Annotated in this window: 53 protein-coding genes (2 of these 53 running past the window's edge); 15 read left to right on the plus strand and 38 right to left on the minus strand. The window is 55.3% G+C overall.

What is annotated here, in order from left to right; genetic code table 11:
* Window positions 1-690, minus strand: partial view of a tagatose-bisphosphate aldolase subunit KbaZ gene (gene kbaZ / locus AC6I8W_RS10415; protein ID WP_497838077.1) — the 5' portion only. Its footprint begins 591 nt before the window's first position; only the first 690 of its 1281 coding nucleotides appear in the window; its start codon is at window positions 688-690; its stop codon lies beyond the left edge, outside the window.
* A gap of 249 nt (window positions 691-939) precedes the next feature.
* On the opposite strand from kbaZ, the gene AC6I8W_RS10420 reads away from it, so the two are divergent.
* Window positions 940-1749: a DeoR family transcriptional regulator gene (locus AC6I8W_RS10420; protein WP_497834941.1), complete on the plus strand. Its 810-nt coding sequence runs from the start codon at window positions 940-942 to the stop codon at window positions 1747-1749.
* A gap of 33 nt (window positions 1750-1782) precedes the next feature.
* Here AC6I8W_RS10420 and AC6I8W_RS10425 read toward each other — a convergent pair whose 3' ends face one another.
* The 7 genes from AC6I8W_RS10425 to AC6I8W_RS10455 all read right to left on the minus strand — a co-directional run bounded on the left by AC6I8W_RS10425 (window position 1783) and on the right by AC6I8W_RS10455 (window position 8940).
* The gene (locus AC6I8W_RS10425) at window positions 1783-2946 is read right to left on the minus strand and encodes a Gfo/Idh/MocA family protein (RefSeq protein ID WP_497834942.1); all 1164 of its coding nucleotides are present in this window, start codon (window positions 2944-2946) and stop codon (window positions 1783-1785) included.
* Window positions 2947-2962: 16 nt separating this feature from the next.
* Window positions 2963-3733 carry a transcriptional repressor AgaR gene (agaR, locus tag AC6I8W_RS10430; protein WP_497834943.1) on the minus strand — a complete coding sequence of 257 codons (771 nt, stop codon included), beginning with the start codon at window positions 3731-3733 and terminating at the stop codon, window positions 2963-2965.
* Window positions 3730-4647, minus strand: coding sequence for an ROK family protein (locus AC6I8W_RS10435; protein WP_497834944.1), 918 nt, complete (start codon window positions 4645-4647; stop codon window positions 3730-3732). Before AC6I8W_RS10435 ends, agaR begins: the two co-directional genes overlap by 4 nt.
* 5 nt (window positions 4648-4652) lie before the next feature.
* Window positions 4653-5774 carry an ABC transporter ATP-binding protein gene (locus AC6I8W_RS10440; protein ID WP_497834945.1) on the minus strand — a complete coding sequence of 374 codons (1122 nt, stop codon included), beginning with the start codon at window positions 5772-5774 and terminating at the stop codon, window positions 4653-4655.
* Window positions 5775-5797: 23 nt separating this feature from the next.
* Window positions 5798-6580: a carbohydrate ABC transporter permease gene (locus tag AC6I8W_RS10445; RefSeq protein ID WP_415173561.1), complete on the minus strand. Its 783-nt coding sequence runs from the start codon at window positions 6578-6580 to the stop codon at window positions 5798-5800.
* Window positions 6581-6678: 98 nt separating this feature from the next.
* Complete coding sequence (locus tag AC6I8W_RS10450; protein WP_497838163.1) at window positions 6679-7614, minus strand: carbohydrate ABC transporter permease; 936 nt, start codon at window positions 7612-7614, stop codon at window positions 6679-6681.
* 60 nt (window positions 7615-7674) lie between these two features.
* A complete protein-coding gene (locus tag AC6I8W_RS10455; protein ID WP_497834946.1) occupies window positions 7675-8940 on the minus strand; it encodes an ABC transporter substrate-binding protein in 1266 nt (421 codons plus the stop codon).
* Window positions 8941-9393: 453 nt separating this feature from the next.
* Between AC6I8W_RS10455 and AC6I8W_RS10460 the strand changes: the two genes are divergently transcribed.
* Window positions 9394-11064, plus strand: coding sequence for a DUF4091 domain-containing protein (locus tag AC6I8W_RS10460; protein WP_497834947.1), 1671 nt, complete (start codon window positions 9394-9396; stop codon window positions 11062-11064).
* 58 nt (window positions 11065-11122) lie between these two features.
* Here the strand turns inward: AC6I8W_RS10460 and AC6I8W_RS10465 are convergent, their stop codons facing one another.
* The gene (locus AC6I8W_RS10465) at window positions 11123-12043 is read right to left on the minus strand and encodes a carbon-nitrogen hydrolase family protein (protein ID WP_497834948.1); all 921 of its coding nucleotides are present in this window, start codon (window positions 12041-12043) and stop codon (window positions 11123-11125) included.
* A gap of 86 nt (window positions 12044-12129) precedes the next feature.
* On the opposite strand from AC6I8W_RS10465, the gene AC6I8W_RS10470 reads away from it, so the two are divergent.
* Window positions 12130-13044: a LysR family transcriptional regulator gene (locus tag AC6I8W_RS10470; protein ID WP_497834949.1), complete on the plus strand. Its 915-nt coding sequence runs from the start codon at window positions 12130-12132 to the stop codon at window positions 13042-13044.
* Window positions 13045-13072: 28 nt separating this feature from the next.
* Here the strand turns inward: AC6I8W_RS10470 and AC6I8W_RS10475 are convergent, their stop codons facing one another.
* The 8 genes from AC6I8W_RS10475 to AC6I8W_RS10510 all read right to left on the minus strand — a co-directional run bounded on the left by AC6I8W_RS10475 (window position 13073) and on the right by AC6I8W_RS10510 (window position 23451).
* Window positions 13073-14320 (minus strand): NAD(P)/FAD-dependent oxidoreductase, encoded by a 1248-nt coding sequence (locus AC6I8W_RS10475; RefSeq protein WP_497834950.1) that lies wholly within the window; start codon window positions 14318-14320, stop codon window positions 13073-13075.
* Window positions 14321-14324: 4 nt separating this feature from the next.
* Entirely contained in the window at window positions 14325-14672 is a 348-nt protein-coding gene (locus AC6I8W_RS10480) for a RidA family protein (protein WP_497834951.1), read from the minus strand.
* Window positions 14673-14683: 11 nt separating this feature from the next.
* Window positions 14684-16183 (minus strand): amidase, encoded by a 1500-nt coding sequence (locus AC6I8W_RS10485; RefSeq protein ID WP_497834952.1) that lies wholly within the window; start codon window positions 16181-16183, stop codon window positions 14684-14686.
* Between the two features lie 10 nt (window positions 16184-16193).
* Window positions 16194-17405: an MFS transporter gene (locus AC6I8W_RS10490; RefSeq protein WP_497834953.1), complete on the minus strand. Its 1212-nt coding sequence runs from the start codon at window positions 17403-17405 to the stop codon at window positions 16194-16196.
* A gap of 188 nt (window positions 17406-17593) precedes the next feature.
* A complete protein-coding gene (locus AC6I8W_RS10495) occupies window positions 17594-18526 on the minus strand; it encodes a LysR family transcriptional regulator (RefSeq protein WP_497834954.1) in 933 nt (310 codons plus the stop codon).
* 17 nt (window positions 18527-18543) lie between these two features.
* Window positions 18544-19272: an amino acid ABC transporter ATP-binding protein gene (locus AC6I8W_RS10500; protein WP_497834955.1), complete on the minus strand. Its 729-nt coding sequence runs from the start codon at window positions 19270-19272 to the stop codon at window positions 18544-18546.
* Window positions 19269-20501, minus strand: a complete 1233-nt coding sequence (locus AC6I8W_RS10505) for a M20/M25/M40 family metallo-hydrolase (protein WP_497834956.1) — start codon at window positions 20499-20501, stop codon at window positions 19269-19271. The genes AC6I8W_RS10500 and AC6I8W_RS10505 overlap by 4 nt, the downstream gene beginning before the upstream one ends.
* On the minus strand, window positions 20494-23451 hold the full coding sequence (locus AC6I8W_RS10510; protein WP_497834957.1) for an FAD-dependent oxidoreductase: 2958 nt from the start codon (window positions 23449-23451) through the stop codon (window positions 20494-20496). The genes AC6I8W_RS10505 and AC6I8W_RS10510 overlap by 8 nt, the downstream gene beginning before the upstream one ends.
* Before the next feature lie 88 nt (window positions 23452-23539).
* Between AC6I8W_RS10510 and AC6I8W_RS10515 the strand changes: the two genes are divergently transcribed.
* The 7 genes from AC6I8W_RS10515 to AC6I8W_RS10545 all read left to right on the plus strand — a co-directional run bounded on the left by AC6I8W_RS10515 (window position 23540) and on the right by AC6I8W_RS10545 (window position 30173).
* A complete protein-coding gene (locus AC6I8W_RS10515) occupies window positions 23540-24436 on the plus strand; it encodes a dihydrodipicolinate synthase family protein (RefSeq protein ID WP_497834958.1) in 897 nt (298 codons plus the stop codon).
* A 34-nt stretch (window positions 24437-24470) separates the two neighbouring features.
* On the plus strand, window positions 24471-25301 hold the full coding sequence (locus AC6I8W_RS10520; protein ID WP_497834959.1) for an ABC transporter substrate-binding protein: 831 nt from the start codon (window positions 24471-24473) through the stop codon (window positions 25299-25301).
* Window positions 25302-25318: 17 nt separating this feature from the next.
* Window positions 25319-26068 carry an amino acid ABC transporter permease gene (locus AC6I8W_RS10525; protein WP_480371284.1) on the plus strand — a complete coding sequence of 250 codons (750 nt, stop codon included), beginning with the start codon at window positions 25319-25321 and terminating at the stop codon, window positions 26066-26068.
* Entirely contained in the window at window positions 26065-27480 is a 1416-nt protein-coding gene (gene hydA / locus AC6I8W_RS10530) for a dihydropyrimidinase (RefSeq protein ID WP_497834960.1), read from the plus strand. The genes AC6I8W_RS10525 and hydA overlap by 4 nt, the downstream gene beginning before the upstream one ends.
* Window positions 27481-27525: 45 nt before the next feature.
* The gene (locus tag AC6I8W_RS10535) at window positions 27526-28209 is read left to right on the plus strand and encodes a GntR family transcriptional regulator (protein ID WP_497838164.1); all 684 of its coding nucleotides are present in this window, start codon (window positions 27526-27528) and stop codon (window positions 28207-28209) included.
* A 192-nt stretch (window positions 28210-28401) separates the two neighbouring features.
* Window positions 28402-28761, plus strand: a complete 360-nt coding sequence (locus AC6I8W_RS10540) for a cupin domain-containing protein (protein ID WP_497834961.1) — start codon at window positions 28402-28404, stop codon at window positions 28759-28761.
* A gap of 461 nt (window positions 28762-29222) precedes the next feature.
* A complete protein-coding gene (locus tag AC6I8W_RS10545; protein WP_497834962.1) occupies window positions 29223-30173 on the plus strand; it encodes a hypothetical protein in 951 nt (316 codons plus the stop codon).
* 93 nt (window positions 30174-30266) lie between these two features.
* Here the strand turns inward: AC6I8W_RS10545 and AC6I8W_RS10550 are convergent, their stop codons facing one another.
* Genes AC6I8W_RS10550 through AC6I8W_RS10560 form a run of 3 tightly spaced genes read right to left on the minus strand, consistent with a single transcriptional unit; the run spans window position 30267 to window position 32574 of the window.
* Window positions 30267-30914 carry a cysteine hydrolase family protein gene (locus AC6I8W_RS10550; RefSeq protein ID WP_497834963.1) on the minus strand — a complete coding sequence of 216 codons (648 nt, stop codon included), beginning with the start codon at window positions 30912-30914 and terminating at the stop codon, window positions 30267-30269.
* A gap of 3 nt (window positions 30915-30917) precedes the next feature.
* A complete protein-coding gene (locus AC6I8W_RS10555; protein ID WP_497834964.1) occupies window positions 30918-31739 on the minus strand; it encodes an N-formylglutamate amidohydrolase in 822 nt (273 codons plus the stop codon).
* Window positions 31723-32574, minus strand: a complete 852-nt coding sequence (locus AC6I8W_RS10560; protein WP_497834965.1) for a MurR/RpiR family transcriptional regulator — start codon at window positions 32572-32574, stop codon at window positions 31723-31725. The genes AC6I8W_RS10555 and AC6I8W_RS10560 overlap by 17 nt, the downstream gene beginning before the upstream one ends.
* A 173-nt stretch (window positions 32575-32747) precedes the next feature.
* Between AC6I8W_RS10560 and AC6I8W_RS10565 the strand changes: the two genes are divergently transcribed.
* The 3 genes from AC6I8W_RS10565 (at window position 32748) to AC6I8W_RS10575 (ending at window position 36974) form a co-directional block, all read left to right on the plus strand.
* Entirely contained in the window at window positions 32748-34118 is a 1371-nt protein-coding gene (locus AC6I8W_RS10565; RefSeq protein ID WP_497834966.1) for a type I glutamate--ammonia ligase, read from the plus strand.
* Between the two features lie 70 nt (window positions 34119-34188).
* Window positions 34189-35655 carry an APC family permease gene (locus AC6I8W_RS10570; RefSeq protein ID WP_497834967.1) on the plus strand — a complete coding sequence of 489 codons (1467 nt, stop codon included), beginning with the start codon at window positions 34189-34191 and terminating at the stop codon, window positions 35653-35655.
* Window positions 35652-36974, plus strand: a complete 1323-nt coding sequence (locus AC6I8W_RS10575; protein ID WP_497834968.1) for an aspartate aminotransferase family protein — start codon at window positions 35652-35654, stop codon at window positions 36972-36974. The genes AC6I8W_RS10570 and AC6I8W_RS10575 overlap by 4 nt, the downstream gene beginning before the upstream one ends.
* Window positions 36975-37004: 30 nt before the next feature.
* Here the strand turns inward: AC6I8W_RS10575 and AC6I8W_RS10580 are convergent, their stop codons facing one another.
* The 4 genes from AC6I8W_RS10580 to nifL form a co-directional block, all read right to left on the minus strand.
* A complete protein-coding gene (locus AC6I8W_RS10580) occupies window positions 37005-37511 on the minus strand; it encodes a nitrogen fixation protein NifQ (RefSeq protein ID WP_497834969.1) in 507 nt (168 codons plus the stop codon).
* Window positions 37508-38911: a nitrogenase cofactor biosynthesis protein NifB gene (gene nifB / locus AC6I8W_RS10585; RefSeq protein ID WP_497834970.1), complete on the minus strand. Its 1404-nt coding sequence runs from the start codon at window positions 38909-38911 to the stop codon at window positions 37508-37510. Before nifB ends, AC6I8W_RS10580 begins: the two co-directional genes overlap by 4 nt.
* Before the next feature lie 164 nt (window positions 38912-39075).
* Window positions 39076-40647 carry a nif-specific transcriptional activator NifA gene (nifA, locus tag AC6I8W_RS10590; protein ID WP_497834971.1) on the minus strand — a complete coding sequence of 524 codons (1572 nt, stop codon included), beginning with the start codon at window positions 40645-40647 and terminating at the stop codon, window positions 39076-39078.
* Entirely contained in the window at window positions 40644-42128 is a 1485-nt protein-coding gene (nifL, locus tag AC6I8W_RS10595) for a nitrogen fixation negative regulator NifL (RefSeq protein ID WP_497834972.1), read from the minus strand. Before nifL ends, nifA begins: the two co-directional genes overlap by 4 nt.
* Before the next feature lie 338 nt (window positions 42129-42466).
* On the opposite strand from nifL, the gene AC6I8W_RS10600 reads away from it, so the two are divergent.
* Window positions 42467-42997, plus strand: coding sequence for a flavodoxin (locus tag AC6I8W_RS10600; protein ID WP_497834973.1), 531 nt, complete (start codon window positions 42467-42469; stop codon window positions 42995-42997).
* Window positions 42998-43580: 583 nt separating this feature from the next.
* On the opposite strand, the gene nifM is transcribed toward AC6I8W_RS10600, so the two are convergent.
* The 14 genes from nifM to nifH all read right to left on the minus strand — a co-directional run bounded on the left by nifM (window position 43581) and on the right by nifH (window position 56759).
* A complete protein-coding gene (gene nifM / locus AC6I8W_RS10605; protein ID WP_497834974.1) occupies window positions 43581-44381 on the minus strand; it encodes a nitrogen fixation protein NifM in 801 nt (266 codons plus the stop codon).
* A gap of 5 nt (window positions 44382-44386) precedes the next feature.
* Entirely contained in the window at window positions 44387-44824 is a 438-nt protein-coding gene (locus AC6I8W_RS10610; RefSeq protein ID WP_497834975.1) for a nitrogen fixation protein NifZ, read from the minus strand.
* Entirely contained in the window at window positions 44821-45078 is a 258-nt protein-coding gene (locus AC6I8W_RS10615) for a nitrogenase-stabilizing/protective protein NifW (protein WP_497834976.1), read from the minus strand. The genes AC6I8W_RS10610 and AC6I8W_RS10615 overlap by 4 nt, the downstream gene beginning before the upstream one ends.
* Before the next feature lies 1 nt (window position 45079).
* Window positions 45080-46222 (minus strand): homocitrate synthase, encoded by a 1143-nt coding sequence (gene nifV / locus AC6I8W_RS10620; RefSeq protein ID WP_497838165.1) that lies wholly within the window; start codon window positions 46220-46222, stop codon window positions 45080-45082.
* 13 nt (window positions 46223-46235) lie between these two features.
* Window positions 46236-47438 (minus strand): cysteine desulfurase NifS, encoded by a 1203-nt coding sequence (gene nifS / locus AC6I8W_RS10625; protein WP_497834977.1) that lies wholly within the window; start codon window positions 47436-47438, stop codon window positions 46236-46238.
* A gap of 28 nt (window positions 47439-47466) precedes the next feature.
* Window positions 47467-48291, minus strand: coding sequence for a Fe-S cluster assembly protein NifU (nifU, locus tag AC6I8W_RS10630; protein ID WP_497834978.1), 825 nt, complete (start codon window positions 48289-48291; stop codon window positions 47467-47469).
* 203 nt (window positions 48292-48494) lie between these two features.
* Window positions 48495-48953 carry a NifB/NifX family molybdenum-iron cluster-binding protein gene (locus tag AC6I8W_RS10635; protein WP_497834979.1) on the minus strand — a complete coding sequence of 153 codons (459 nt, stop codon included), beginning with the start codon at window positions 48951-48953 and terminating at the stop codon, window positions 48495-48497.
* Complete coding sequence (gene nifN / locus AC6I8W_RS10640; RefSeq protein WP_497834980.1) at window positions 48940-50313, minus strand: nitrogenase iron-molybdenum cofactor biosynthesis protein NifN; 1374 nt, start codon at window positions 50311-50313, stop codon at window positions 48940-48942. Before nifN ends, AC6I8W_RS10635 begins: the two co-directional genes overlap by 14 nt.
* Window positions 50314-50328: 15 nt before the next feature.
* Entirely contained in the window at window positions 50329-51702 is a 1374-nt protein-coding gene (gene nifE / locus AC6I8W_RS10645; RefSeq protein ID WP_497834981.1) for a nitrogenase iron-molybdenum cofactor biosynthesis protein NifE, read from the minus strand.
* A gap of 162 nt (window positions 51703-51864) precedes the next feature.
* Window positions 51865-52527: a NifB/NifX family molybdenum-iron cluster-binding protein gene (locus tag AC6I8W_RS10650; protein WP_497834982.1), complete on the minus strand. Its 663-nt coding sequence runs from the start codon at window positions 52525-52527 to the stop codon at window positions 51865-51867.
* Window positions 52520-52756: a putative nitrogen fixation protein NifT gene (gene nifT, locus AC6I8W_RS10655; protein WP_497838166.1), complete on the minus strand. Its 237-nt coding sequence runs from the start codon at window positions 52754-52756 to the stop codon at window positions 52520-52522. Before nifT ends, AC6I8W_RS10650 begins: the two co-directional genes overlap by 8 nt.
* 42 nt (window positions 52757-52798) lie before the next feature.
* The gene (gene nifK, locus AC6I8W_RS10660; RefSeq protein ID WP_497834983.1) at window positions 52799-54361 is read right to left on the minus strand and encodes a nitrogenase molybdenum-iron protein subunit beta; all 1563 of its coding nucleotides are present in this window, start codon (window positions 54359-54361) and stop codon (window positions 52799-52801) included.
* Between the two features lie 55 nt (window positions 54362-54416).
* Entirely contained in the window at window positions 54417-55865 is a 1449-nt protein-coding gene (nifD, locus tag AC6I8W_RS10665; protein WP_497834984.1) for a nitrogenase molybdenum-iron protein alpha chain, read from the minus strand.
* A 12-nt stretch (window positions 55866-55877) separates the two neighbouring features.
* Entirely contained in the window at window positions 55878-56759 is an 882-nt protein-coding gene (gene nifH / locus AC6I8W_RS10670) for a nitrogenase iron protein (RefSeq protein ID WP_497834985.1), read from the minus strand.
* A 365-nt stretch (window positions 56760-57124) separates the two neighbouring features.
* On the opposite strand from nifH, the gene nifJ reads away from it, so the two are divergent.
* A protein-coding gene (gene nifJ / locus AC6I8W_RS10675; protein ID WP_497834986.1) for a pyruvate:ferredoxin (flavodoxin) oxidoreductase crosses the window boundary here: on the plus strand, window positions 57125-57516 show its start. It continues 3118 nt past the right edge of the window; 392 of the gene's 3510 nt are visible here — the first part of the coding sequence; the start codon lies at window positions 57125-57127; its stop codon lies beyond the right edge, outside the window.

Genomic DNA, 57516 nt, shown 5'->3' on the forward strand with positions numbered 1-57516 from the left:
CTCGACGCCGGGCTGTACCACCAGGCCGATGATGCGCGGCCAGAGTGTTGATAATCCCTGTTGTTCAAAGGCCTGATGGTGCGCCATCAGTGTGGCCTGCGCCGCTTCTGGAGTGGTGACGGCCAACTCGGTCAGGGTTTCGTGCGCGCCACCCGGCACCGGGACTTCGGTGCCAATCACATACACCAGGTCACGACAGCCAAAGTGCTGCTGGCAGGTGGCTTCAGCAATCGCGGCCAGCCGGGCGGCACGCTGTGCCACAATCGCATCGGTCAGTGGCACCGGATCGTCAGCGCAGGACATGCTGCAATCGAGATGAATTTTCTTGAAACCTGCCTGCACATAATGGGCAATCAGCACTTCAGCGTGCTGCATCGCCACCTCGGCAGGTTCTTTTTGCCAGCGGTTCGGGCCGAGATGATCGCCGCCGAGAATCAGCTGCTCACGCGGGAACTGACAGCTATCCGCCAGCTGCCAGAGAAAATCACGGAAATCAGCCGGGGTCATCCCGGTGTAACCGCCGGTCTGATCGACCTGATTGGAGGTAGCTTCAACCAGCAGCGGCTGCTGATGGTCACGGGCAAAGCACAGTGCGGCTTCCAGTACCAACGGGTGGGCGGAACAGACGGAGAAGATGCCGTTTTGCTCACCCTGGCGGTGACGCTCGATGATTGCAGTTAATAGTTTCACTTTAGGCTCCACAGGGTCAGATGTCACCCACCAACCTTTCATAATCTTTCGTTGTGTGGTGGGTGGCGACTTATGAAAACAAAATGAAAGCTATCAGACCCGCCAGGAGAAAGGCAAGAAAAAGATAACGCAAGGCCGGAAGTGATTATGGCTTGTTGTTGCGGTAACAGAGGTTGCATTTCATTGAAAGAAAGGCGTTAATAGCGAAATCGAAATAAAACGAAAGATCAGACTGGCAGGGCAAACCTTATGCAGCATTCCGATAATCCACTGGAAAAAGGCGTGGCGGCGACCAGCGAGCGTCGCGAGCAGATCATTCAAAAATTACGCCAGCACGGCAGCGTGCAGGTGAATGATCTTGCCGCATTGTACGGCGTCTCTACCGTGACCATCCGCAATGACCTGGCGTTTCTGGAGAAGCAAGGCATCGCGGTACGGGTGTATGGCGGTGCGTTGATCTGCGATAACGGTGCGGCGGCGGTGGAACCTTCGGTCAAAGATAAGAGCGCGCTTAATGTGTCGGCGAAACGCAGCATCGCCAGCGTCGCTGCCGAACTGATAAAACCGGGCCATCGGGTGATCCTCGATTCGGGCACCACCACCTTTGAAATCGCCCGCCATATGCGTCAGCATCAGGATGTCATCGCTATGACCAACGGCATGAACGTCGCCAACGCGCTGGTTGAGGCGGAAGGGGTCGAGGTGCTGATGACCGGTGGTCATTTGCGTCGTCAGTCGTTGTCATTCTATGGCGACCAGGCCGATCATTCGTTGCAGAACTACCATTTTGACCTGCTGTTCCTTGGCGTGGATGCCATCGACCTGGAACGCGGCATCAGTACCCACAATGAAGACGAAGCACGTCTGAATCGTCGCATGTGTGAAGTGGCGGAGCGCATCATTGTGGTCACGGATTCCAGCAAATTTAACCGCTCCAGCCTGCACAAAATCATCGATACCCAGCGCATCCATATGATCATCACTGACGACAGCATTCCGCAAAACAGCCTCGAAGGGCTGCGTAAAGCGGGTATTGATGTGGTGTTGGTCAGCCAGTAATTAACGCGGGCGAGGATCTGCCCGCGTCACGATTCAGGCGACCTGCGGCGTGGTGAGTAAACGGTCGAGTTTCTCCCATACCGGTGCCAGATCCACTAACGTACGCTGTTCGCGTGCTTCATCCATCGCCAGCGCGAGGATGCCGGCTTCGATAGCATCCTGCGGTGACACCGGCAGCGGGCCACCGTGCAGCACATGATCCATCACTTCCTGCGCCATCTGCTCATCAGCCCCGTAATGTTGCGATAATGCGGTACGCGTGGCGTAGGACTTATCCACGGTTTTCTTGCCGCTCATCACATCGTGCACCCACAGGAAACCGCGAATAAAATCACCTTCCGCCTGGCCGCGCGAACCCATGATGCAGAAGCGACGAAACTGATCCGGGGCGTTGAGATTGGTATGAAAATTCAGCGCGACGCCGTTGGCGTATTCAACAATCGCCACCTGGTGGTCGACAATGTCACCATCACTGTCGAACACCTTGTCATCACCCAGCCAGCCCGAGGGTTTTTGGTGGAACAGTGACATATCGTCCACCCCTTGCTGGCGCGGATCGTTTTCCGGTACAAAGTTGCGGCGGCCGCCGAAGCTGGCGACGCGCATCGGGCGTGAGCCGATCAGGCTGTTGTACAGGTCGAGGTCGTGGCAGCATTTCTCCAGCATAAAACTGCCTGAGTAGCGCGAGTAACGTCGCCAGTCGCGCATGAAAAACGCGCCATGGTATGGATAGATATGTTCCGAGGCTTCCACTGAGACGATGTTGCCCAGCGCCCCTGACTGACGCGCCTGCATCACATCGCGGTACATCGGTGCGTAACGCAGCACCAGGCCGATCAACAGCTGTTCCTGGCCGTACTGCGCCAACAGTTCCGCCAGTTGATAACTTTGCTCCATGCTGGCGACCACCGGTTTTTCGCAGAATACCTTCACGCCTGCCGCCAGCCCGATACGGATATGCTCAAGGTGCAGATGGTTGGGGGATCCAATCATCAGCAGGTCAATCTGATGCGCCGCCAGCAGTGCTTCGGGGGTGTCATAGGCGACCCCGGCATCGATGCCATGTTGTTGTAGCGTTGCCAGCCCGGCGGGGGCCGGGTCGACATAGCCGACGATGGTAAAGTCTGGCGACAGGCTGCTGAACACATGCCCGAGGTAACCAAGACGGAATCCTAATCCAATAATGCCCACTTTCATGACGTTCTCCCGCGTATTAGCGATCGGCGATAATGATGTCGACGCCCATTTTCTCCAGGGCGCGCACGTATTGTTCGGATATGGCGCTGTCAGTGACCAGTCGGTGAATGCGTTCCACTTCGCGAATCAGACAGAAACTGGTGCGGCCAAACTTGCTGGAGTCGGCCACGGCGATGATTTCACGTGATACGTCGCACATCGCCCGGTTAATCTGCGCCTCTCCCAATTGCGGCGTGGTGATGCCGGAGGCGAGATCAAAGCCATCGACGCCGAGAAACAATTTGTCGAAACGGTACTGGCGGATGTGTTGCTCGGCGGTGGGTCCGTCGATCGACCAGGAAGCGCTGCGCACGTTGCCACCCAGCACCATCAGATGGATGTTTTCGCGGCTAGCCAGTTCGTAAGCGATGTTGATGGCGTTGGTCATCACCACCAGTTCCTTTTTGCTCTCCAGATGCTTGGTCATCAGACTGGTGGTGGAGCCAGAATCGATAATCACCGCCTCACCGTCGTTGATCAGGGCGGCGGCGGCTTTGGCGATGGCGAATTTGACGTCGCGATTAATTTTGCCTTTGTCTTCCAGCGGACGATCAAAGACAAACTGGCGATTCAGCTGGGCGCCGCCGTAGCCACGAATGGCGCAGCCACTCTTCTCCAGCCAGCGCAGATCGTTGCGGATAGTGACGGAACTGACGTTGTAGAGGGTGCTGAGATCTTCCACCCGCACCACACCTTCGCGCCTCAACTGCTCAATAATCGATTCACGGCGTTGCTCGGTATTGATCATAGGGACTCTCTTTCAGCATCGTTGAGGAGGGCAGCACCGCGTACGCCGCTGCTGTCACCAAAAACCGGGGCCAGAATTGCGGCCGGCGGAGAGATAGCGAATAAGCTCTCGCGCATGGCATCCGGTAACAACGGGTAAATCTCGGGGATATTGGACAAACCACCACCCAGCACAAAGGCGTCAATATCCAGCAGCATTTGTAACCCCGCCAGTGCGCTGGCCAGCACGGCGATAAAGGTATGGAAAATCTGCTGTGCCAGGGAATCGGCGCGGCGATAGCTGTGCATCAATTCTGGCAGGTCACGGGCCGGGTGCCCGAAATGTTGGCTTAACGTCAACAGGCCGCGACCAGAGACGTAGCGTTCATAGCAATCAGTCAGGCCACAGTTGCAGCTAAACGAGGGCAGCGTGTAACGCTGGAACAACCGCGCAGGCACCGGCAAATGCCCCCATTCACCGGCCAGCCCGTGTTTACCGCGAAACAACTGCTTATCCACCACCAAACCACCACCGGCCCCGGTGCCGATAATCGCGCCAAATACTACCGAATAATCCAGCGTCTGAGGCGAGTGGGCTTCTGACAGGGCAAAGCAGTGGCAGTCATTGGCGATCGCCACTGGCCGATTGAGCAGCGTCTCGATATCGCGCTTCAGGTTGCGTCCGGTGAGGCAGGGGACATTGGCCGCCAACTGCTGCTGGGTACGTGGATCGGTAATACCCGGCAAGCCAATCCCGACTCTCCCTTTGCCACCAAATTGCTGATCTGCCTCTTGCGTCAGCTTCACCAGGCAATGCAGAAAGGCGGCGTAATCGTCGCCGGGGGTGGGCACCCGCTGGCGAAACAGCTGTTGCATGTTGTCGTCATAAGCGGCGATTTCAATTTTCGTTCCGCCGATATCAAATCCGTAGCGCATTGATGTTATCCCGCGTTGCGTAGCACGCGTCCATGGTTGATATCAAACAAATGCGCGTGGTCCAGCGCCAGTTGCAGACCGATGCGCTCACCGGGTTGCAGCGACCAGCCGGGCGAGGAGGGGAAGCGCGCGACAAAGTGGCGGCCCGCGACATCGCAATGAACGATCTCCTCATTGCCCATATGTTCTACCGTCTGCACCGTAGCTGGCAGCGCAGCGGGCGCATCCACTGTGGTGATCATCACATGTTCAGGGCGAATACCGAGGCAAATCTGTTCCTCATGATAACCGGTGAGGCGGTCGGCGACGCTGGCAGGCAGCGACAGTTGCCCGGCATCGCCAAAGGAGAGCGTTAACTGCTGCGGCTTACGCATAATAGTTACATCATGCAGATTCATGGCCGGGCTGCCGATAAATGCAGCCACAAATTTGTTTGCAGGCTGATGATAGAGGGTGACAGGCTTGTCGACCTGTTGAATCACGCCACGATCCAGTACGCAGATGCGATCGCCCATCGTCATCGCTTCTACCTGATCGTGCGTGACATATACCATAGTGGAAGGTAATCCTTCCGCTTTCAGTTGCTGGTGAAGATTGATCAGTTGCAGCCGCATCGAGACGCGCAGTTTCGCATCCAGGTTGGAGAGCGGTTCATCAAACAAAAACACGCGCGGACGGCGCACAATGGCCCGCCCCAGCGCCACGCGTTGGCACTGGCCGCCAGACAATTGGCCCGGTTTACGTTCCAGCAGGTGGCTGATCTCCAGATTTTCTGCCGCTTCCCGCACTCGCCGGTCAATCTCTTCACGTGGCATTTTCCCTTGTAGGCTAAACGCCATGTTTTTATAAACCGTCATGTGCGGGTAGAGCGCGTAGTTCTGGAACACCATCGCCACTTCGCGATCCTTGGGTAAGACCTGATTGACGCAGCGATTCTGGATCACAATTTCACCTTCGCTGATACTTTCCAGCCCGGCAATCATGCGCAGCAGCGTCGATTTGGCGCAGCCAGATGGCCCGACAAACACCATAAATTCGCCTTCCTGAATCGACAGCTCAATACCGTGCAGCGCCTGGAAGCCGTTGGGATAAATTTTCTTCACATCATGTAATTGAATACCAGACATAGCTGCTTCCTCTGAGTGGTGACTTAGCCTTTCACACCGGCGCTGGCGATGCCCTGGATGAAATAGCGTTGGAAAAAGATAAATAAAATCAACATCGGTAACACCGCCATCAGCGCACCCGCCATCAACATCGGATAGGGCACACCGGCACGGCTGGCAAGGGATGCGAGGCCCACCGGCAGCGTGAGTTTATTGACGCTGGTATTGACGATCAGTGGCCACATCAGGTTATTCCACGCCCACAGACCATTAATGATGGTGCAGGCAATTAAACCCGGCCGAATCAGCGGCAGCAGAATGCGCCAGAAAATGGTGAAGTGGTTGTAGCCATCGAGTAACGCGGCTTCTTCCAGTTCGCGTGGTACGCCGAGGAAGAATTGCCGCAACAGAAAGGTGGCGTAGATACTGAAGATGCCGGGCAGAATCAGACCGCTCAGGGTGTTTACCAGGCCGAGTTTTTGCACAATCAGAAACTGTGGGATCAGGAAGGCTTGCGCGGGCACCATTAAAATCGAGACGCACAGCATAAATACCGTATCACGCCCACGAAAGGTCAGACGGGAGAAACCGTAGGCCGCCATGGCAGCGATCAACATTTGCAGCGTCACGGTAAAGAAGGTGTAGAGAAACGAGTTGATATAAAAAGTGGTGAACGGGATCTCCGTCAGGATGCGGTGGTAAGCCTGCATTGAAGGATGCGCGGGCAGGATCGCCATCGGAATCTGAATGCTTTCCGGCTGCGTTTTCAACGAGGTCAGCAACATCCAGATAAACGGCACCAGCGAGATCAGGCTGGCAAGCGTCATCAGGGCATATACCGTCAGGCGGCGTAGCTTTTCCTGATGTTGACGGCGAAACCACGCCAGTTCTTCGGATTGGGTTAATGTGCTCATGGCGGGCTTCCTCAGGTCACCTTAATTTTTTTACCAATAAACATCTGGACCAGACTAATCACCAGAGTCACGATAAACAGCACCACAGCAATCGCTGAGGCATAGCCTTTTTCCTGTAAATAAAACGCGTATTTATAGAACAGGAAGGTCACGGTCATGGCATCGCTTTCAATCATCGAACGGTCGAACATTAAAAAGATTACGTCGAAGATTTGCAGCACTTCGATAAAACTCATAATCGAGACGAAAAACAGCGTGGGCAGCATCAGCGGCAGCGTAATAAAGAAGAAGCGGCGTAAGGTGCCAATGCCATCAATATCGGCGGCTTCATAGACCTGACGGGGAATATTCTGCAATCCGGCCAGCAGAATGATGATTTTTAACGCCAGTGATGACCAGATGATAATAATCGACACGCTGAGATGGACCACTTTCGGATCTGACAGCCAGTCCACGGAGGGCAGGCCAACAAATCCCAGCAGATGGTTTACCAGGCCAAAATCACCGTTGAACAGCCATTGCCACACCATCGCCACTGCCGCAGGCATGGTGATAGCGGGCAGGAATAGCAGGGTCCGGAACAGCGTCTTGCCGCGAATCGGTTGGTTCAAACCGATCGCCAGCAGCAGCGAAAGCGCCAGGCTAACCGGCACACACACCACCACATAGAACAGGGTATTGAAGGCGGCGGTATAAAAATCATCATCGCTGAACAGATCACGATAATTATCCAGACTGACTTCAGTCCAGTTCATAAACTGGTTGAGATCGGTAAAGCTGTAAAACAACGTCTGGAGAAACGGAATAAAATAAAATACCAGCAGGCCGATAACCAGCGGAGCGATCATTATCCAGCCCCAGAAACGCTCGGCTCGTTCCAGACTGCTGACGTTTTTTACCGTTTTAACCGTAGGCAGATTCACGGTGACGGGAGAGATATTTTCCATCATTATCGGCTCCGATATCAGGAACAGGGCGGGGATACGACAATCCCCGCGTGGCAAATATTACTTTTCCATCACCCGGCTAATTTTCTTCACCGATTTATCCATCTCTTCTTTGGCATCTGCCCCCATAAAGATTTTCTTCAGGCTGCTGATCCACATATTTTGCCACTTCGGCGTATTGGTGCCTGCCGTCGGGTAAGCGGTGGCGTGATCCAGCGCATTGAGATAGGCGGTGACGTCAACTTGCTTAACATTGGCGGCCCACGCAGGCATCGCCTGCTTGTTGGCAGGGATAACGGCGGCGGCCAGTTCCTCTTGCGAAGATTTCTGCGCCATAAAGGAGACATAGCGCCAGGCGGCATCTTTATGCTTGCCGTTGGCATACAGCGCGAAGCCCAGGCTGTGTGCCACACCGGCTTCCTTATCGATACGCGGCATTTCGATCACGCCGATATGATCGTTAATCTGCGGGTTGCTGGCGAAAGGCGCGGCCTGCCAGGAACCGGCGTATACCATCGCGGCGCGATTGGAGGTAAACACCGAGTCGGTTTTCAGTTCGCTCATCTGGTTGGCGGTCGGCAACAGGCCACCTTTCATCATTTGTTGCAGCTGCTGATATACCCAGATGGCGTTATCGCTGGCGATATCGGTTGGCTGGCCGTTGGTCGGCACAATATGGACGCCTTTCTGATACAGCAGGTTCAGGTAGCTTTCCTGGCCGTCGTTGCTCAGGTCCATATACAACGGAAAGGCATCGCCGTTCAGTTTAGCTTTTAGCGCGGTGGCGGTGGTTTTCAGGTCATCCCAGGTCCAGCCCTTTTTCGGATAGCTGACCCCGGCCTGATCAAACAGCTTTTTGTTGTACCAGACGGCGATGGCATCCACATCGCGCGGAATCGCCATCTGGTTGCCATCAAACTGATAGGCTTTCACCGAACTGGCAACGATGTTGTTGAGATCGACTGATTTATCTTTCAGGTAGCCATTCAGCGGGGCCAGCACGTGGTTTTGCGCGTACTGGATAAAGTAAGGCATGTTGACCCAAAAGATATCCGGTGCCACACCACCCGCGACGGCGGAGTCCAGTTTGACGAAATACTGAGAAGCTGGCACCACTTCAATATCAATATTGATATCCGGGTTGGCTTTCTCAAATGATTGCGCAATTTTTTCTTCCGCAGGAAGTTGATTGCGGTCCCAAATCGCGTAACGCAAGGTTATTTTATCTGCGGCCTGGCTGAGTGCAGGAATTAAAAGTGCGACAGCTAATGCAATTCCGGAAATTACTGGCCTGACGTGAGACTTATTGTTTTTAGCAGACAGCATGACACAACCCTCATCAATAAGAAGTATTTCGCTGAGAAGACCCGGTGTTGATAAATGATTTTGTAAACCATCCGTAATCTGGCTGTCAACAACGAAAAAGTGTAAGCAAGATGTGTAATTTCCCTTTCGATCTTTCGAAATCGAAAGGGTTTTTACTGCTTTTTATCTCTGCTTTCGCAACAAAAAGAACGAAGCGAAAGGTTGTCATGAAGGTAATGATCTAATTAGCAAGGCTTTTTTCCTGCGTTGACAGCAGGATTAACAAACAGTTGATAAATGTAATTAAAACCGCTGTCATTACTTTATTTCTGCGTGTCTTTCGCTATTGGCAGGAAAATATTATGTTTTGCGAGCTGCGTCATCTTATTTTCTTATTACCTTTTTTTTCTATTTTTTCTTTTCAGCATGCGTGCTATTAAATTGCCCAACTTCTGACTCTCTAAGGGATGAACCATGACGTTACATCTGCGGCTGACTTCGTCGCTGGAAAAAATGTTCCACCAAAAAACAATTACCGAAGTAAAACAATTGACGACGGCCAGCATGCTGGCCAATGAAACATTCTCGTTTCAGGCACAATATTTTCTGCCTTCGCAGGAGCGTAAAACCCGCCGGACCCTACATTGGTCAGTCGAGGGGGAGTTACTGCCGTGGTTGCAGGTTTATCAGGTCACTTCGGTGCCGGGGCATTTACCCTGCTACAACACCGTGGATGACCATTATCTGACCACTGAGCCGGGCCTGTTTCCCGATTTACTGATGCCGGTCACCCGCTCGACAGTGCAAATCACCTGTAACTATCAAGGCGCGTTGTGGCTCTGCCTGACCCCGCCGCCGGAAGGCTTACCGCCTGGCGAGCATAGGCTGACGCTGCGCTTACACGATGAAACCGAAAGCAGCGTGATGAGTGAAGCCGTACTGGTCGTGACGGTATTGCCTGCCACCTTACCCACACAGCAGCTTTACCATACGGAATGGATTCATACCGATTGTCTGGCGGATTACTATCAACTGACGGTGTTCAGTGAGGAATACTGGCAGGCGGTGCGCAAATTTGTGCAAAGTGCCGTGGCGCATGGCGTCAATATGATGCTGACGCCGCTGTTTACACCGCCCCTCGATACCGCACCAGGCACAGTTCGCACCGAGGTGCAGTTGATTGATGTTTTTGATGACGGGCAGGGCGGCTACCGCTTTGGTTTTGAGCGGCTGGCCCGTTGGGTAGATTTATGCCGTACCGAGGGCATTCGCGATTTTGAGATCGCCCACTTTTTCACCCAATGGGGGGCGGCACATGCGCCGCATATTGCGGTACAGCTGCCGGATGGCCGCCGAGAGGCGCGTTTTGGCTGGCATACCGATGCCTTTGGTGATCAGTGGCGGCAATTTCTTGGTGCCTTCCTGCCGCAGCTGACTGCCTGGTTTGATCAGCAGGGGTTGCGCGATCGGGTGTGGTTCCATATTTCCGATGAACCTAACGAACAACACCTGGAAAATTACCGTAAGGCCAGCGACCTGCTGCGGCCCTTAATTCCCGGCTACCGCACCCTGGATGCTTTGTCCGATTACGATTTTTATCGCCTTGGCCTGGTCGAAAAACCGGTCACCGCTTCCGATCACCTTGAACCCTTCCTTGAAAATCAGGTGCCTGGCCAGTGGACCTATTATTGCTGCGCTCAATATCTTGATGTGGCGAACCGTTTTATGGCCCAGCCGTCGGTACGTAACCGCATCCTCGGAGTACAACTTTGGTTGTACCGCATCGAAGGTTTTCTGCACTGGGGCTTTAACTTCTACAACAGTGAACTGTCGCGTGAGGCGATCGATCCTTTTGCCGTTACCGACGGTTTGCAGGCATTCCCGGCGGGAGATCCCTTCCTCGTCTATCCCGGTAAAGACTTCACGCCGCTGCCTTCCATTCGCCTCAAGGTGTTGCTGGAAGCGATGCAGGATTTGCGCGCGTTACAATTATTGGAATCGCTGCAAGGTAGAGCTGCGGTTGAGGCGCTGATTGAGAAGGTGATGGGGATGCGTATTACCTTCAAGTCCTGGCCCGCGGATGCCGAAAAGTTATTACATCTACGTACTGAGGTTAACCGCCGCATTGGTGGTGACATGGCATGATGTTCGGAGCGGCGCATTTTTTCCGGTATTGCGTGATAAATCGCGCCGCTACGGTGATTTATTGAAAAGTTACGGTTTTTTTGGGTTTTTGGTCAACCGCTAGCGCGAACACGTCCGGGCGGGCGTAATGGCCGACCACGTCGAAGTCATAGCGGGCGCGAATCAGTTCATCGGTGTCAATTTGGGCGGTAAGTAACCCTTCGCTGCCCCGCAACGGACCAGCCAGCACATCACCTAATGGCCCGATAATCACGCTTCCCCCCTGGATCAATGGGCGCTGACTATCCCAGCCCGGAATCTCAATACCCAGCTCTGCCGGTGAGGGTTGCAACTGGCAGGCGCTCAACACAAAACAGCGTCCTTCGTGGGCGATATGCCGCATTGATGCCTGCCACACATCGCGCTCATCGACCGTGGGTGCACACCAGATTTGCACCCCCTTGGCATACATGGCGGTACGCAGCAGCGGCATGTGGTTTTCCCAGCAAATCGCGGCACCAATACGTCCCGCCTGGCTATCCACCACTGGCAGGGTAGAACCATCCCCCTGGCCCCAAATCAGACGTTCGGTGCCGGTTGGCATCAGCTTGCGATGTTTTGCCACCAGACCGCTTTCTGGTTCAAAAAACAACGCGCTGCAATACAGGGTGCTGCCTTCGCGTTCAATCACGCCAATCACCAGAGCGGCCTCGGTGCGGTGTGCCAACCCAGCCAATGCCTCGGTTTCTTGACCCGGCACATCAATCGCGTTGGCAAAATATTCCGCCCAGGTTTCACGTCCCTGCGGCAGACGATAGCCCAGTTGTGTGCCGAAGGTTTCTCCTTTGGGATAGCCGCCGAGCAGAGCTTCGGGCATCACCACCAGGCGGGCCAGGCTGGCAATAATCTGTTCTTCATAAGACATAATTTTGTCTAATGTCTGCGCTTTACCTTCAGGAGCGGAGCCAATTTGTAGCACCGCCACGGTTGAGGATGTCATGGCAAATTACCTGTGAACGGGGAGTTGAAGCCAAGGTATACCTTGGTATAGTACTATTAATCAATCCTGCATAATGACTAACAGATATGAGCCAAATTAATATCGAGTCACTTGACCTGAATCTGTTCAAAGTATTCGAAGCCTTATATGAAGAGGGCAGCGCCAGCCGGGCCGCACTGCGACTGGGGATCACCCAATCTGCCGTCAGCGCGGCGCTGGGCCGACTGCGCAAAATTTATGGCGATCATCTGTTTGACCGCACCGGACGCGGGTTACGTCCGAGTCGCCGCGCCGAGGAGTTGAAACCCATCGTTAGCGAAGCACTGAATCGCTGTCGTCAGAGCCTGGCGCTGGCGCAGCGTGAACGAGCGGAATTCGAAGGCCGAACCCTGGTGCTGGGCTGGTCTGACGATTATGAAATTGCCCTGGCTCGCCCGCTGATCAATCGTGTGGCACAGGCATATCCTGGACTGCGGCTAATTTTCCGGCAAATCCACAGCCGCATCGTGAGCGGTATGCTGATGAATCGCATGGTTGACCTGGCCGTGACCTCCGGCAGTGGCAATTCGGCGGCGCTGAGTAAAGAGTTAGTGGGGGTGAATGGTTACGCCTGTTTGCTGGACGTTGCTCCGCCTGCGGGTGAATTGACCCTCAGTGAATACACCCAGCTACCACATATCCTGATTTCATCGGGCGGTGTCGTGGGGATTGTAGATGAGGTTTTAGCCGAGCTGGATCTGAAGCGTACGGTTGAAGCAGCTGCCACCCACTTCTCGGCGGTGCCTTATCTGATTAAAGGTTCCCGTTCAATCGTCACGTTACCCAAGCATGCCGCGCAGACTATGGCGGAGATGTTTGATTTGCAGCTTTTCCCCTGTCCGGTGGCCTTGCCCGATTATCCGATCGAGTTGGCCTGGCGTATCGACGGGTTGAGAGATCCGGCGGTGGCCGGGGTGAGGACTATTTTGCGTGAGTTATTGAAAGATATGAAAAACCCGTAACGGCGCGATTTATCGCGCCGTTACGGGTTCAGAATCGCCGCGCGGGGCTAAATGCATCCATCGCAATGCTGCTACGCTCGCCGTGCATCATTTCCGCCAGCAACATTCCGGTGGCCGGGCCGAGGGTGAACCCCTGATGCCCATGACCAAACGCACACCACATGCCGTGCTGTCCCGGCACCGCACCAATAACCGGTTTCATATCCGGCATGCAAGGGCGTGCCCCTTTCCAGGGTTCTGCTTCGACCGGCTCGCCCAGCGGTAACAGTTGACGCGCCACCTGCTCCACGGCTTTGAGTTGATAAGGGGTGGCGGGGGCATCGATATGCGCCAGTTCCGCGCCGGTGGTGATGCGCAGCCCTCGTGCCATGGGGGCAATCAGATATCCGCGTTCTTCATCCAGCATCCAGTGGCGGGGAGTGGCCCCGGCAACCGGCTGGAAGTGCTGATGATAACCACGCTTCACAAATAACGGCGGACGATAGCCAAAATCACCGGTCAACTGAGGACTCCAGGGACCGAGCGCCACTACCACCTGGCGAGCCTGCACCTCTTCGCCGTGCTCGGTTTGCACTTGCCAGCCGCCGTCGGCTGTTGGCCGCAGCGTCTGCGCATTGCCCTGATGCCAGGCTGCGCCGCGCGCAAATAACAAGGCGGCATAGGCCTTTACCAGCGCGCCTGGATCGCGCACCGTCAGGGGATCACTCCAGTACACCGCGCCGCTCAATTCCGCCCGCAGCGCGGGTTCGGTTGCGCGCAGCTGGGCCGCATCCAGTTTGCGATGGTTCACGCCCAGCGCCAGCAAGTTATCAGCATCGACAAACGCCGCATCGCGCTGTTTATCGCTGCGAAACAGCATCAGCCAACCACGTTCGCCCAGCAGATGGCGCGCATTGGCGGCATCGAGTAACGCTTCGTGCGTATCGATAGATAGTGCGATCAGCGAGGCGTAAGCCGCCGCAATCGGCGCATAGGCGCGTGGTGCCGATTGCGCGTAGTAGCGCAGCAGTGGTGCGGCCAGTGCTGGTATGGCGCGCGGATGATAACGGACATCGAGACGACGATTGCCCACCACGCTCAGCAAGGTCTTGATATCACGCGGGAAGGCGTAAGGATGCACGGCCTCGCGCTGAATAATTCCCGCGTTGCCGTAAGAGGTTTCTTCGCCGGGGTCGCGCCGGTCCAGCAGCGCGACATCGTAACCGCGCTGTTGCAGGTGCAGGGCGCAGCTGACGCCGACCATCCCCGCGCCCAGCACTAACACATCATGTGTCATCGACTCACTCCGTCTTGGGTTTCTGCGCCACTACCGTCATTTCCAGCAGGGCTTCCTGCAACACGAGTCCTGCCAGTACCGTGGTACGCACCGGTAATGGATCGCTAAACCATTTCGCATAGGCCAGATTAAAGGGTGCGAACAGATCCGCGTCGGTCAGGTAAACGGTACAGGAGAAGATATCCGCCAGGGTACAACCTTGTTCTTGCAAAGTGGCCTCGATGGTCGACATGACGCGGTCGGTCTGACGACTGACTTCCGCCGCCAGTGAGCCATCGGCTTCGAAACCGATCACGCCGGATAACCAGACCTGGTCGCCGACCAGACGTACTTTAGAAAAAGGTAAATTCATACAATCCTCGTTTACTGACCTAAAGGGAGATAAAAATCCGCCATGCTGGCGATGGGGGATGCCTGCCGCAGCGCGGCAATGTCGGGCACTGGCCGCGCCAGCAGCGCATCGCATCTAAATTTTTGCTCCAGCGCTTTCGCCACACGCAGCACGCCACTGTCATCACCGCGCTTACCGATAATCTGTAAACCAAATGGCATCCCCTGAGCATCCTTGCCCACCGGTAAGGAGAGGGAGGGCAGCCCGGCCAGCGAGGTGACATAGGCCAGCGCCAGCCAGTGATAGTAGGTGCGGGTTGGCTGCCCATTGATTTCGCGCGGATAAAGTTCGGTCCACGGACGTGGGCTGATGGTCACTGCCGGTGACACCATATAATCATAGTCGTGGAAGAAGGCTTCCCAACGGCGATACAGCTGCGTTTGTAGATCCAGGCCACGGGAAATGTCCAGCGCGCTGTAGCGCAAGCCTTCTTCAATGTTCATGCGGACATTCTCACCCACCAGGTGGGGATTCTGCTGATACAACTCGCGCGTACCGGTGAGAAACAGCAGCGAACGCAGCGTTTCGAACGCCTCATTCGCGCCGTAACAATCGGGGGTCGCCTGTCCGGCACAGGCAAACAGCGGGGCGATATGCGTCATTTTCTGGCGGAAACTGTTTGCCACGCCCTGTTCGGTGGGGGCGAAACCAAAATCGCTGCTCCAGGCGAGACGCAGTGACGACAAATCGATCTCGGGCAGCGGGAAAAACTCCTGCGGCTGGCGCAACTGACGGCCTGGCACCACATGGGAGAGTGGATCGCGAGGGTCTGCACCCTGCATCACGCTTAACATCAGCGCGGCATCATCCACTGTGCGGCCCATCGGCCCAAGGGTGGAGATTTGCAACCAGGCACAGCCGCGTTTTTCCGCCGGGATCAACCCCGCCGTGGGGCGGAACCCCACCACACCATTAAACGCCGCCGGATTACGCAGTGATCCGCCGGTATCGGAACCGGTCGCCAGCGACACCATGCCACACGCCAGCGCCGCAGCTGAACCACCGGACGATCCCGCTGCCGAGCGGGTGGGATCGAACGGGTTGCCGGTGGTGCCATACACCGCGTTGCGTGAGTTTCCGCCCGCGCCCCATTCCGGCACATTGGTTTTACCGATCACGTTGGCACCTGCGGCGCGCAGCACCGCCACCAGGCGTTCATCCTGTTGCGCGAGATTATGACGCTTCGCCACGCTACCAAAGGTGGTGGGAAGACCGGCTGCATCAATCATATCTTTCACGCCAAGCGGTAAACCGTGCAGCGGGCCAAGCGGTTCACCACGCATAACCGCCTGGTCCTGCGCCTGCGCAGTGGCACGCGCGGCGGCAAAATCACAGGCGACCATGGCATTGATGGCAGGATTAACCTGCTCAATACGGCTGATGCAACTTTCCAGCAATTCACTCGGGGCAATGCTTTTTTCCCCAATTAACCGACGTGCTTCGCTCGCCGGGAGATCACATAACGTTTCCATCGTAGGTTCCTTACGGAGTCGGCATGACTGCCTGGGTGCGGGTTTTCTCGGTGCGGATAGTCAGGCTCATCAGGGTCGAGAACAGCGCCGCGCCCATCAAAAACAGGAAGGCTGAACCGAAGCTGAAATGTTGTACCATCAGGCCAATTGCCAGTGGCGCGATAAATCCGGCCGCCTGGCCGCCAAAGTTGATCACCCCGATACCCGAACCGACCATGCGCGGTGCCAGAATTTTGGTTGGCAGCGCGACGGCAATCGCCAGCACAAAGGATTTAAAGAAGTAGGTAAAGGCCTGGGCGACAATCACGCCGGTCAGGGTTTCTGCGCGGTACATGCAGCCGATGGCAATGGCGGTAAATAACGCGCTGAATAGCAACATCAGGTTTTCGCGGCCATTGAAGAATTTCACCATCACCCAACCGCCAATGGCGGTAGCGATGCCCGCCATCAGATAGGGGATCGGCAACAATATGCCCACGGCTTTGAGATCGAGATGGCGTTCTGTCATCAGATACACCGGCATCCAGGAGTCGAGACCTTTATTAATCAGACTGAGGCCAAACCACACCGCCGCGATTTTCCACAACAGCGGATGCTGCATCACGCTTTTGACGTCGCTCAGGTTGATGCGGCTGCGTTGCTGGCTATCGCTGACCGGGGTATTACGCACCGTCAGGCTATATACCAGCACAAACACCAATCCCAAAATCCCAATCAGCATAAAGGTGTGACGCCAGTGGAAATGCAGCAGCAGTGGGGCAATCAACAGTGGGGCGATCATACTGCCGATGTAATTTGATGAGACCAGCAGCGAAGTGATTTTCGGTTTCTGTTCCGCGTGATAGTTTTCCGCCGCGTTCTTGATCGCCGCCGAAGGAAAGGCACCTTCGCCGAGGCCGAACAACAGGCGAATCATCAGCAGCGAGGCCAGCGACCAGGCCAGTCCGGTCAGCAAAGTGAACAACGACCAGAAACCAATTGCCATGATCACCACCACCTTGGCACCGTAGCGATCGGCCAGCCAGCCACCGGGCAGTTGCATCAGCCAGAAGCCAAAATAGAACACGCTTAACACCAAACCCAGCTCAGACGGGCTGAGATGCATCTCAGCGCTGAGCGCCGGTGCGCCCATACTCAATACAACGCGATCAATAAAAGCAATACACCAGGCAACATACAGCAAAATAACCACCCAGTGCCGGTAGAACGATGAATCCCGCATGGCTGTTCCTTAATAACCGGTGAATTGAATTTCGCAACGGAAATTCATCCTGCCATGCGTTCAGGGTTATCACCATTTCAACTTTTTCACGCTATCGATATCAAAAAGGCAAAGATAACCTCGTGATAAGTCATGGTTATCCTGAATAGGGAAATAACCCCTTTAGCGGCGTCAGTAATAAGTGGAGGTTATGATGTGACGGCGGAAATAAATGGTGAGGCGTCCATTTCACGAATAAAATGATCGATAAACGCGGTCACCGCTTTGGGTAAACTGCGTCCCGCGAGGGTGTTCAGTTCAATATTGATACCGTGCAGATCCTGGCCGACCAGGGGTACGGCACACAGATTGTGGGCGCGGATATATTCACGCACCGTCATTTCAGAGGCCACCACCATACCCTGTTCATAACGCACAAAGGCCAGCAGGGCGCTGATGGAGTTAGTGACAAATACCGGGGAGATGGTGATGCCCTGGCGGCTACAGCAGGCGTCGAACAGGCGACGCAACATAATCGGCCGTTCCGGCAACCCCAGCGGATAACCGCTGAGCTGCGACAATTGTAGGCCGCTGCGATTCGCTAACACGTGATCTGGCGGCATTACCGCCACCAGCCGTGACTGCAAACGCCAGGCAACATGGATATTCTCCTCCGGGATTTGGCTGAAGGTCAGCCCGAGGTCGCTTTCTCCCTCGCGCAGCCGCCGTACCACCTCTTCAGCGTGGGTGACATGCAGGTGAAAATGGATATCGGGATAGTGACGGCGGAAAGAGGCGATCATCATCGGCAAGAAATCGACGCTGAAACCGGCTGAGCTGTCGATACGCACTTCGCCTTTACGTAACCCATTGAGTTCCGCCAGTTCATGCAGCACTTTCTCACTTTCCAGTTGCGTGCGGATCGCCCACGCCGCCAGCAATTCACCGGCAGCGGTGGGGATCATCCCTTCCTTACGACGTTCAAACAGGGTTTCCCCCAGCCGGTCTTCCAGCCCACTGATCTGGCGACTGATAGCCGAAGCGGCGACATTCAGTTTCTGCGCCGCCAGGCTTAACGAGCCTGAACGCACCACTTCAAGAAAGTAACGTATCGAGTTTTCCTGCAAGTGGCGTGCTTTCATGCTGATCCTTGTGGTGATTAATGTTGGATGATCTGGTCGAGGAAATTCCTCGCGCGCGGCGAGGCCGGAGCGGTGAAAAAGGTCTCGGCTTCGGCGTCTTCAATAATTTCGCCACCGTCCATAAAGATGACGCGATCGGCAATCTTACGCGCAAAGCCCAGTTCGTGAGTGACACAACACATGGTCATGCCTTCCGCCGCCAGTTCTGCCATCACCGCCAGTACTTCGGCGACCATCTCTGGGTCCAGTGCCGAGGTCGGCTCATCAAACAGCATCACTTTCGGATTCATCGCCAGCGCACGGGCAATCGCCACGCGCTGCTGCTGGCCACCTGAGAGCTGCGCCGGGTATTTGTGACCGTGGCGTTCCAGCCCAACGCGCTGCAATAACTCCTGCGCTTTATTTAACGCTTCAGCACGGCTGCGTTTTAAAATCCGCATCTGCGGCACCAGCAGGTTATCCATTACCGTCATATGTGGAAACAACTCGAACGACTGAAACACCATGCCCACCTGTTGGCGCAGGGTGGTGAGATTGGTTTTTTTATCACTTAACAGCATGCCATCAACATTTATTTCGCCACGCTGAAACGGTTCCAGCGCATTGATGCATTTAATTAAGGTTGATTTACCGGAACCGGACGGGCCGCAAATCACCACCACTTCACCTTTCTTTATATTCAGCGTGCAATTTTTCAGCACCGGCAACTGACCATAATATTTCGACAGATTATCAATGGCGATCATGCAGATTTCTCCTGCAACAGGGTTAACAGGCTATTCGCCACAATTTGCGTGGCGCGGTGTAAATCATCCAGATGGACGCGCTCATCGGCGCGATGGCCGTTGGCCTCAAGGAAACTACGTGGCCCGGCCCCGTACATAATGGTGGGAATACCTGCGGCGCTATACAAACGGGCATCGGTATACAGCGGCAGGCCGACTAACGGGATCGGTTCCTGCAAGATCGCTTCGGCCTGCTGGCTGAAAATGTTCGCCAGTTCGATACTGGCAGGCGATGAGGTGAACGGACGCGCCAGCAAAATACGTTTCACATTGCAGGTGATGCCGGTGAGTTGCTGTTCAACATCCCGAATCAGCGCCATCAACTCTTGTTCTACCGCTTCCGGGTTTTCTTCCGGGATAATGCGGCGATCGAGGCGGATCATCAGGTTATCCGACACCACATTGGTATTGATGCCGCCCTCAACCAGACCAATCACCAGCGTGGGGGAGTCGATCCCCGCCACCGCAGAATGCTTCTCTGCCAGCGTGTCGCGATAGTGATATAACGCGGTCATTAACCGATTACCGGCTTCAATGGCATCACAGCCGCTGGCCGGGAAGGCGGCATGGGCAGATTTGCCCTGCACGGCGATTTCCAGATGCAGACAACCATTATGGGCAGTGACGACAAAGTAGCTTAGCGCGGCGCATACCGCGTAATCGGGTTTGCTGATGCCCTGTTCCAGCAACCAGCCGGGTCCGGTCGCACCGCCGGTTTCTTCATCGTAAGTGATGTGCAACTCGATGGTGCCGTTTAACGCCACGCCGCTATGGATCAACGCCAGCAGGGCATAGGTGTAAGTGGTGATATCCGATTTGGACACTGCCGCACCACGACCATACAGCCAGCCGTTTTCGATCTCGGCACCATAGGGATCTTTGCTCCAGCCACCGCCCGGCGGCACCACGTCGCCGTGGGCATTCAGTGCCACCGTCGGCCCCGGCCCGAAACGGTGGCGTACGATCAGGTTAGTGGCGCTACGCATCCCAGCGGCCTGTACCACCGCATCCGGTACGGTAAAGCTTTCCACCTCCAGCCCGACATCGCGCAGTAGCTGCGCGGTGACCAGCGCGTGTGGGGTGCAATCGCCCGGTGGGTTATCCGAAGGCGTCTGCACCAGACGCTTTAGCATCTCAACCTGCTGAGAAAAATGGTTTTCAATCCATGTGGCGACACGTTGTTTACTCATTGACTGCGGTCCTGTGATTTTCGAAACGGGAAATGTGGAAAGGTGACAGATCGATGTCGCTGCTGCCGCGCAAAATTAGCTGCGCCAGGCTATGGGCCACCACCGGCGACAGGGTGTAACCGTTAGAGGTGACGGCGTTGTAAAAACCGGGCAGGCCGGGGACGTCACCGATGATTGGCGCGCCATCGATATTGATATTCATCCCAGCCCAGCTCCGCACCATATGCAGGCCGCTCAGGGCTGGTAGCACGCGATTGGCGACCCATAAGTTGCCTTCAATACTTTCGCGTGAGGGCTGATTGAGGCGCATGGCCGGGTTAAATTGCGCGCTCCAGCCGCCACCAATTAACAAACTGCCGTGGGCAGTCTGCTTCAGGCTGAGATGACGACCCGCGTGGGCAATCAGATGATCCACCAACGGCACGGCGCGTTCGGTGACGATCATTTGTAGTGGCGCACCTTTCACCGGTACGTTGATACCGACCATTTCACCCACTTTGGCCGCCCAGGCACCGGCAGCGTTGATGACGCGCTGCGCTTCAATGACACCCCGGCTGGTTTGCACCCGATATCCGCCGTGCGACATTCGTTCAATCGCCATCACATCGGTGCCGCGCTGAAAGCGTGCGCCCTGCGCGCGCGCCAGTTTGTTTACGACATAGGTGGCGCGCAATGGATTGATTTTGCCCTCCATCGGGCAAAACTCCGCGCCGATCAGCTGCGGGGAAAGGTGAGGGGAAAGTCGCGCCAGTTCAGCGGCATCCAGCAGGGTGGCCTCGATACCAAACCGGCGTTCCAGTGCAATCTTCTGCTCAAGAAAACACATTTCCTGCTCGGTTTCGGCCACCATCAGCCCGCCAGTGATTTTGATCTCCAGCGACTCGCCGCTCGCCGCTTCCAGTTGCTGCCACAGCCGTACCGAAAGCGGCCCGAGCGGCAGCGTTTGCGCGGCCGGGCCACCGCCTTGCTCGGCTTTGGCACCAAAATCAAACGACAGCAGTTGGACATGCAGGCTGCCCGCATTGGCACCGGAGGCCTGTAAATTGATGTCGTCGCGCTCAACCACCAGGGTATCCGCGCCGCCTGCGGCAAGGTAATAGCCGAGACAATTACCCATCACGCCACCACCGATCACCAGCACCTCGGTTTTTTGCGGCGCTAAATGGGCGTTTTCGACCGGACGTGCCAGGTTCGGGGTGATGGCTGGTTTGTGTCCACCCCATTCCTGTTTCTCAAACGTTAGGGCGGCGATCGGCACCGGACGGACCGGGAAGCGCGGGGCATAAAATCCGGCGGTATGAGGGGGGCGGCCGGTCATTTCGCTGACCAATTGCGCCACCATCCCGGCACAGGTACGCCCCTGGCATAACCCCATCCCGGCGCGCAGGTTACGCTTCAGCGCGGCGGGCGTGTCGATCCCCTGACGGATGGCGCTGCGTAAGCTGCCGAGAGTGATATTTTCGCAGCGGCAAATCACCGTGTCATCGGGCTGCGCTTGCAGGCTGACCGGAGGGGCCTGGTAAACTTGCCAGAGTGCCTGCTGGAATGACTCCGCGCGGGCCACCTGCTTTTTCAGCAGACGCGTATCGATGCCGCTCGCCGTTTTCCCCAGCGCGCTGAGGGCGCGGCAACCGGCCAGTTGGCCGCGCGCCTGGGCAATCTGCGCGCCACCCAGTCGTGCGCCATCGCCCACCACATAAACGCCGGGAACGCTGGTTGCGCCATCTGCGTCGGTTTTGATCAGCGGGGTACTGAACGGTGTGCTGGCGAGTTGCAGTTCACAACCGAGTGAACGCGCTAAATCGGTGGAGGGGATAAAACCGTGTCCCAGACAAAGTACATCGCACGGGATTTCGCGACTGGAGCCGGGAAAGCGTTGCCCGGCTGCATCCACGCGCATCACGGTGATGCGTTCGAGGCGGTCCTGCCCGTGTGCGGCGACCACTTCATAGCTCCAACTGACCGGCACGCGGTTTTTCTTCAGAATGGCAAGGTAGTGTTGGCCTTTTAGCAACAGCTCGGGAGCCACTTTAGTCATGGTCAGGATCTGCCGCAGCATCCTGATCCCCGGTTTGGCCGCACGCTCCAGCACCTCAACCACCTTACCCTCGCTGGCAACCAGCTCGGCGGCAAACTGCAAATTGAGCGGCCCGTTGCCACTCACCACCACCTTTTCGCCAGGGATCACCCGATATGCTTTTGCCAGCGTCTGGCCTGCGCCGGTGGTCATCACCCCTGGCAAAGTCCAGCCGGGAAAGGGCACCGGACGTTCATAGGCACCACTGGAGATAATCAGTTGTTTGGGGCGAATCAGCAGCGATTGATCGCGCCAGATAACGCCAATCTCCTGTGCGGAAAAGGCGGCCCACACCGTGGCCTGTTGCAGGATCTCAACCCCAGTAGCGCGGGTAGCCGTCAGTAACTTCTCGCCATCACGCCACTGCTGCGGCGCTTTACCGTGCAAGGTATGCGAAGGGGCCAGCGGTTTAAAAAACTGGCCGCCGCTTTGCGGACGTTCATCAATCACCAGTACCGATGCGCCCGCACTGGCGGCGACGCGTGCGGCAGAGAGTCCGGCCGGTCCGGCACCCAGCACCAGCAGATCGCACTCGCGGGTTTCGGGGACGATGTTGTTCGGCAGCGGCATTAAAGGCACAGCAGGGGGCTGACTGGCGTGCTGGCTCTGCACCTGCATACCGTCCTGCACCAGCGTCATGCAACTGCGCTGCGATCCTTTGCCATCCACCTGCACCACGCATTCGTAGCACGCGCCCATGCCACACCATAAGCCACGTTTTTCGCCCGCGGCATCCTCGCGGATCGCCACAATATTTTGCCGCGCAAGGGCAGCTGCAATGGTTTCGTCAGGCAGCGCCGGTACGGATTTGCCATCGAACCAGATGGTCAGGCTTTCGCCCACCGGAGTGATATTTGGTGATTTGAGTTCCATAACGCTTGTGATCCAGCAACGCATGTGTGTACAGTATGTATACGGTATACAAACGGTATGCATCAAGTATTTTCTTAAGGAACTCAATATGGCAGCGTTTCGCGGTACTTATACGGTGTTGATTACCCCCTTTACTCAGGATGGTTTAGCAATTGACGTGCCAGCCCTGGAAAAATTAGTCGACTGGCAAATTGAACAGGGAATTCATGGGCTTATCCCGTTGGGTAGTACCGGTGAATTTTTATCCATGACGCGTGAAGAGCGACAACTGGTCACCGAAACGGTGATTCGCACCGCAAGAGGGCGTGTCCCGGTGCTGATGGGAACCGGTGCGGAATGGACGCCGGAGTGCGTTGAGTTAAGTAAAGAAGCGGAAGCGATGGGGGCGGATGGCGTAATGATTATCCCACCGTTTTACAGCTGTCCGAATGAAGACGAGTTGTTTGCCCATTATCGTGCGGTTGGAGAAGCCATCTCGATTCCGATCATGATTTACAACAACCCGGCCACCGCCAATGTCGACCTGCTGCCGAAAACCGTGGCGCGTTTATCGGAAATCGACACCGTTAGCTATATCAAGGAATCCACCCTTGAGGTCACCCGCGTGCGCGACATCATTGAACTGTGCGGCGATCGTATGAATGTGTTTGCCGGGATTCTCGGTTACGAATCTTTCTGGCTGGGTGCCTGTGGCTGGGTGGCGGTGGCTTCGAACCTGTTACCGGCGCAATGCGCGCAAATGTTTGAAGCGGCATGTGATCGCCTCGACCGCAATGAAGCGCTGGCGCTGTATCACAAAATCTTACCGGTGGTACGCGCCGTTGGCGGGCCACATTACGTCGCTGCCAGCAAAGCAGGCCTGGCGATGATGGGACTGGAGGTGGGGATCCCACGCGCCCCACGCCTGCCGCTCGCCAGCGATTTAGAGCAAGTGCTGCGTCATGAATTAGAAAAACTCAACGTGCTGAACAGCTTTAAACACTGATAACCGGCCATTTTTACTTATTCGGAGAATGTAAATGAACGCGAAATTAACCCTGATAGCGGCTGCGTCTCTTCTGACCGGTAGCCTGTTTGCGCAAACCAGTTTTGCCGCCTGTACCCCGGTGCAGGGTGCGACGCTGGTAACGGCGGGTGAGTTAAAAATGTCCACCAACCCGACGCTGCCGCCGCTGCAATACGTTGACGGTGAAGGGCAATTAAAAGGGATGCGTATTGAACTGGGCGAGGAAATTGCTAAACGCCTGTGCCTGAAACCTGACTATACCCGTATCGAATTCTCCGCGATGGTGCCGGGTTTACAGGGTGGCCGTTGGGACATGATCAACACCGGCATTTTCTTCACTCCGGCGCGCGCCAAAATGATGTACATGATCCCGTATGAAAGCCAGGCGATCAGCGTTTCGGTCGCACCGTCGGACAGCGGCAAGATCCAGAAAGTCGAGGATCTGGCAGGAAAAAGCATTGGGGTAGAAATTGGCGGTTTTGAAGAAACCACCATCCGCAAGATCAGCAAAGAACTGGAAGCCAAAGGTCTCAAACCGGTGGATATCCATACCTTTGATAACTTTACCGTGGCATTCCAGGCATTGCGCGCACAGCAGGTGAGTGCGGTGATCAGTATCGATGCGGTGGCGGCAGACTATCAACATAAAGGGATGTTTAAACAGGTGATTTCTGGCCTGGAACCGACACCAGTAGCCATTGCCTTTAAAGATGCCCACCTGGCCGATGCTACCGCCAAAGTGCTGAACCAGATGAATGCCGATGGCAGCTTACCGGCGCTGTTTAACAAGTATGGCGCGAAGATGATCACCGGAACCTTTAGTGTTCAGGGTCCCCACTCTTAAGCGAAGGAAATTTTATTATGATTCAGGGCTGGAGCTGGGAAGGGTACTTCCATTATCTCACCAACTATTTCATTTTCATGGGGGCGGTGAATACCGTCCTGTTAACCCTCGCGGGTATGGCTGGCGGGCTGGTACTGGGAATATTACTTGCCTTTGCCAGACTCTCGCCCTGGTCCTGGATTAATCAGATCGCCCGGACCTATATCTGGATTTTCCGTGGCACACCGTTACTGGTACAGCTGATTATTATCTACACCGGCCTGCCGCAAATTGGCATCCGCTTCACCGTGATTGAGGCGGTGGTGATGGGGTTGGTGCTAAATGAAGCCGCCTACCTGGCGGAGATCATTCGCGGTGGCGTGCAAGCGTTACCGAAAGGGCAAATTAATGCCGCCAAAGCGCTTGGCTTCAATCATCTCAATGTGGCGCGTTATGTGATTTTCCCGCAAACCATGCGCTTAATTTTACCGTCATTGGGCAATAGCTTTAACGGGTTATTGAAAACTACCTCAATTGCCTCGGTGATTTCCGTGGAGGAGTTATTGCGTCGTACGCAGATCCTGATGCAGGAACAGTTTATGGTGCTGGAGCTGTTTATGGTGGCGGCGACTTATTACCTGCTGCTCACCACGCTGTGGGACTTTATTCAGCGTAAGATCGAGCGTCATTACGCCAAAGCTTACCAAAGTGCCACCCACACCAGTGAACCGCCACAACCGAGCTTTAAAGAAGTGTCCAGCGCTTACACCAGGGAGACGCAGCCATGAAATCCTTTGATCTGATTGTGAAAAATGCCGACATCGTGACGGCATCCGATCGCTATCGTGGTGACATTGGCATCAATAAGGGTCGCATCAGTGTGATTGCGGCCTCACTGGATGCAGCGCTGGCGCAGCAGGTGATTGATGCTGAAGGCAGAATGGTGACGCCGGGCGGGGTTGATGCCCATTGCCATCTCGATCAACCTTCTACCGATGGCTCGGTAGGGGCGGATGATTTTATCAGCGGCACCCGCTCGGCGGCCTGTGGTGGCACCACCACCCTTATTCCTTTCGCCATGCAATTTAAAGGGCAGAGCCTGAAGGAGGCGATTGCGGATTACCATCAACGCGCCGAAGGCAAAGCCTGCATTGATTACGCGTTTCATGTGATCATTACTGATGCCACTCAGGCGGTGATTGATGAAATCCCCGAGGTGGTTCAGCAGGGTTATACCTCGTTTAAGATCTACATGACGTATGACGCGTTAAAATTGTCCGATCATCATATCCTCAATGTGTTGGAAGCGGCCCGCGAGGCGGGTGCGATCTCGATGATTCACGCCGAGAATGATGATTGCATCAGCTGGCTGACGGAACGGCTAAAAAAGCAGGGCAAAACCGCACCGCGTTATCATGCGCTGGCGCATTCACCGATTGGTGAGCGCGAGGCCACGCACCGTGCGATTTCGCTGGCTGAACTGGTTGATGTGCCGATCCTGTTGGTGCATGTATCGAGCCGCGCCGCCATTGAACAAATTTACTGGGCGCGCGGTCAGGGGATCAATATTTTCTCCGAAACCTGCCCACAATATCTGTTTCTCACCGCCGAAGATTTGGGGATTGATGACAGTTTCCACGGCGCAAAATGCATTTGCAGCCCGCCGCCGCGTGATACCGATAGCCAGAATGCGGTGTGGAATGCCTTAGCCAACGGCACCTTTACCATTTTTTCCTCCGATCATTGCCCGTTTAACTTTGATGATCCGCACGGCAAAAAACTGCATGGCGACAACGCCTCTTTCGACCTGGTGCCGAACGGCATTGCTGGGCTGGAAACGCGTTTACCGTTGTTGATGAGCGAAGGCGTATTGCAAAATCGCATCTCGGCACAGCGCTTTGTCGATTTGACCGCCACCGCACCGGCAAAACTTTACGGGCTTTATCCGCAGAAAGGCAGCATTGCGGTGGGATCAGATGCCGATCTGGTCATTTGGGATACCGATCTGGATAAAACCATTATTAACAGCGAATTGCATACCAATGCCGATCATACCCCGTATGAAGGCAAACGGGTGCAGGCGTGGCCTGCTATTACGCTTTTACGTGGGGAAAAAGTCTGGTCTGAAGGCCAATATCAGGGACGGGCGGGCAGCGGGGCGTTTCTGGCCTGTGCGGTGCCTTTCCTTGTGAGAGGATAATCCGGTAAACTCACATCCAATTTTACTCCTGGAAACTGCGTGAAGATGACTGACTATCAGGATCACACTCTTGCTGCGATTATGGCTGCGAAGCCGTTGTATATGAAATCAGCCAGTCTGTCTGAACAGGTTTATGCATTGCTGAAAGAGTTAATTCTTGAGCGCAAGATACCTGGAAGCAGTGAAATGCTGGAATCGCGCCTGGCGGAAGAGTTACAGGTATCGCGTACGCCAATGCGTGAAGCGCTGGTGCGACTGGCAGGTGAAAATTTGCTGGAACGCCGGGGCGCCCGTTCCTACACCGTACGCACCATCGATATCAAAGAGTATCTGGATACCATGGCGCTGCGTGAGGTGCTGGAGGTGGAAGCGGTGGGTAAGGCGCTGGACAAAATCAGTGCCACTACCCTCGATAGCCTGATTAAAGAGTTGCAGGAGCTGATCGCCAACGAAACCGATCAGGAACATCTCTACTGGCGCTTCGATGAAAAGTTACATAACACCATCGCCGAAGCCAGCGGCAACCTGGTGCTGGCACAGGTACTGAAGGGACTGCGGGTTAACGTTCGTCTGTTTCGCCTGCACAGCCCACTGCACCGGCAGCAGGAAAATCATGCGGAGCATCTTGATCTGCTGAATGCGATGCGTGAAGGTGACCGGGAAAAAAGCCTCGCCTCGATTCGTAAGCACATCATCAACCTGCGTACTGATGTGATCTCTTCGCTGTAAAGCACAGTCAAAAAGTCATAGTCCTGCGGCTATGGCTTTTTGCTTCCTCTGCGCCTGGCAAAAGTTTCTGCTAATGCTCCCCCGATTTAGACACAAAAGTTTCTTCTGATACGCCAAAACCCATCTCATTTTCTCAGCACATTGCTTACGCTGGCTTTAGTCTAACAATATGAAAATGAGGATTTTTTTAATATGAAAGTGCAAAAACTGACGCAGCCTGCTTCGATCAAGCCGTTAGAAGATTGGGGTAGCGTTGAGGGGTTGCCCGGCACCGCCGCCATTCAACTTTCCGGCTTGCAGACGCTGATTCCCGGAAAGGAAGATATTGATAGCGGTATTTTTGCCTGTAGCGCTGGAAGTTATCGTCGCGGCGTGAAACAGGCGGAGATTATGCACTTCCTCGAAGGTGTCGGCAGCTTTACGCCAGATGGCGAAGCAACCTTGACCTTCAAACCGGGCGATAGCTTCTTCTTTGAAGCCAATACGCAGGGCATCTGGGTTATGGATACGCCGATGCGTAAGTTGTATGTGATTTTTGATGCGGTTAAGTAACTGAAACCATGCGTAGCGGCGCGATTTATCGCATTCTTTTGACCTTTTGGCTAAAAAATCTGCGCGATAAATCGCGCCGCTACGGGAAAATATCATTTTCAAGTTGAGCAATAATTATTTTTAATCGTGGGGATTGTGTTCAAGAAGTCCAGGTTGCGTTTATATTATCAACTCATCATTTATGATTAATTTTAATATCGGCCATAAGATTCTTCGCAGAATATATCCATATGAAAAAATTGGAAAAAATGCCAATCATCACATGCGTTCATCTATGTGCATTTGTCAATATGAAATAATAAAAAAATAGTAACGACAAGTTACTGCCATGTTCTATATTTTATTTAGCCTTCCGATTTGGGTTTTAAGCATCTGTATGTTTTCTTATACAGCAATACCCTGCGTATTTCGGTTAGGCATGGATTTATTCCATCACCCTTCAGATACGTGGAGAATAATATATGGCAACAGGTACAGAACTATCTTCACAAGAAGTAACACAAAAAGTCATTGAGGCAATTTCAGGCATTGGGAAGGTGAATCTCTTCGGCGAATATGTTGTTGATGGAGAAAAATACTGGTCAACGCCATTCATAACTGTGAAGAAATTGACATTTAAATCCGGTGCTAAATTAATATTTGATTACCATGTAACCAGACAATATAAAAATATCTTTGTATTTGCTGAGGAGATCACCTCTGAAGATCAGCAATCACTGGGTGAAATAGGTTGGGCTGACATTCCAGCGATCGTTCCTCCCTCTGCGGGTTATGGACTTTCGGGAACTGACATGGGAGCACACGAATCAGCCAGAGGTGGTGATGGAGGCTCTGGCCCCAATGGCCGCAGTGGAGAGAATGGTGAACATGCCCCCTCCCTGACAATTGTTATTCAGAAACTGTCAGGTGGGTTAAAGGTCAACCTGGTGGGCGAGAATGGCGGCTCTGGTGGTGAAGGTGGGCTTGGTGGTGTTGGTGGACAAGGCGGATATGGTACGCCCGCCAGTCAAAGTATGTTTGACTGCAAGCGTGGTGCCGGAAACGGTGGCGTTGGTGGGAGTGGTGGTTCCGGTGGACAAGGGGGAAACGGAGGGAACGGTGGAAATGGCGGAACATTTACACTGGTAACTGACGACGCTTCAGCTGCTGCGGTCTCACGTATTTTGCTGGTAGATCTCAGTGGAGGTCAGGGAGGAACCGGAGGTAATGGCGGCCCTGGTGGTAAGGGTGGTGCAGGAGGGCCAGGCGCTAATGAATCATTACCTTATTGTCGGGGCAATGGAAGCAATGGTACGGCAGGCGCAGATGGTCCGCAAGGTGGCGTTGGATTTAACGGCACGGATGGGAATGCCGGAATGTATTATTTCGGCGGCCTGAGCATCGGGGACCTTGATCAAGTTCTGGGTAAATAAAGGCGTCGCTCCGAGAATTGTGCGTAGCGGCGCGATTTATCGCGCATTGGTGTTCAGCTGCGGGACCGGACACGTGCCGCAGCTGAACACAGTTCATCGCAGCAAAAGTTCGTCCAGAAAATCCTGGGTGGTGATTTGGCGGCAATAACCTTTGATCGCATTGAGCGAGTTCTGCTGACGTTCGGGTGTCAGTGTCGCGCAGGCATCGGTCACTAATGTCACCAGATACCCCAGATCGCAGGCGTCACGTACCGCGCTTTCAATGCATTGGTCGGTGAGAAAACCGGCAATCACCAGATAACGTGTGCCGAGGTTACGCAGCACATAATCAATGTTGGTGGAGATAAACACGCTGGAAGAGGTTTTCGACAGGACGATTTCATCATCCGCGGGGGCGATAGCATCCAGTACCTGGGCGTCCCACGAGTCACGCGGCACGTTAAAGCCGGTGATTTTGTAATCGAGGCTGCGGTCGCGTCCATCTTTGGTCAGGCTCTCAATCACGGTATACATCACTTCAACCTGGCTGGCGCGACAGGCCGCCTGGATTTTTTGCATGTTGCCGAGGGTTTCCCGTTCAATAATTTCGAAGAAATAACCAAACTTCTCGTTCTGCTCGGCAGCAGACATCCCGACATATTCCCCCCCGTCACGACGAGCGTTGTAGTTTTGTACATCGACAAATAACAGTGTCGCGGCTTGTTTCTCGATCGGAATATCACGGCTGGATGGATTAAACATCAATTACGCCTCTTTTTTATAGGGCTGGCGGGTAAGCTCATTCCAGCTGTCGGTAAATATCGGGGCCAGGTCCTCAGCCCACGCCAGTTGTCCTGCCAGTTGGGTAATCAGATCCTGACGGATTTCAATTTCCACGTAGGGCAGGTCATTTTTATTGGCATGCTGCGGCACCGCATAATCGGTATCATCGGAAACCGAATAAGGTTGGTTATCGCCCACGCACCAGCGCTGGGTGTTGCGCAACTGCTCCAGCACCGTCAGGGCATAGGCGGCCTGATGTTGGTACAGGACGCCAACCTGCCAGGGCCGTTGCTCACCGTGAAATACCGGGGTGAAGCTATGCATGGCGAGGATACAGGTCGGAATACCCTGTGCCTTGCGTTCTGCCAGTAGCGTGCGGATGCTGTCATGGTAAGGGGTAAAAATTTCATCACGTCGCTGGTCACGTTCCTGCTGGCTCAGGTCGATATTGCCCGGAATCGTGGTCGCTTCCGACACCACCGGGATCGAACTGGGGATACCCGGCAGACGATTGCAGTCAATCACCAGCCGGGAGTAGAGCTGATGCACCAGCGGTGCATTAAGTAACTGGCTCAGATGGCGGGAAACCGCCAGCACGCCAATATCCCAGCCAATATGCCGGTCAATTTCATGCTGCGGTAAGCCTAAATCGCCGAGCTGGCGCGGAATGCGTTTTCCACCATGATCGCACAGGATCAGGAATGGGGAATCACCGGTCCGGTTTTCTACCATCACCGGCGCGGGTTCATCAGAAAAAAGGAGTGGGGCGCTCACGTCTTTGATTACCTCATTTGGATTTTGCATTTAACGATAGGGGGCCAAGCGCTTCCCACTGCTGCAAACGCTGCACGGTTTTATCACCCTGGCTTTCCATAATGCTGGCGATAATCGCATCGATCAGCACAATACCGGCGGCATAACCGTCAAACAGCCAGGGTGTCTCCACATGGATGGCGAGAACCACTTTAGCGAGAGAAGCGATAGGCGAGAGTTGGGTATCAGTCACTGCGATGAGCGTGGCACCACGCGCCACAATCTCCTGGGCCAGCTGATACATATCCTGTTGGTAGCGGCGAAAATCAAACAATACGAACACGTCATTTTTATTGACGTCGATGATCTGCTGGATACGGTCATGATGGTTCTCAGCCAGCACATCCACACCGCGTCGTACCTGTTGCAGGTTGCGGCCAAAATACATCGCCAGCGACTGGCTGATGCGCCCACCGCCGAGGATCACATGATGTTCTTTGGCACCGATTAGCCGGGTGGCTTCGGCAATTTCATATTCAGGAATGTCGCGTAACGAGCACTGGATCGCCAGCGTCGCGGATTTAATCGCGGCTTCCATCAGGGCCGACGCGCTTTCTGTCGCCACCCAGTTGTCCAGACGCTGTAACGGGCCTTTGGCCTGTTCAGAAATCTCATCGCGCAGCGCCTGCTGAAAATCAACAAAGCCACCAAAACCCATGCGACGGGCAAAACGCACCACGGAAGGCAGGCTGACGCCAGCACGTTCTGCCAGCAACTGCACCGAACCTAAGCCTGCACCGGGATAGTCGGCCAGCATCGCCCGGGCAATCTTGCGCTCCGCCGGACTCAGTTCCGCCATGTTGTCTTTTATTTGTTGTGCCAGCACCCCGGCTCTCCTTCACTCAACCTCAGGCAAATCACAGTGCCACAAGCGCTGCGTTTGAACCATACGAATTTAATATATATTACATATATTGATTTTTAATCGATTTTGTAACATACATAAAAAAATAGCAAGGGGCGTACCTCAAACCAATCATGACGGGAGTTTCCGCTTTAATGGACAAGCAATCCGTAAGCAACAATCAAGAACCCATTGATTTTCAGAGTGAAGTTGAACAGCTCAGGGCACTCGGTGTAACCACCTTATTTGCCTCACTGGTGGATTCAGCTGGCGTCATCCGTGGCAAATCCGTTCCGGTCAACCGTCTGAAAGCACTCTGTCGGTCAGGTGTAGGCGCATCCCCCTCCTGGGCACTCTTTTGCGCCGATAACGCTATCGCCTGGATTCCGGCATTCTCGGCGGTCGGTGATGACCGTTTGCGCGCGGATCTCTCTGCATTGGTGACATTGCAGGATGGCTTTTGTTGGGCGCCGGTCGATGTTTATGAACAGGAAGGGCAGCATGCCGCCTGGTGTAGCCGCCATTTTCTGCGGCGTCAGGTTCAGGCATTGCAACAGCAGGGCATTGAAACCCTGGCAGCGGGCGAGCTTGAGTTCTTTCTGTTACCCGAACAGGAAGAACGGGCTGAAGGCGGATGGCACGCCTACGGTATGGGCGGGCTGCTGGCGCATGAAGCGATGGTTAACGACCTCGTCAACGCCCTTGAACAAGCCGGTGTCGGCCTTGAGCAATTTCACGCCGAATATGGCACCCGCCAGTTTGAGCTGTCGCTAGCACCAGCCGATCCGATCACTGCCGTGGATCGCCTGGTGCTGACCCGTATTTTGCTGGGCCGCATCGCCCGTAAGCATAATTTGCGGGTCAGTTTCTCCCCGCGCCCGTTTGAGCGTGATGCTGGCAACGGCGCGCATCTGCACTTCTCCTTTACCCGTGACGGTCAGCCGCTGCTGGCGGGTGGCGCTGGCAGTTACGGTATCACCGAAGCCGGGGGCAGTTTACTGGCCGGAATTGTCCGACACCTGCCGGAACTGGTGGCGCTGCTGGCACCGTCAGTGCTGTCTGCCGATCGCCTGCAACCAGGGCACTGGTCAGGAGCGTATGCCTGCTGGGGCCTGGAGAACCGTGAGGCTGCGGTGCGCTACTGCGCTGCCAATCCGGGCAACCCCTATGGTGCCCACCTTGAGGTGAAGTGTATTGATCCCTCGGCCAATCCTTATATCGCCTGTGGTGCGGTGTTGGGGATGGCGTTGGCAGGACTCAATGCCGCGCTGCCACTACCGCCAGCCACGCAAGCGGCCCCGGCCGATCTCTCCGAAGCACAGCGCCACGAACAACAGATTTGTCGGCTGATGACGTCGCAAGCCGATGCCTTAAACCGTCTCGCACAAAGTCCGCTGGCGCAGTCGCTATTACCGCCGGAATTGTTGGGTGCGCTGATCGCCGTGCGCCAACACGAACAGGATACCTGGGGACATCTGCCGTTGAAGATCGTCACGGAGAAATTCCGTTTCGCATGGTCCGTTTAAGTTTTAACCAACACCGGGGCAACCCATAACACATCTCGCTAATCAATCACGTCGTATGAGGGTGATGAAGATGAACCACGCACCAAATAAAAAGCGAAGTTTAAAACTGTGGGAAGCGCTGGCGCTCTCACTGGGGATGGTAGGACCGACGCTGGCTATGTCGGGCAACGCGCAGGGATTGATCGACTCAGTAGGCAAAGCGCTGCCGATAGTGTTCGTGCTCGGCCTGATTGGCGTGGCGTTAATTGCCTATGGCTTTATTCGTCTGACGCGTTTTTATAATCACGCGGGCAGTGCCTACGGTCTGGTGGGAAAAACCATTGGTCCACGTGCCGGTTTCTTTTCCGGGTTCGCCATTATGGGTACTTATCTTTTCTTCTCGATTGCCACGCTGGCGGCGCTGGGTGCGTTTACCAACGCTTTTCTGGCCGCGTTATTTCCCACCTCTGGGATTCAGATCCCGTGGATTGTTACCGCGGCTGTCGGCGTGGTATTCAGCTGGATCCTGAATTCACGGGATGGACAGACGGTGGCCCGCGTGCTGATGGTGATTGAAGGGGTCGGGATTGTACTGATGCTGATTCTGGCGGCGGTGATTGTCGTCCATCAGCCTGCATCCAGCACACCCCATGCGTCGTTGTTTAGCCTGAATGGCGTCAGTTTCCAGGCGGTGATGGCAGGTGTGGTGGCCGCTTTCCTGTCATGGGCCGGTTTTGAAGCCTGTGCCACTCTGGGTGAGGAGACGGAAAATCCCAAGCGGAATATCCCCCTGGCGCTGCTGGGTTCCATCCTGCTGACCGGGGTGTTGTTTGTCGGCATGATGTATGTACAGACGCTCGGCTTTGGCACCAGCGCGGCGGGTCTGAACGACTTTAAAAATTCAGCCAACTCGCTGGGTACGCTGTCACAAACCTACGTCGGCACGGCATTCTCACTGGCGATGTTATTTACCGCCATGATGTCTGCGTTTGCCGCCAACCTGTCGGCTGCCGCGACCTCCAGCCGCCTGTTATTTGCCCTCGCGCGTGATGGATTCGGTCCGGCATGTTTCGCGCAGGTGTCAGAAAAGAACCATCAACCGCGTAACGCCTTAACCCTGGTGCTGGTGCTAAGTTTGCTGATCGATGTCGCGGCCTGGCTGAGCGGAAAACCCAATATGGGCACCGGCAACAGCGCGATTGATGCTTACTTTTACTTTGCGATCATCGGTTCGGTTTGCCTGATGGTGACCTATCTGATGATTGAAGTTGGCGTGATGAATTTTATCACCCGCATGGGACAGAACATCCCGAAATGGGAGCTGATCCTGCCGCTGCTCGGCATCGTGATTATGGTGGTGTCGTTGTATTACAACGTGGTAGGGCAGGAAGAACTGTTTAGTCCGGCACTGGTGGCGTTTTACTGGTGTATTGCCGGGATGATCATCATCATCTCCGCACCGAAACTGGTACGCAATATTGGGCTTTCCCTGGCGTCAGAGTTTGTTACGCCAACGGAATCTGTCACACCCGCCACGACACAGAAGGAGTGGGTATGAGCCAGGACATTTTTCCACCAGAAGCCGCCGCCTTGTATCAGCGCGACGCCCAGTCAGTCGCTGGCATTGAAAAGTTACGCTTTTTTCCGCTGGCGGTGACGTCGGGCCAGGGATGCTGGTTGACCGAGGCAGGGGGCAGAAAATTGCTCGACCTGTCTGCCACCTGGACGGCGTCCGGCCTGGGGCATGGTCATCCGGCTATCACTGCCGCCATTACCCAGGCGGCGCAGGCTCCGGCTGGAGCGGGTGGTCTGTCGGCGGTGCATCCAGATTCGGTCGGGCTGGCGGAGGAGTTGCTGGCGATTACCCCAGGTACGGGCGATCGCTGCGTCTACCTCGGGCATGCCGGTAGCGATGCCAATGATGTGGCGCTACGCGCCTGCCGGCTTGCCAGTGGGAAACGTAAAGTGGTGGCTTTTGCCCACGGCTACCACGGCGGTATCGGGCTGGCGATGAAGGTGTCCGGCGTGCATATCTCAGCAGGCAACGCCGCCGATCCTGATCTCTATCTTGCCACTTATCCCAATCCGTTCAGGAGCGATGATGCAGGTGCCGCAGCGGTAAAAACCAGCCTGCATGAAGTGAAAGAACAATTGGATCAGGGCGATGTTGCCTGTGTCATCGTGGAACCCATCCTGTCGGATGGCGGCATGGTGGTGCCGCCACAGGGCTTTTTATCCGGGCTGCACCGTTTGTGTATTAACGCGGGCGTCCCGCTGATTTGCGATGAAGTGAAAATGGGGCTGGGACGTCCTGGCCTGATGCATGCCTTCCAGCATGAGAACATCACCCCGGAAATCGTTACCTTTGGCAAAGTTCTGGGTGGCGGTTTACCGCTCTCTGCAACCGTTGGCCCGAAAGAGATCCTCGGCGGGCCAGCCGCGCATGCCTTGCTGACCACAGCAGGAAATCCGATATGTACTGCGGTAGGCCGGTCGGTGTTGCATGTGCTGCAAAGTGAGGAATTGCCACAGCGTGCGGCGCAGGCCGGGCGCTACTTTATGCAGCTGCTGCGCGACCTGGCAGGGGAACTGCCGGAGATCGGTGATATCCGTGGTCACGGACTGGCAATCGGTGTCGAGTTAGTTGCCCCGGACGGCAGTAAAAAACCGGACCGGGCGCTGGCGCAAAAAGTGGTGTATCAGGCATGGAAAGAGGGCCTGGTGGTGTACTACGTCGGTGGCAACGTACTGGAAATCACCCCGCCGTTAGTGATCAATCAAGATGAGATGGAATATGCGGTTGAGAAGCTCTCGCTCGCTATCCGCAAAGCCCCACAGGTCACGCGTGAAGAGATCCAGGCTTATGCCGGTTGGTGAAGATCTGAAGTGCACATAAATCGTTCGCCTTCAGGACAGTTCAAAGCACATCTGCCTTTCACAGCACTCATCACAACTGGGTGAACGACAGATCAATTCCCCCTCGGTATGCAGGCAGCGCTGGCGGTAGAAAAACTTCTTCCAGCGCATATTATGATCATTCATCACCACCAGCGCTGGAAAGCAGTCACTCATCAATTGACGTAATTCCGCTCTGGAACTCAGGCCCAGATCTTCCCACAGATGGTTAAAAGCCAGCGAGACGCTGGCAATAATACGGTGCATAGGCTCAGCCTCTGGCTGCATATATTCCGCCAGCCATAACGCCAGTTGTTGTTGCTCATCGCTGCGCGTCGCGATCAGTTCGCTCATTAATTGATGGCGCAGCTGCGCATCAACTGAAATGAAAGGTTGTCGGGCAGGAAGCGGCAACTGCGCCCATTGTTGCGGTAATAGCCCCATTCTCAGCGGATAACTACCGCAGCCCTGAAAATAGAGTGAAATCAATCGATGTAACCAGTGATATTGCGGCGTCATGCGACCCCCTTATTTGGCATAGGCAGGGATTTAATTTGCGAACGATAATCCTGCCACCAGCGATGAAGTGCTTCTGTCACCGGTTGCCAGGCATCGTCGACGCAAGGTTGAATGCCACGTGCTTCGAGTTTTTGCCAGGGTGTGTAACCCATACGTACGCAGAAAACTGCTTTTACATCGGCGAGCAAATCAAAAATCGCTGCCATGCTCGCTTCACTGTCCGGTGCAGGTTCACAGTTGTCGTTACCGTGACAATATTTGGGGGTAAAACGCTGATTAACCAGCACCACACCCGCCGCAGAGAGACTGTAGATATAAAAACGATCGGCATGGCCAAAATGGCTGTCGATCACATCTCCGCGTTGCGTGGCAACCGCCACCAGACAGGCTTCTTCGTCATCCGATTCTCCCTGAGTTGCAATGCTGGCGTGCAGCTTCGCGCGCTGGAATAGCACCGGCAGCCAGGGTTGTGGTGACGATTCAGGTTCAGGGACTTGGGCAAACTGCTGGCTGCGATCTTCGCCCAGCATGCCGATCGCATCCGCGCGGCACTGGTGGCAATGGGTCATCTGCGGAATGATCTCGCCACAGCGTTGCCTGACCGTCGCGATCATCGCTGCATCAGGTTCCGGTTGTCCGTTCAGGCCAAACACCGTGCCATGCTCAGGACGCGCAATCAGCGGCATGATGTTATGGATAAATGCGCCACTGACTTGCAACAACTGGCTGACATCGGGTAAAGCCTGATCGTTAATACCGGGGATCAGCACCGAGTTGATTTTCACCAATACACCTTGCGTGGCCAGGCGGCGCACCCCCTCAAGTTGTCGAGCAACCAGAATTTCACCCGCTTCACGTCCGCTATAACGCTCGCCATCCAGCCACAGCCAGGCATAAATTTGCGCAGCGATGTCGGGATCAAGGGTGTTGATGGTGACGGTAACATGATCAACGCCGAGTGCGACCAGTCGGTCTGCGGCAGCGGGCAGCATCAAGCCATTGGTGGATAGACATAATTTCAGGTCCGGAAAGGCCTCGCGCACCTGTTCAAGGGTGCTAAAGGTGCGATGCATATTCGCCAGCGGATCGCCAGGACCGGCAATGCCCACCACCGATAACTGTGGGATCGCGGTAGCCACCTGACGGACTTTGGCAACCGCCTGTTCTGGCGTCAGCAGGGTGGAAGAGACGCCTGGCCGTGATTCGTTACTGCAATCAAACTTGCGATTACAGTAATTACATTGCAGGTTGCAGGCGGGCGCGACTGGCAGATGCATGCGCGCAAACCGGTGATGCCCGCTGCGTGAGTAACAGGGATGTGACGCAACTTTACCCGCGACCAGGTCGGTCAGCGTCTCACGGGTCGGTGCCTGGCAGGTGGTGGAGGAGCAGGAAGTCATGGCGTTACCTTAATGATGTAGTCTTAAACTTCCTGCTGCAAGATACATACCGTTTGCCATCCGAATAATACATTGAAAATAAATAACTTTATTCAATCCACTGCGCCGAGCTTTGTCATATTCGCCACCTGTAGCTGACAATGTGCTGATCGTCACAATACACATCAGATGCGTGGCATCGTGATATCCATAGTCTGAATACGGTAGGCCACCTGACGTGGCGTCATACCTAATAAGCGCGCAGCTTTGGCCTGCACCCATCCGGCCTTTTCCAGCGCAGCGATCAGCCGCTGGCGTTCATCAAGATTGTGATCGAGCCAACTCTCCTCACGCGGTGCGCTGACCGGAAGCGGTTTCGGCACCGTTTCCCGGTGGTTGAACAGGATCACCTCACGATCAATTAACCCGCTATCCGACATCACCGCCGAACGCTCCAGGCAGTTCTCCAGTTCGCGCACATTACCCGGCCAGTTGTAACTCAACAGCAGGCGGATTGCGCCCTCACTGATCCGCAGGGTACGGTGCTGGTGCTGCCCGATTTTGCGCACCAGAAAGTGTGCCAGTTCAGGAATATCCTCCTGCCGCTCGCGCAGCGGGGGAAGGGAGACCGGCATCACGTTCAGGCGGTAATACAGGTCTTCACGGAAGTTCCCGTTGCGTACTTCTTCCTCCAGATTACGGTTGGTCGCGGCAATGATCCGCACATTGACCTGAAGGGTTTCATCGCCGCCGACCCGTTCCATTTCCCCTTCCTGCAATATCCGCAGCAACTTGGCCTGAAAGGAGGCGCTGCTTTCACCGATTTCATCGAGAAAAAGCGTGCCGCCATCGGCCAGTTCAAATCGTCCTTTCCGTTGCCTCACCGCGCCGGTAAACGCCCCTTTCTCATGGCCAAACAGCTCACTCTCCAGCAAGGTATCGGGCAAGGCCGCACAGTTAAACTTCACGAACGGAAAGGGGGATCGCGGCGAGTTGTGATGAATGGCATTGGCAATCAACTCCTTACCCGTCCCGCTTTCACCCCGCACCAGCACCGTGGTATCCCAGCGTGAGACCTGGCGAATAATGTCCAGCGTCTGCTGCATCGCGGGGCTTTTTCCCACCATATTTTCAAAGCCGAAGCTGTGGGCGGGAACGCAGTTGCGTCCCTTAACGGGTTGCATCACGACCGGACGCGGAGCGGAAGGGGCCGGTGATGACAGCAGACGCACGGTCTGCGCCACCAAATTGGCGACGGTCTCAAGAAAGCGGGTACAGGAAGGGAGACGTGATTCAGCCTGCGCCATCGGTTGGGCGGCTAACACACCAATCGGCAGCGAGTCTGGTCCCATCAGAGGTACGGCAATAAAGGGCAGGTTGTAATCATACAACCCGAGCCGATCGAGGAAACGTGGGTCATCTGCCAGTCGCGGCAAAACCAATGATTGCCCCTGAGAGAGCACCGTGCCGACCAACCCTTCTCCGGCACGATAACGTACTTTCAGGCCATCGCTCAGTTGTTTTACGTCGGCTTCCGGCAGTGCGGCAATAGTCAGCAGCCCCTGCTGCGGGTCGTTGAGGCAAATCATGCCATGCTGCATAAAGGCATCATTTTGCAGTACGTACAACACGTCTTGTAATGTCCGATCCCGCTCCGTTGAGCGGCTCAGCACCACACTGAGGCGTTGCATCGCGGTAAATTGCTGGGACAGGTCAAAACGCCAGATCCGGTTGTCGGATGCAGATTGCTCGGTCATTTTGCACCCCCGGTCAGTGAAGCAAATAACGGGAAGCGTAGGGTCAGGCAAGATCCGCCCTCAGGCGGAGAAGTCAGTTCAATCGCCCCACGATGATGGGCGACCAGAGTCTGGATCAGACGCAGTTCCATCCCTTTCCCGGGGGCGTTTAAGGCATCTGCGGTGTGGGTATGGCGCACATGCTTCAGTGGCACGTTGTCGCATAAGTAAAATGCCAGCCAGCCCTCTTCCTCATGGGCATACAACTGGGTATCCAACGTTAAATTTGGCACTTCAGCGGCCAGATCCAGCGTGCGATCCAGCCATAAACTGAGACAGGCAAGTATCTGGGTTCGCTGACCAAAACAGACCAGTTCCGGGGAGTCCTGTGTCACCTGCAAGCGCCCTCCCTGCTGATAACGGGTGTGATAGAGGGCGCGCAGATCATCAAAAAAATGCGTGAGGGGCCACAACGAGGCTTGCTCAAGATCCAGGGAAGGGCGACAGCGTTGCAGGCGAGCCATCGCTTCTTCACCCTCATGCCATGCAGAATTGAGCGCCACGTTACTATTGTCACCGTTTAAGCGGCGGGCGGCCGCCAGCATATTGATCGGGCAATTCAGCTGGATCAATGCCGCATCAAGGGAATCACGAATCGCCGCCAGTAATTTGCCGGTGGTCATATGTTGTTTGAGTCGATCAAGCCGTCCCTGTTCCTGCTGTTGCTGCTGCTGGGTGTGATCGGTGATCACCACCAGCGTACGGGCGAGGCCGTTATCAATAAAATAGCGGCTGACTTCCTCACTGACACCGGGCAGGCTCCAGCATGTCACCCTGAGCCAGCGCATCGTGCCACACAGCACCACCGGAATCACTGCGCCCTCGGAGAACGTTTTTTTCCGCGCAGAAAAATTCAGCTCAGTCAGCAGCTCTTTGCCACCACAATCGGCGCATAACGTTTTGTAGGTCAGGTTATCCATAATCACCTGATCCTGTTCATCCACCACTACCACGGCAGCCGGGATATTATTCAGCACCGCTTCGGTGAGTGTCATTTGATTGCGCAGGCGTTGTTCCAGCGCGTAACCGGTACTGATATCACGCTGCATCGCCAGATAATGTTCCAGCTCCCCACGGGCATTGATCACCGGGGTGATATCAATTTCAACCAGAAACAAGCTGCCATCGCGCCGACGGTTAATCAATTGCCCGCGCCAGGGCTGCCGCAGATGCAGGGTGCGCCACATGTCCTCATAAATCATGCGAGGTGTTTGTTTGCTGGCCAGCAGGCGCGGATTTTGTTGCAGCAACTCTTCCAGTGGATACCCCGTCTGACGGCAGAACGCCGGGTTGGCGTAGATGATGCGGGCCTCAGCATCCGTTAAAGAGATGGCAACGGGGGCCTCTTCCACAATGGTCAGGAACAGGTCGGGATGTTGCTGAGAAAGCCCTCGTGCAATGGCTTGCGGTTCAGCGGCATCCATCATCATATTCTCAGTCATTACATCCTCCGGATCTCAGGTTCATTTGTGTCGCAGTTACGACAATTTGTCCCACCTGGCGACATTTGCCACAGCGGTGGCGACCAGGTATATAACCATGCAAACAGTAAGCCTTAAGCGTTGATGACTCGCCGTAACCTTGATCCAGATCGGTTTTCTCCGCACATCCCCGGCGAAATTGCGCAAAAACGTCCTTGTTGCCACCGAAAGCGCGCTGAAGATGCATCTCTGCTGGTGCGCGACGGTGCAGAACTGTGCAAAGTTCGTGCACCCGGATAACTGGCACAGCATTCGCAGTAGCAACAAGGACTGATTCTTTTATTCCACAGGAGCGCGCTATGGCGAACGTTGGTATTTTTTTTGGCACTGATACGGGCAAAACCCGCAAGATCGCTAAGATGATCCACAAAAAGCTGGGAGAAGCGGCAGATAAGCCGGTTAATATCAATCGTATCTCTCTTGAAACCTTTCTTTCTTACCCGGTGCTGGTACTGGGTACACCTACGCTGGGTGATGGGCAATTGCCGGGCATCAATGCGGGCTGTGAAGAGGCATCATGGGGGGAGTTTATGGCGCAACTCGATGGGGCAAGTCTGAGCGGCAAAACCGTTGCGTTGTTCGGTCTGGGGGATCAGAAAGGCTACCCTGATAATTTTGTCAGCGGGATGCGCCCACTGTATGACGTACTGAAAAACTGCGGTGCACAGGTCATCGGGCAATGGCCTAATCAGGGATATGAATTCACCACCTCAGCGTCGCTGGAAGAGGGTGCCTTTGTCGGCCTGGTGCTGGATCAGGACAATCAGTATGACCTTACCGAGGAACGACTGGACGCCTGGCTGGAGAGCATCAGACCGGTAATTTTGTAGCAGCGCATTGGCAAGCATGTGTAACGGCGCGATTTATCGCGTAATGCTTGTCAGCTTTTTTTCATGTGTGCTCTGCTGTGGGCCATAACCCCTCTGCTGATGCCGGGCAGCCCTCGCGCCGCTGACGCGGTGCCTTCGGCTTCAACGTCGTGCCGACGGACCGTTCGGGGAAGTCCATCCCTGTCCACCCCGAACTGACTCACGCATCCATGCGTGAGTCTCCTGGCACAACGTCAAAGCCTCAGCGCTGCGGATAGCCCTTTGCAGCAGCAGAGGGGTTATGGCCTTAACGATTGTGCCCTTTCTGACAACACCCACCGACGCTTCGGAGCAGGCTGGGGCGGCTCAGGGGCAGGCAATCCGCAGCGCTGAACAGAGTGAGTCAGCCAGGAGAGCGCGCATGGATGCGCGCGAAAGGCGGGGTGGGACAGGGATGTTCCATCCCCGGCGGTCCGTCAGGCAGACGAATGACGTGAAGGCACCGCGTCAGCGGCGCGAGGACCGCCAGCCCCTGAGCGGACCCAGACTGCGTTATCACCGCAATAAATTTCGCCGCTACGGAATGTGCTGGGTTTGACCGCCATTACGCCATAAATTTCGCGTTTGAATAAAGCTGCTTCAGCCATTGTCGCTGCCATCGCTGCTGGTTTTGGCGCGTTAACAGCGAACGCACTTGCGTCAACGCTGCGTCCTGTTCCATCGGGACGGGAGGGCGAATCATTTCACACCACAGTAAATGCCAGCCAAGTTCGGTTGCAATCGGCTGGCTAACTGCATTGGGTTTCATCGCAAACAGCACATTTTCCAGTTCAGGATAGAGCAACCCCCGACTAACCCAGCCCATACGGCCCCCCTCCAGTGCACTGGGACAATGGGACCAGCGTTGAGCCAACGGGCTGAACGCCTGGCGGTTGCTGATGATCTGCTGGCGCAGCTGCTGCATCTGGCGATGCATGGCCGGACCATCATCATCCGTGGTCAATAACAGGTGCCAGCACAGCCGCTGCTCCGGGCGCATAAACTGCCCCTGATGCTGCCTGTACCAGGCCAGCACCTGTAGATCATCGGGAAGCGGTGCCTGTTCAGCCACCCGTGCCAGTTGAATTTCCATCCGCGCATGATGCTGAATGATTGATAGCCGTTCGGCAGCCGAAAAATCATATGCTGAGAGCAAAGGTTTAAGTGACATTGTCACGTTGACGATATGGTTTTCCGGGATAGAATCACTCCCCATGGCCTCAGCTACCGCATATTCCATTTGCCGCTGGCGTTGCCACCGGCGATTAAACTCCGCCTGTTGGCTGACGGGCAGGGATTCTGGTTGGCACTGCCAGTGGGCTTGCGCCAGTTGTATCCGCGAGAAACGTTCCCATAGCTCGGGCATGCCGATTATTCCTCCAGTAATTTGATGGCGCTGGCAGGTACCTGAAACCAACGCTCACCAAACATCACGGTATAAATTTCACCATTTTCTCCCTGATCGGTGCGTTCAATGCGGCCACGCGCGCCAGAGCGCACCGCAACTTTGCCCTCCACCGTCAGGGTATGCCGGCAGATCACACTGTCGCCATACTGAAAATGTCCGGCATGCCAGGCCGCTGCGGCGCTGATGATCTCCTGCTCACGACAACCGACAATCATGTCACTGCCGAGGAAGTGGACCTGATAAATGATCTGATCCAGCAAAAAAGTTCCGCACGAACGTACAAAGCCGGTACTGCCACGCCGCACCAGTAACTCACCGGTGGCGTAACCGTACATGGTGCCGTCATTGCGGATGGCACGGATCACCCTGACCTCATCGCCTAAGGCGAATTTTGTTCTCATGGCTGGCTCCCTTGCGTGTAGTGCTGATAACTCTCCGTCAGTAAACGCCGGGCCAGCAGCCAGGGGGCGCGCGGTTCAACTTCCAGATGATTTTGCAGGGGGACGTTGTCACGGATCTTACGGTGAAAATCTCTTAATACCGGCAGGCAGCAGGGCTTCAACAGCGTGGCATCGTAATCGACGGCAAAAAACATAAAAAAGGATTCCGCCGTGTCCAGCGCATCAACGCCGGGAATCTGATAAAACCATTGCATATTAGATCCTTAGCGCTGGCGCAGTTGCACCGCAAAGTTGGTCGTAAATGGCGATCAGCTCATAGTCTTGGGGGATGCGTTTCCAGCTCTCGGCAAAGCGACGGATTGCCGGTAACAGCAGGTCAATCTGAAGTGTGTCGAGGGTATAGCCCATTTTGCTGAATACCCCATCCACCGCTTGCCGCCCGGAGTGTTTACCCAGCACCAGACGATATTCACGTCCTACCAGCGCTGGATCGATAGCCTGATAACTCTCCCGATCGCGCAACAGCGCAGCGACATGTACCCCGGATTCATGGGTAAAAACCTGATCGCCTACCAGGGGATGCTGAACGTCGATGGTGCGTTGTGCGGCTGCCGCCACCTGCTGGCACAACGCAGGCAACTGACGAAAATCGACGCCACAATCTCTCTCCAGACAGCGGCTGAGGCCGAGCGCCACCGTCTCCAGCGCCGCATTGCCCGCGCGTTCACCCAATCCCAGCACCGTGGTGTTCACGCTGGTTGCACCCGCCTGGACAGCGGCCAACGTGTTGGCAGTCGCCAGACCTAAATCATCGTGCGCATGCATTTCAATCTCCAACGGCCAGCAGCTACGCAGCGCGGTAATCCGGGCGGCAGTGGCAAAGGGATCAAGCACGCCCAGGGTATCGGCAAAGCGCAGCCGTTGCGCACCGGCTTCCTGCGCCACCTGCGCCACCAGGCGTAAATCGTTATCGCTGGAACGGGATGCATCTTCACATCCCACGCATACCTTCATCCCCAGCGATCGCGACAACACAATCAGGTCGGCAAGCCGCTCCAGCAACACCGGCAGTGCTTCGCGTAACTTGTATTGCCGCAGCTTCTCGGAGGTGGGCAGGGAGATATCGACCCAGTCCATCCCCAGTTCCGCGCTCTGGCGGATCTCATCACCGCTCATCCGACACCAGGTCATTAAGATGGCAGCGGGCAGATGGCGGCGTACCAACTGGATACGGGCGCGTTCTTCTTCACCCATCGCCGGGGTGCCCACTTCCAGTGCCGTGATGCCAGCAGCATATAATGCCTCTGCGATAGCGATTTTTTCACTGGCGCGGAACGCCACGCCGGGACTCTGTTCACCGTCCCGCAGGGTGGTATCGTTGATCAACACCGTGGACATGGTTGTCATCTCCTTAACCGTAAGTGGGCATAAATGCCGCCTGTTCCGGCGCGGGTTTGCCATCCTGCCAGTAGGGCGACAGCAAGCGGAGACGGGCGATAATCGCAGGTAGCGTCTGAATGACGTACTCAATCTCTTTTTCCCGCGTATAACGCGATAGCGAAAAGCGAATGCTGCCGTGCGCAGCGGTGTAGGGGATATTCATCGCCCGCATCACATGTGAGGGTTCAAGCGATCCTGAGGTGCAGGCACTGCCGCTGGAAGCCGCAATCCCGGCCTGATTCAACAGCAATAAAATGGCTTCTCCTTCGATATATTCAAACGCCAGATTGACGGTGCCGGGAACACGCGGTTGCTGACCGCCCATCACCCTGACGGAGGGAATTTGGGAAATCACGCTTTGCTGGAGCCTGTCCCGCAACTGGGCAATGGTGGTCATGCCCGGCAGATGCACCTGCGCCAGTTCACATGCCATTCCCATGCCGACAATGCCAGCGATGTTTTCTGTACCGGCGCGGCGTCCCCGTTCCTGGTGGCCGCCACGCAGCAGCGGACGAAATCGCGTTCCACGCCGCAGATAGAGGCAACCAACCCCTTTTGGGCCGTGCAGTTTGTGGGCGGAGCAGGAGAGCATATCGATCGTTGTCTGCCCCACATGGAGCGGGATCTTGCCGGTCACCTGCACCGCATCGCAGTGGAACAACGCGCCATACTCATGCGCCAGCGCCGCCATTTCTTCCACCGGAAACATCACTCCGGTTTCGTTGTTGGCCCACATGATACTCACCAGCGCCACCCGCTGGCTCAACGCCTGGCGATACTGCGCCATATCCAGCGCGCCTTCACTGTCGACCGCCAGCCGATGAATCAGGTATCCCTGACGTTCCAGATGTTCGCACACCTCCAATGTGGCCGGATGCTCGACTGCCGTGGTGATGATTTCCCGTCTTTCCGGCTGCGCCTCGACAGCGCTATGCAACGCGGTGGAGGTGGCTTCTGTGGCGCAAGAGGTAAAGATAATTTCGCTGCTGTGATCCGCGCCAAGCAGGGCCGCCACCTGCTGATGAGCGCGTTCTAATGCGGCGCGGGATGGCGTGCCAAAATCATGGATCGAGGAGGGATTACCGTAATGGTCGGTTAAAAACGGCATCATCGCTTCCAGTACCATCGGGTCAATGCGAGTGGTGGCGTTGTTATCCAGATAAACCTGTTTCATATGCGTTTCCCCTATCATTAACGACGGTTTAAGCCGCCACCACTTCCATATAACAACCGGTGCGTTCCATCAGCTTTTGCTGCAACCAGGCGAGGGTCATATCGGTCATCATGCAGCCGCTGCAACTGCCGGTCAGGCTGACGGTCACGGTGTGATGGGCGACATTCACCAGCGACATATCACCGCCATCCGCCTGGATATGGGGACGCAGCTCGGTGATGGTTTCCATCACCTCCTGCCAGTGGGGATCTTTGGCGCTGCTGACCGGGGTGCTAACCTCGGGAGCGCTGGCGAGAATAGTGGCGAGAGCCAGCTCGATTTTTTCATGGCAGGAGGTGCAACCACCGCCGGCTTTGGTGTAGTTGATCACCTCTTCAAGGGTGGTCAGGCCGTTGCTGAGCACCGCACGGCGGATGTGCCCCTCATCAACCCCAAAGCATTTACAAATCAGTGCACCTTCTTCGTGGTCATCGTCGAGAGTGAGGCCGCGATAGTTGGCAATCGCCGCATGAAGCGCTTCCTGGCCCATCACCGAACAATGCATTTTTTGCGGCGGCAGGCCGTCGAGGTAATCAGCAATTTGTTGATTGGTGACCTGCTCAGCTTCGCTAAGGGTGCGGCCAATAATCAACTCGGTCAGGGCAGAAGACGAGGCAATGGCACTGCCACAACCAAAGGTCTGAAATCCGGCCTCCAGGATGGTTTCATTCTCCGGGTCAACCCGCAGCATCAGACGCAGGGCATCACCACAGCTCAAGGATCCCACGTCGCCAATCGCGTTAGCTTCATCCACCACCCGGGCATTGCGGGGATTGAAAAAATGGTCTTTCACCTTCTCGGAATAATTCCACATGCTCTCAGCTCCCAGTACTATGACGGAAAGCGCCTTGGCGCATTTCCCCGCCGTAATAAACAGCGGGATATCACTATCAAGCAAAAGCAGTACCAGAAGTAAAAAACCATATTATTCAATTGAATAGATGATTAACCATAAAAAAACCGCGATCAATGTCGCGGTTAAATGTGGGGTTTGTCACAGTTGTGTCAGAGAAACGACTAGCCCAGATCTTTATCATCCCACTCCTTTTCCTCCAGCAGTCGGGCGAAGCGCTCCGGGTCTCGTTTCTTTTTGCGCTGCTCTTTGTCGTACCAATAGTGATGAATCTCCTGGAGTAATTCGCCAATGGTAGTCGTCGCGGGTACGCGCACCGCACGTACGCCGATTTGCAACAACTGACGAAACACCATCTCCCCGATCGCCACACAATACAGGGTGACGCAATCCTCCAGCGCCTTGATGCGACTGCTGATTTTCTCCTCCTGATGGCCGGAAAATACGGCAAAGTCGGCCACACGTAACAGCATCACTTCATGTTCCTTGACCCCGTACACCACCAGACGCGGGGTCGCGCCAAAATGCTGATCTACATGGAGGCAATCCGAGCTGGCAAAGGCCACTTTCATGGGCCACTCTTCAGCGCAGACGGTACTGAACTGCCGGCTAACCTGGTACATGCTGTGCTCCCGGACCGAATTGCTGGCGTAACGGTGAGCGCCAGGGCGTAAGGGAATGATGGTGCTGGCTCATCACATTGGCCAGTTCAAATAAGGTGTCGCGGATGCCCATATACCCCTGGCGCACCCGGCGAAACTCGCCCAGCCGATCATAAATGGGAAAACCCGCACGAATCAGTGAGAGGCCTGCGTGTTGGGCCAGGTCGGCCGCATGCGAGTTTGCCACCAACAGGCTCGCTGGGGTGAGGCGTAGCAGATCCTGCATATCCTCCAGGTCGCCAATCACCACCTTGTCGACCGGTAAACGGGATAATCCCTTCTGGCTGACCGGGGCAATAATCGGGCCGGGTTCCATCCCCTGGCTGACGGCAAAATCACACCATGCTGCCAGCAGATCGCCTTCCGCCGCCATGGCGATTGGCACGCCCTGTAGCCACATATGGCAGTCGATCATCGCATCCTGTAGCTGCCCACGCTGACGTTCTATCCAGCCAGGTACGCTGCGACCTGAGAGCAACTTCAACTGATGGATAAATTGATCGCACAGTTCCAGCGTCATCAGATGTGGCAGGGCGATCACCTCACCCCGGCTGCGCTGAGCCATCAGGGTGACGGCATGGGACAAGGAGACTCCAATGGCGAAGGTACACAGGCTTTGGCCCATCTGTTCGATGTGCGCCAGCGAGCTGCCGCCTTGCGTCACCGGAGAGAAGTCGCCGCTCGCCAGATGTCCGTCCAGCGATAACGACAGATCCGGCACCATCACCGGTTGCAAACCAAATGCTTCGACATAGCTGCGCAGCAACTCCACATCACCGGGGGTGATCAGATGGCTGAGCAGCAAATTGACGCGCCGGTTACGCCCCATTGGCAGCGGTTTATCCGGGATCCATTGCTCGATCATGTTTTCCAGCACGGCACTGAAGCCATTCTCCAGCGAGCCATAAAAGTCGGGAGTATTGACCGTTAACAACGCCACGCCTTTATGGCGCGGGGACGCTTCACGAAACTGACGCACCACGCGGGAAATGTCGCTCCCCTGGGCCTCCGACAACCCGGTGCTGAGCAACACGATGGCTTTCGGGTTATTGCGCTGACACAGCGTGTTCAGCGCCGTCATGATATTGTCGTCAGCCCCCATAATGGTCGACGTCGGGTCCATTGCAGTGGATTGCAGTGGGATAGGGTCATGAAAATGCTGGATAAAAAAGACTTTAGCGAAGGCGCTACACCCCTGCGCACCGTGCACCAGCGGGATACAGTGTTCAAACCCCATACTGGCGAGAATGGCACCCAGTGGTTGCCCGCTCTTGACCGGGCTGACGGCCAGTGGCTTTTTAGAACGAATAATCTCTGCCATAACCTGCTCCTGCGGTTAATGCCACGGTGCGCGCGCATGGGTTTGTGACCATATTGGGCTTTCCAGCGTCTGACACAGCTGTTGCGCCAGCGTGACGATGCCCTGATAACCCGCATAAGCATGCTCACGCTCCTGATTGATATCGAGGAACGGCAAGCGCGCTTTATAGGCGGTATACATATTGCGTCCACCGGCGATCATCATGTCCGCCTGATAGCGATAGACCACATCCAGTAAGGTGCGGGCATTGCCTTCATCCAGCATCAGGGCATCGTCACCCATCAACTCACGGATGCGTTGTTTATCCTCTTCGGTGGATTTACGCGTGCCGGTGGCAACCACGGTCATGCCCAGGTCCTGCAACGCCGACACCACCGACCACGACTTCACACCACCGGTATACAGCAACGCCTTGCGGCCACGCAGACGCTCGCGATACGGAGCCAGTGTCTGATCAGCAGCCCGTTCTTCACGGTCGATCAACGTCTCGGTACGCTGCACCAGGTCGTTATCACCGGTCAGGGCAGCCAACTGCCGTAGCGATTCCGAGGTAGCACGCACCCCGTAGAAACTGCCTTCAAACCACGGCGTACCGTAACGTTGTTCGAGGGCGCGCGCCACGTTGATTAACGCGCGTGAGCACACCAGCATGTTGACCTGCGCACGATGCAACGTCTGGATTTCGGCAAAACGCCCGTCGCCGGAAAGGGTGCCTAACACACGAATGCCCAGCTCATCCAGCAACGGCTGGATATGCCAGAACTCCCCGGCGATGTTGTATTCACCGATCAGGCTAATATCGTGACGATGTTCCGGTGGGAAAGGGGAGTTGTCGGGCCAGGGGGCCGGTTCGCGTCCGCCAATCACCTGTTTAACCATCATTTCCCCGGCCAGACGATTGCCGAGATTCTTGCTGCCATAAAAACCGGCCACATCAATGGCGATCACCGGTACACCGGTGGCGGTTGCTGCCGCCCGGCATACCGCTTCGATATCATCGCCCTCCATCGCCGGGACGCAGGTATTGTAGATAAACACCGCCGCCGGGTGGTAACGACTGACGATATGCCGCACGGCGTGAAATAAGCGGCGCTCACCGTGCCCCATAATCACATCCTGTTCATTTAAATCGGTGGTAAAGCCCAGCCGATTTATCACCGCTCCTGAGCTGAAGCTGCCGCGATTATCCCAGGAGCTGCCGGTGCAGCCGATTGGGCCATGTACCAGATGCGCCACATCGGCAATCGGCAGCAGCGTGATTTGCGCGCCATCGAAGGCACAGCCACCCGCCGTCGCCCCCGGTTTGGGTGCGCTACAACCGGACTTTTGTTTATGGTTATGCTCACAGGCTGGCTCATCCAGCAGTGCCAGGATCTCATTCCCCTTCATAGTGACCTCATTGACTGATTGGGTTAGCGTAGCCGTTGCAAATTGCAGACCAGTCAATTCGCATTGATTTTAAAGGAGAAAACGTTGTCGCCTTTACAACAAAGCAGACAATGACGGCAGGGACCTCACAAGACAAAACACGTCTCGTGAGGTCATGGTGGATTAGAAGACACGGCTTTCCAGTGGATTGGTGCGGTTGAGGCGTTTTGCCAGCCACGGTGGCAACTGTCCGGCAAGCAACTTGTTGATGTTGTCGCATTGGGTGGAAATCGCGAGCCCGGGGGCCACTTTCATCGGGTAGATGTTGTGGCGGATCAGCCTTGCCGCAGCGGGGCCACCAATGGCTTCACAAAACAACAGCTGACAGTCACTCAGCAATTTCGCCCGAACCTCATTTGCCTCCTCCTCCTGCGGCGCAGAAGGGTAACGACGTAAGCTATGTAACCAGCAGCCTCCATCATCAAAGCCGTAAATAAAGAACAACCGTCCCTGACCAAAATGACCATTGATCACCAGACCATCCTGTGAACAAAACGCCACCAATAACTCTGGCTTACGTTGTGTAAGGGTTTGAACACGCAGATGGAAAGGTAACTCACCGCGCAGGCAGGATTTAATCCGTGACCAACGTCCCGGGGACATCAGCACCTCTTCTCCGGGGAAGAAGGCTTCCAGCTGACGCTGGGTGTAGGCCGCCAGACGCGCAGGCGTCAGTGCCTCATCCTGTTCCCGGGTGAGCCAGGTCATGATCTGCGCGGGCTGTAGTTCCGGCAGGCATTGAAACAACGCCAGCATGCGCCAGAAAAGCACATCGTTGTCAGACATTATCCACCCCCTGAGTTTGTGCATCGCGGCTGGCGCGCAGGCTTACCGGAAAATCCGGACGTCCTGGCTGGATACTGACGTAATAACGACGGCCACCCTCCAGCGCAACGGCTCCACCCCAGCGTTCCGGCGTGTCATATTCGACCTGCGTCACTTTGGCCTCCAGATCCTGTTTGGCGATATAACAATACAACTCTGCGCCACGTTGTCGAAAAATCACCATCGGCATCATGTCCCCCTGTCGCCCCGTCTCGGACGGGGCGCATGATAATTAACGAATAAGGTCAAAGCCGTAATCGGTTTTGCCGAGTTTGATCGTGTCTCTGTCCACTTTTTCCAGCACCGCGTTCACCAGCGTGGTCAGTATGCTCATGGCACCTTCGTAACCCCAGGTGGTCTGGCGATGCAGATGGTGGCGATCGAACAACGGGAATCCGAGGCGAATCAACGGCACCTCAAACTGCTCACCTTTTGCCAGAGTGTCGCGCTGAATGAATTTGGCGTAGGAATTACCGATCATAAAATCCGGCTGGCGGGTAAACATCAGCGAGCGGAAATGCCACAGGTCGCAGTTGATAAACACTTCACTCTCTTTGCCGTAAGGTGACGCTTCCAGCATCTTTTTCATGGCTTTCTGCCAGCGTTTGTTGCCGTTATGACACAGGATAACCGTCGGCTCGCAACCCAATTCCAACAGAAAACGCGTCAGGCCCATGACAAAATCCGGGTCGCCATACAGACCAAATTTTTTGCCGTGCAGCCAGGAGTGAGAATCCAGCATCATATCCACCAGACGGCCACGTTCCAGCGCCAGCGCAGCGGGGATGGGTTTGCCGGTCAGTTGGCTGACGGTCATCAGTAATTCGTCGGTCGCGGCCAGCCCCAGCGGGATTTGCACCTCGGTCGCTGGCTGATTCCACATCTCCTGCACCACTTTTTTGCTTTTCACCAGTTGCCAGGGTTGCAGCAGCAGGGTGTCTATGGCATCGGGAGCCTCGCGCATCTCCTGCTGCGTGGTGCCTCCGGCATACATGTGGTAGTGACCATCAGCCGGGGTGTCCAGCACCTCAGAAGGATCCGACAGCAGGCTACAGGGCACCGCCATTTGTGCCATCATGCGTTTCAGTACCCGGAAATTGCCCAGATAGGTTTCGAACCCGGTCACCATATTCAGACGGGGAATTTTGCCGGGCTGCGCCTCATGGTCTGCGGTAAACGTTTTGGCAAAGCCTTCAAACATATTGTCCCAGCCAGTGATATGGCTGCCGATAAAACTCGGCGTATGCGCGAACGGCACCGGCAGGCTGGCATCGACAAAACCGTCTTTTTTGGCGTTGGCAATAAACGCCTGCAAATCATCGCCAATGACCTCTGCCATGCAGGTGGTGGAGACCGCGATGATTTCCGGTTTATACAGGGTGCTGGCATTTTGCAGCCCGGTATTCATGTTGTTATTGCCGCCGAATACCGCCGCATCCTCGGTCATCGAGTCTGATACGCAGGCCACCGGCTCCTTAAAATGACGGTTAAAATAGGTGCGGAAATAGGCCACGCATCCCTGAGAACCGTGCACATAGGGTAGGGTGTTGGCAAACCCCAACGCGCAGAGCACGGCACCGAGAGGCTGGCAGGCTTTGGCCGGGTCAATGGTCAGCGCTTCACGTTTGAAGTTCAGGGCTTCATATTCGGCAGTCGTCGTCCACTGGAACACTTCCTGCACCCGCGCCTGATCCCAGGCTTCTTCCTGGGATCGTTTGCCACTGAACAGTTTCTGGTACTCATCCTGTTCGAATAAAGGATGACAATTATGAATCTTATCAACAGTCTGGCTCATGGTTTTCTCCTCCCGCGCCACAAATCGGTGAACTAACGGGAATGCATAAGAGATGTCAGGCGGATTTCAGCCAGGGCGCAGTGAGTTGGCCCCAGGCGGGATTGTTTAAGGTCATATCCATATCACGGGCAAAAATGGCGAAGCCGTCATAGCCGTGATAGGGGCCGGAGTAGTCCCAGGAGTGCATCTGACGGAATGGCACGCCCATCTTCTGGAAAATGTATTTTTCTTTGATGCCCGAGCCGATCAGGTCTGGTTTGAGCGCTTTGACAAAGGCTTCCAACTCGTAACTGCTGGCATCATCAAACAGTAGCGTGCCTTCCTTCAGGTCCGGCAGGGTACGATCGTAGTCGTCGTTATGACCGAACTCGTAGCCCGCAGCGATGATCTCCATGCCCAGATCTTCATAAGCTCCAATCAGATGGCGAGGACGCAATCCGCCCATGTAGAGCAGCACCTTGCGACCTTCCAGCCGTGGCCGGTATTTCGCGATGATGGCGTCGTTTTGTGCCTGATAGCGGGCAATCACCGCTTCGGCATTGGCTCGAATGTGGTCATCAAACTGTTCGGCGATTTTGCGTAACGACTCGGCCACTTTAGTCGGCCCAAAGAAGTTGTATTCCATCCACGGAATACCGTGCTTCTCCTCCATATGGCGCGAGATGTAGTTCATCGAACGATAGCAGTGCACCAGGTTGAGTTTCACAAACGGGGTGTTTTCCATTTCGACCAGCGTGCCATCCCCTGACCACTGCGCCACCACCCGCAGCCCCATCTCTTCCAGCAGAATACGCGAGGCCCAGGCATCGCCACCGATGTTGTAGTCACCGATAATCGCCACATCGTAGGGGGTGGTGGCAAAGGCTTGCCCTTCGCGGTTGTCCAGCACCCAGTCACGGATCACATCATTGGCGATATGGTGGCCCAGCGACTGCGATACGCCGCGAAAGCCTTCGCAGCGCACCGGCACCACCGGTTTGTTGATGGCCGTGCTGCTGGCTTTGGCTACGGCCGAGATATCGTCGCCAATCAGTCCGACCGGACACTCCGACTGGATACTGATCCCTTTGGTCAGCGGGAACAGTTCCTCCATCTCTTCAATCAGTTTGGTGAGTTTTTTATCGCCACCAAACACGATGTCACGCTCCTGAAAATCAGAGGTGAAGTTGAGGGTCACGAAACTGTCGACCCCGCTGACCCCGGTGAAGTAGTTGCGGCGTCCGGCGCGTGAATATTGACCGCAACCGACCGGACCGTGCGAGATATGGGCCATATCTTTGATCGGCCCGAACACCACGCCTTTGGAACCGGCATAGGCACAACCACGTACCGTCATTACCCCCGGCTGCGATTTGCGGTTGGAGATGATGCATTTCCCGACACTCTCCATCTCCGGGTCGGTCACCATCATGTGTTTACGGCGTTCCTTGCGCGTTTTTTCCGGGTAGATCTCCAGCACCTCCTGGATGATCTCCAGATTACGATCGGCTGTTGCATTGCTCATGGGCTGTTCCTGTTAGTTGGCGTTTTCTTCCGCCGCGGTTTTGCCGATGATGCTGGTATCTTCCGCATCCATAATGCCGAACTCCATCAGCAACTCTTCCAGCTCATCCATGGTGCAGGGGACCGGAACCACCATCTTGGTGTTGTTGACGATTTTGTTGGCCAACGTGCGATATTCGTTAGCCTGGTTACAGGTGGGATCGTACTCAATCACCGTCATACGGCGGATTTCGGCACGCTGCACGATATTGTCGCGGGGGACGAAGTGGATCATCTGGGTGCCAAGTTTTTCCGCCAGCGCGATGATCAACTCATCTTCACGGTCGGTCTGGCGTGAATTACAAATCAGCCCACCGAGACGCACTTTGCCAGACTTGGCGTATTTCACGATCCCTTTGGAAATGTTGTTGGCGGCATACATCGCCATCATTTCGCCGGAACAGACGATGTAGATCTCCTGTGCTTTGTTTTCACGGATCGGCATAGCAAACCCGCCACACACCACGTCCCCCAACACGTCATAGAAGACAAAGTCGAGATCGGGCACGTAGGCACCTTCTTCTTCAAGGAAGTTGATGGCGGTGATGACGCCACGACCGGCGCAACCGACGCCGGGTTCCGGGCCGCCGGATTCGGCACAGCGTACGTCGCCGTAACCAATTTGCAGTACATCTTCCAGCTCCAGATCTTCCACAGAGCCGACTTCCGCAGCCATTTCCATAATGGTGTTCTGTGCTTTGGCGTGCAGGATTAAACGGGTGGAGTCCGCTTTGGGGTCACAGCCCACAATCATGACTTTCTTACCCATCTCCGCCAGCGCGGCGACCAGGTTTTGAGTGGTGGTGGATTTGCCGATACCACCTTTGCCGTAGATGGCACATTGACGCATGGTCATCGTATGTCTCCTGTTGGTTTGGTGTGTTTGCTCAGGAAACAGTGCAGGGAACATACCAGCCGTGCCAGGATGGATAATGCATTGATACCTTAGGATTTATTGTTTTCCTGCTGCTGATGAACAGAACAAAGAAGAAACAATCGCCAGACCAATTGTTGCAAACAACACAATTCAGGCATGCCGGGGAGTGGCCCGTGACTTTGTCAGCTGTTCAACAGGTTGTCGGGTCGGCTGTGCTGTTCCGCGCAATGCTTCCCGCACTACGCAACAGAAAAATCCTTCATCTGATTGTTTTTATTTATTAAATCTAAACTGGCACAGGCTGTGCTTCGGGCAAGGTCACGACGATTTTCGAGGAAACAGACATGTCCGGAACAATGAAAACGATGGATGGCAACGCGGCAGCGGCCTGGATCTCCTACGCCTTTACTGATGTGGCGGCGATTTATCCCATCACTCCCTCCACACCTATGGCGGAAAACGTTGATGAGTGGGCGGCCGCCGGGAAGAAGAACCTGTTTGGGCAACCGGTACGGGTGATGGAGATGCAGTCGGAAGCGGGTGCAGCCGGTGCGGTACACGGGGCGTTACAGGCAGGCGCATTAACCACCACCTATACCGCTTCCCAGGGGTTGTTGCTGATGATCCCGAATCTCTACAAAATCGCCGGAGAGTTGTTACCTGGCGTGTTTCATGTCAGCGCACGGGCGCTGGCAACCAACTCCCTGAACATTTTTGGCGATCACCAGGACGTGAT

The sequence above is a fragment of the Pantoea sp. X-Soil-TKNS-1211 genome (assembly GCF_059730495.1).

What these genes read in the sequence shown, in the direction of transcription:
- AC6I8W_RS10565 (WP_497834966.1), top strand. Translation starts at nt 32,748, where the DNA reads ATGGACAAGCAATCCGTAAGCAACAATCAAGAACCCATTGATTTTCAG.
- AC6I8W_RS10440 (WP_497834945.1), bottom strand. Translation starts at nt 5,774, where the DNA reads ATGTCTGGTATTCAATTACATGATGTGAAGAAAATTTATCCCAACGGC.
- AC6I8W_RS10480 (WP_497834951.1), bottom strand. Translation starts at nt 14,672, where the DNA reads ATGAATTTACCTTTTTCTAAAGTACGTCTGGTCGGCGACCAGGTCTGG.
- AC6I8W_RS10600 (WP_497834973.1), top strand. Translation starts at nt 42,467, where the DNA reads ATGGCGAACGTTGGTATTTTTTTTGGCACTGATACGGGCAAAACCCGC.
- nifE (WP_497834981.1), bottom strand. Translation starts at nt 51,702, where the DNA reads ATGAAGGGGAATGAGATCCTGGCACTGCTGGATGAGCCAGCCTGTGAG.
- AC6I8W_RS10495 (WP_497834954.1), bottom strand. Translation starts at nt 18,526, where the DNA reads ATGAAAGCACGCCACTTGCAGGAAAACTCGATACGTTACTTTCTTGAA.
- AC6I8W_RS10470 (WP_497834949.1), top strand. Translation starts at nt 12,130, where the DNA reads ATGAGCCAAATTAATATCGAGTCACTTGACCTGAATCTGTTCAAAGTA.
- AC6I8W_RS10520 (WP_497834959.1), top strand. Translation starts at nt 24,471, where the DNA reads ATGAACGCGAAATTAACCCTGATAGCGGCTGCGTCTCTTCTGACCGGT.
- AC6I8W_RS10420 (WP_497834941.1), top strand. Translation starts at nt 940, where the DNA reads ATGCAGCATTCCGATAATCCACTGGAAAAAGGCGTGGCGGCGACCAGC.
- nifH (WP_497834985.1), bottom strand. Translation starts at nt 56,759, where the DNA reads ATGACCATGCGTCAATGTGCCATCTACGGCAAAGGTGGTATCGGCAAA.
- AC6I8W_RS10535 (WP_497838164.1), top strand. Translation starts at nt 27,526, where the DNA reads ATGACTGACTATCAGGATCACACTCTTGCTGCGATTATGGCTGCGAAG.
- AC6I8W_RS10540 (WP_497834961.1), top strand. Translation starts at nt 28,402, where the DNA reads ATGAAAGTGCAAAAACTGACGCAGCCTGCTTCGATCAAGCCGTTAGAA.
- AC6I8W_RS10555 (WP_497834964.1), bottom strand. Translation starts at nt 31,739, where the DNA reads ATGCAAAATCCAAATGAGGTAATCAAAGACGTGAGCGCCCCACTCCTT.
- nifL (WP_497834972.1), bottom strand. Translation starts at nt 42,128, where the DNA reads ATGACTGAGAATATGATGATGGATGCCGCTGAACCGCAAGCCATTGCA.
- AC6I8W_RS10450 (WP_497838163.1), bottom strand. Translation starts at nt 7,614, where the DNA reads ATGGAAAATATCTCTCCCGTCACCGTGAATCTGCCTACGGTTAAAACG.
- nifS (WP_497834977.1), bottom strand. Translation starts at nt 47,438, where the DNA reads ATGAAACAGGTTTATCTGGATAACAACGCCACCACTCGCATTGACCCG.
- AC6I8W_RS10510 (WP_497834957.1), bottom strand. Translation starts at nt 23,451, where the DNA reads ATGGAACTCAAATCACCAAATATCACTCCGGTGGGCGAAAGCCTGACC.
- AC6I8W_RS10650 (WP_497834982.1), bottom strand. Translation starts at nt 52,527, where the DNA reads ATGTCTGACAACGATGTGCTTTTCTGGCGCATGCTGGCGTTGTTTCAA.
- nifK (WP_497834983.1), bottom strand. Translation starts at nt 54,361, where the DNA reads ATGAGCCAGACTGTTGATAAGATTCATAATTGTCATCCTTTATTCGAA.
- AC6I8W_RS10445 (WP_415173561.1), bottom strand. Translation starts at nt 6,580, where the DNA reads ATGACGCTTGCCAGCCTGATCTCGCTGGTGCCGTTTATCTGGATGTTG.
- nifV (WP_497838165.1), bottom strand. Translation starts at nt 46,222, where the DNA reads ATGTCCACGGTGTTGATCAACGATACCACCCTGCGGGACGGTGAACAG.
- AC6I8W_RS10580 (WP_497834969.1), bottom strand. Translation starts at nt 37,511, where the DNA reads ATGACGCCGCAATATCACTGGTTACATCGATTGATTTCACTCTATTTT.
- nifD (WP_497834984.1), bottom strand. Translation starts at nt 55,865, where the DNA reads ATGAGCAATGCAACAGCCGATCGTAATCTGGAGATCATCCAGGAGGTG.
- nifA (WP_497834971.1), bottom strand. Translation starts at nt 40,647, where the DNA reads ATGACCGAGCAATCTGCATCCGACAACCGGATCTGGCGTTTTGACCTG.
- AC6I8W_RS10455 (WP_497834946.1), bottom strand. Translation starts at nt 8,940, where the DNA reads ATGCTGTCTGCTAAAAACAATAAGTCTCACGTCAGGCCAGTAATTTCC.
- AC6I8W_RS10550 (WP_497834963.1), bottom strand. Translation starts at nt 30,914, where the DNA reads ATGTTTAATCCATCCAGCCGTGATATTCCGATCGAGAAACAAGCCGCG.
- AC6I8W_RS10490 (WP_497834953.1), bottom strand. Translation starts at nt 17,405, where the DNA reads ATGCGGGATTCATCGTTCTACCGGCACTGGGTGGTTATTTTGCTGTAT.
- nifM (WP_497834974.1), bottom strand. Translation starts at nt 44,381, where the DNA reads ATGCCCGAGCTATGGGAACGTTTCTCGCGGATACAACTGGCGCAAGCC.
- AC6I8W_RS10435 (WP_497834944.1), bottom strand. Translation starts at nt 4,647, where the DNA reads ATGCGCTACGGATTTGATATCGGCGGAACGAAAATTGAAATCGCCGCT.
- AC6I8W_RS10570 (WP_497834967.1), top strand. Translation starts at nt 34,189, where the DNA reads ATGAACCACGCACCAAATAAAAAGCGAAGTTTAAAACTGTGGGAAGCG.
- nifU (WP_497834978.1), bottom strand. Translation starts at nt 48,291, where the DNA reads ATGTGGAATTATTCCGAGAAGGTGAAAGACCATTTTTTCAATCCCCGC.
- agaR (WP_497834943.1), bottom strand. Translation starts at nt 3,733, where the DNA reads ATGATCAATACCGAGCAACGCCGTGAATCGATTATTGAGCAGTTGAGG.
- AC6I8W_RS10485 (WP_497834952.1), bottom strand. Translation starts at nt 16,183, where the DNA reads ATGGAAACGTTATGTGATCTCCCGGCGAGCGAAGCACGTCGGTTAATT.
- AC6I8W_RS10425 (WP_497834942.1), bottom strand. Translation starts at nt 2,946, where the DNA reads ATGAAAGTGGGCATTATTGGATTAGGATTCCGTCTTGGTTACCTCGGG.
- AC6I8W_RS10505 (WP_497834956.1), bottom strand. Translation starts at nt 20,501, where the DNA reads ATGAGTAAACAACGTGTCGCCACATGGATTGAAAACCATTTTTCTCAG.
- AC6I8W_RS10615 (WP_497834976.1), bottom strand. Translation starts at nt 45,078, where the DNA reads ATGCAATGGTTTTATCAGATTCCCGGCGTTGATGCGCTGGACACGGCG.
- AC6I8W_RS10465 (WP_497834948.1), bottom strand. Translation starts at nt 12,043, where the DNA reads ATGACATCCTCAACCGTGGCGGTGCTACAAATTGGCTCCGCTCCTGAA.
- AC6I8W_RS10500 (WP_497834955.1), bottom strand. Translation starts at nt 19,272, where the DNA reads ATGATCGCCATTGATAATCTGTCGAAATATTATGGTCAGTTGCCGGTG.
- AC6I8W_RS10610 (WP_497834975.1), bottom strand. Translation starts at nt 44,824, where the DNA reads ATGAGAACAAAATTCGCCTTAGGCGATGAGGTCAGGGTGATCCGTGCC.
- nifN (WP_497834980.1), bottom strand. Translation starts at nt 50,313, where the DNA reads ATGGCAGAGATTATTCGTTCTAAAAAGCCACTGGCCGTCAGCCCGGTC.
- AC6I8W_RS10525 (WP_480371284.1), top strand. Translation starts at nt 25,319, where the DNA reads ATGATTCAGGGCTGGAGCTGGGAAGGGTACTTCCATTATCTCACCAAC.
- AC6I8W_RS10635 (WP_497834979.1), bottom strand. Translation starts at nt 48,953, where the DNA reads ATGTACCAGGTTAGCCGGCAGTTCAGTACCGTCTGCGCTGAAGAGTGG.
- AC6I8W_RS10575 (WP_497834968.1), top strand. Translation starts at nt 35,652, where the DNA reads ATGAGCCAGGACATTTTTCCACCAGAAGCCGCCGCCTTGTATCAGCGC.
- hydA (WP_497834960.1), top strand. Translation starts at nt 26,065, where the DNA reads ATGAAATCCTTTGATCTGATTGTGAAAAATGCCGACATCGTGACGGCA.
- AC6I8W_RS10475 (WP_497834950.1), bottom strand. Translation starts at nt 14,320, where the DNA reads ATGACACATGATGTGTTAGTGCTGGGCGCGGGGATGGTCGGCGTCAGC.
- nifB (WP_497834970.1), bottom strand. Translation starts at nt 38,911, where the DNA reads ATGACTTCCTGCTCCTCCACCACCTGCCAGGCACCGACCCGTGAGACG.
- AC6I8W_RS10545 (WP_497834962.1), top strand. Translation starts at nt 29,223, where the DNA reads ATGGCAACAGGTACAGAACTATCTTCACAAGAAGTAACACAAAAAGTC.
- nifT (WP_497838166.1), bottom strand. Translation starts at nt 52,756, where the DNA reads ATGCCGATGGTGATTTTTCGACAACGTGGCGCAGAGTTGTATTGTTAT.
- AC6I8W_RS10515 (WP_497834958.1), top strand. Translation starts at nt 23,540, where the DNA reads ATGGCAGCGTTTCGCGGTACTTATACGGTGTTGATTACCCCCTTTACT.
- AC6I8W_RS10460 (WP_497834947.1), top strand. Translation starts at nt 9,394, where the DNA reads ATGACGTTACATCTGCGGCTGACTTCGTCGCTGGAAAAAATGTTCCAC.